Here is a 45,085-nt window from a genome sequence, read left to right on the forward strand (position 1 = left end):
TTCTTGATTCTGTGGTTTGTGTGGTAACAACCATTTGATCATGAATTGAGCTTCAACTCAATTTCTTAAGATCTTACCTATGACATGGATGTAGGTAAGGGGCGTGAGCAGGACGCGGAAGCTTTGCTCGGTTTTTACTTAGCCCGCTAGGTTACAAACCTCACGCCGCGATTAAATCGCCCCTAGATTGAACAAATTTTAATCCTGAAAGGTCAACAGGCCCTAAGCCAGTAACTTTGTTGCTGGCTTTTTTAATGTCAGCCCTTTTTATATTGCAGGTTACGGCTTCTATTGATCAGATCGCTGTACTATCAATGCCGTACTTTGGGATCACGCATTTACTAACATAGCCTTTTCGGATCATTACTTTACTAAGCCAAATACACTTTTTCGCTATTTTAGGCTCTGAGATAATTTGATCGTTATTTATTTGTATAAACAATCAACAACTTATGGCTTTGACTAGGTACAACTCTGATCTGAGAGTGGATCGGCTTGGTAAAAATCTGATCCTTTATTTTGGGCTTAGTAAAATTTAGATCTATTTTTAAACGTATTGATTGTTACACAGGCGGGTTTGTTAATTTTAAAATAGCTTTAAAGCTACTTTTAAACGATCGATCTGTAAAAAAGTCTTGGTTAGTAAAAAAATGATCCCAGTTAATTTTGTATTATTTAATGATTCAACTAGCGACAAAAAGCAGATAATTTCAAAAATTAGCTATTTTATAAATTTATCGTAAATCTCTTTTTATTACGTTAAATATTAAAAAGGTTTTAAAAATATGACGTTAATGAGGTTTTTTGTCACTAATTTGTGTTTTTTTTACCACCATTTTAATTTACACGTTACACTTTCATAAAAATGTCATACTTAGTCATAATAATGAAAACTAATTCGATAGCGTAAGAGATAAATTGGAATGTCACGTAAAGTACTAGTCGTAGATGACGAAGCTCCTATCAGGGAGATGTTGGTTTTTGTTTTAGAGCAAAATGGATTTCAAGCAATTGAAGCAGAAGATTACGACTCTGCTATTGCAGCTATGGTTGAGCCTTACCCAGATATGGTTTTACTTGATTGGATGTTACCAGGTGGAAGTGGTATTCAAATTGCTAAAAAGTTTAAGCAAAACGAACACACCCGCCAAATCCCAATTATTATGCTTACAGCCCGTGGCGAAGAAGAAGACAAAGTACGCGGTCTTGAAGTAGGTGCTGACGATTACGTAACTAAGCCGTTTTCTCCTAAAGAGCTTATGGCGCGTATTAAAGCGGTTATTCGCCGTGTATCGCCAACCTCATTAGAAGAAGCTATTGAAGTACATGGCCTGCGTTTAGACCCTATTTCGCATCGTGTTACCTCAGAAGGTAACGAGCTTGATATGGGGCCAACCGAATTTAGATTACTGCACTTTTTTATGACTCACCCAGAGCGTGTTTATAGCCGTGAACAGCTGCTTGATCATGTATGGGGAACTAATGTTTACGTAGAAGATCGCACGGTTGATGTGCACATTCGTCGTCTGCGTAAAGCAATTGGCCCACTTGGACATGACCGTTTGGTGCAAACTGTACGTGGTGCTGGATATCGTTTTTCAAGTAAGCTGTGATCAGCTTAAAGCTTAGCTAATGTATGAAATACGCATGTATTACTACTCTAAGGTAAAGTGAGTGTATGTATCGAGTTGTTAATAAGCAGGCGTTAGTAAAGCGCCTGTTTATCTATTTTTTACCCTTACTATTAATTGGTGTGCTGGTTGGCGCGCCATTTTTGCTTTTATTTTTAGGATCTTTTTCCCTCCTTATTTGGCACTACCATCAACTTTATCGTTTGAGCGATTGGCTACTTAATCAACGTAGCTTTAATCCACCTGAGGGCGAGGGTGCATGGGAGCAAGTGTTTGAAGGTATTTATCATCTACAGCACCGTAATCGTAAAAAACGTAATGAGCTTGCTGATTTAATTCGTCGCTTTCGCGATGGGGCTGAAGCAGTACCTGATGCGGTAGTGGTATTACAAAACGATTTAAGTATTGTGTGGTGTAATCAATTAGCGCTTAAAGTGCTTGGTTTGCAGTGGCCAACCGATCATGGTCAGCGTCTTGATAATTTAATTCGCGAACCTAAGTTTGCTAAATACATGCACAAAGGTGAATTTGACGACGCGCTTGAGCTGGATAACGGTCATAGCATTGAGCAAGTACTAGAATTTAGGGTTATGCCTTATGCAAGCACGCAACTTATGGTTGTTGTGCGTGATGTAACGCGCTTAAAACAGCTAGAACAGATGCGTAAAGACTTTGTAGCCAATGTGTCACACGAACTACGTACACCGCTTACAGTGGTTACTGGGTATCTTGAGATGATGGATGGCGACATGATGCCGCCGCCAGCAATGTGGAACAAAGCGCAAAATACTATGCTTGAACAATGCAAGCGCATGGATAGCTTAGTCAGCCAATTACTATCGCTTTCGCGTATTGAAGGTGCACGGCGCCAAGATAACGATAAAGCCATAAACGTACCGCAATTACTTGGTTATATTCACACTGAGGCAAACTCAATTAATCAAGACAAAGGCCATGAGCTTATTTTTAATATCGATAAAAACCTTGATATTAAAGGCTCTGAGGATGAACTGCGTAGTGCGTTTTCTAATTTAGTATTTAACGCCATTCATTACACTAAACCCGGTGGCAAAGTGGAAGTGTGTTGGCAGCGCAAAAACAATAAAGCGCGTTTTAGTGTTACCGATAATGGTGATGGTATTGCGCCAGAGCATATTAACCGTTTAACTGAGCGTTTTTATCGTGTTGATAAAGCCCGCAGCAGAACAACAGGTGGCTCAGGTTTAGGGCTTGCGATTACAAAACATGTACTAACGCGCCACGATAGTAAATTAAATATTAGCAGCGAAGTTAACAAAGGTTCGTGTTTTTCTTTCGAATTTTCAATAGATAAGATAGTTTCGCTAGCTAAGTAATTAGGCTGAAAAGCAAAGTCATAAAAGTGTCATTTAAGAGTAATGTAACTGTCATGTACTCACTTTAGAGTGGGCAGCAGTTAGAAAATGGGACGAACAAACCGGAGAACCCTACATGAAATTTAAAAACTTAGTTGCCGCAATGGGTGTGGCTGTTACAACTTTCGTATCTGCACAAGCAGTTGCTTTAGATCAAGATATTCCTGAGTATCAAAAAATTAGTGGTGTTTCAGGTAACTTCTCATCAGTAGGTTCTGACACTTTAGCCAACATGATGACGTTCTGGGCTGAAGAGTACAAACGTATTTACCCAAATGTAAATATTCAAATTCAAGCGGCAGGTTCTTCTACTGCGCCACCGGCACTTACCGAAGGTACAGCTAACCTAGGTCCAATGAGCCGTAAAATGAAATCTAAAGAAATCGAAGCGTTCGAAAAACGTTACGGTTATAAGCCAACAGAAGTTCGCGTAGCTATTGATGCACTTGCTGTATTTGTACATAAAGATAACCCAATTGAAGGTCTTCGTATTGACCAAGTAGATGCTATTTTTTCATCTACTCGTAAATGTGGCGCACCAGAGCAAGTTAATCGTTGGAGCGATGTCGGCCTAACAGGCGATTGGGCTGCTAAAGACGTTCAGCTTTATGGACGTAACTCAGTGTCAGGTACTTATGGCTACTTTAAAAAGAAAGCACTGTGTAAAGGTGATTTCCGTAATAATGTAAATGAGCAACCGGGTTCTGCATCAGTAGTACAGTCAATTTCATCTTCATTAAATGCAATTGGTTACTCTGGTATTGGCTATAAAACATCGGGCGTACGTACAGTACCGCTTGCTAAAAAAGGCGATAACTTTGTTGATGCAACACTTGATAACGTTGCGCAAGGTAAATACCCGCTATCGCGCTTTTTATATGTTTATGTGAATAAACACCCGAATAAGCCACTATCACCTATGGAAGAACAATTTTTAAGAATGGTACTTTCAAAAGATGGTCAGCAAATTGTAGAAAAAGATGGTTATGTACCACTTTCTGCAAAGCTAGTAAAAACAGAACTTAAAAAGCTTGGTTTGAACTAATACCAATTGCATTAAATTAGTGAGTTATTATAGCGATAAGAAAATAGCGCAATAACAAGGCTAAAATTATGATACATAGTTGTTCTATATAAATAATTTTTAACGTAGTTAGTGAGTTATTTAATACGCTAGAATGGTCATGTTTTTAATAAAATTGGTATGATAAACCATAGGCAATAAAAAACCGCTCATTGAGCGGTTTTTTTGTGCCTAAAACTAAAAACTTTAAGGAATTAAATATTACCTAATTTTTCGGCTTGTGCTTTACATTGGTTGTAGCTCTCAACACATTTTCCAGAGCATACTTGCTGCTTTAAGCCCTCAGCAGTTGTTTGCTGTTCACATGTACTTTCGCATTGGTAATTTTGCTGAGCACACTGATTCATTTCAGGGTTTTCAACTTGGTTTTGGCAACCTACTAATAGTGCAAAAGTAAGGGCGACTACGCTTGTTTTTATTAAAGTGTGCATGCTTCTTATCCTTAAAATGGAGTCGCAATAATATTAAATTTCGACTTGAATATTGTCGATCAATCTAACACCACCAAAATAGGCTGCGGCTAAAATAACAAATTGAGTATCTTCGATTGTAGCAGTTTTTAATGTATCTCGTTGAGCAATCTCAAAATAGTCTGGCTTTAGGCCAGCTTGCTCTAAGCTCTGTTTAGCTAAGCTTTCAAGTTTTACGAAGTCTTTTTCGCCGCTTTTAAGTTGCTCAGCGCATGTATTAAGTGCTTTAAATAATACGGTTGCAGTCGCTTTTTGCTCATCAGATAAGTAACCATTACGTGAGCTCATAGCAAGGCCAGAAACTTCTCGCATTGTAGGTACACCAATAACTTCAACCGGAATTGATAGGTCGCGTGCCATGGTTTTAATTACTTGCAGTTGCTGAAAATCTTTTTCACCAAAGCAGGCGTAATCGGGTTGTACAAGGTTAAATAATTTTGTAACTACCGTGGCAACACCTCTAAAGTGACCAGGACGTGAGCCACCACAGTAACCTAATGAAATATCAGGCACATCTACAAAGCTCTGTGCGCCAAGTCCATTTGGATAAATTGTTTCTACACTTGGGGTAAATACAATATCAGTGCCTAGTTCTGCAAGGCCTTGTTTATCTTCGTTTAGTGTACGAGGATAGTTATCTAAATCTTCGTTAGCACCAAATTGCATTGGGTTAACAAAAATACTCACAACGACTTTATCGGCTAAGTTTTTTGCTTTTTCTACTAGCGAAAAATGCCCACGGTGCAAGTTGCCCATTGTTGGCACAAGTGCCACGCTAAGACCCGCTTGGCGCCATGCTTTAATTTGACTACGTAACGATCTGATTTCAGTAATTGACTGCATTATTTAAACTCGTGTTCAGCGCTTGGAAACGCGCCATTTTTAACGTCTGTACAATACTTTTGAACGGCTGCAGGCATATTGCCTGTTTCGAGCAAAAAGTTTTTAGAAAATTTAGGAATGTAACCTGCTGAAATACCAACAAGGTCATGCATTACCAGTATTTGGCCGTCAGTTAAACTGCCCGCACCAATACCAATTGTTGGGATGCTTAGGGCGTCTGTAATGCGTTTTGCCAATGCACTTGGAATACATTCAAGTACTAATAATTGTGCGCCAGCAGCTTCGAGTGCTTTTGCGTCATCAATCATTTTTTGTGCTTTGTCTTCTTCGCGACCTTGTATTTTAAAGCCACCAAATACATGTACTGACTGTGGTGTAAGGCCTAAATGCCCGCAAACTGGAATACCTTGTTGAGTAAGCGTTTTAATGCTCTCGTAAAGCCATTCTCCGCCTTCAAGCTTAATCATGTTTGCGCCAGCGCGCATAAGCTCAGCTGCATTTTTACAAGTATCACTTACGCTTGAGTAGGTCATAAAAGGTAAGTCAGCAATTACAAATAATTCGCGGCTACCAGCGCGTACACAGCGGGTATGATATGCAATATCTTGATTGGTTACGCCAAGGGTGTCATCGCCGCCTTGTAGTACCATGCCCAAAGAGTCGCCCACTAAAATAACTTCAACGCCGTTATCATGAAATAACTTTGCAAAACTAGCGTCGTAGGCTGTCAATGCAGTAATTTTGTTATTTTCTGCTTTCATTTTATTTAAAGTAGAAACGGTTATTTTAGACATAATATCCTCGCAGGCAAAAGCCTAGGTTAATTACAGAGGTAATTGTTGTAAGTCGTTGAGCGGTAAATTATTTGCAATGGTTTTTAATGCAATGCCGCTAGGTAAAATAAGTTCAGGTGCAAGCTCTAATAGTGGATAAACCACAAACTCGCGATTATTCAAACCATAATGAGGCACAGTTAAGCGCACCGTATTTATAATTTGATCATCAAATAATAGAGTATCTATATCAAGAGTGCGTGGACCCCAACGTTCAGCCTTTCTTACTCGACCATGCTCAAGTTCAATTCGTTGCGTTAAATCAAGTAATTGCTCTGGCTCAAGGGTCGTTTTAATGCACGCTACTGCATTGATATAGTCTGGTTGATCTTGTGGGCCCATAGGCTTACTTGCATAGTAATGCGATACGTTTATAAATTCACAATTAGGCAGCTTTTTAAGCGCGATTACCGCGTTATCAAGCTGCTCTTTTGGTGAGTTTAGGTTGGCACCTAAACCCAAATAAACACAGTGCATGTTATTACTCAGCTGGCTTTTTAGTAGGTCGACGGCGCTTTCGCGGCTTAGGACCACCTTGGTGACCTAAGTTTTTAACCATCTCTTTTTGGCCGTTTATATCTTGGCTTAAGTATTGTGTCCACCACTGGGCAAGCTCAGTATGCTGTGTTTCGCCTGCATCTACGCGTAAGAGTAAAAAGTCGTAGGCGGCTTTAAAGCGAGGTTGCTGCGTTAGTCTGTAAGCACGTTGGCCTGCGCGTTTATCCAAACGGTGCTGAATATGCCAAATATCGCGAGCACCTAAAGTAAAGCGTTTAGGAACCGCAATGTGTTGTGAGTTATCGCTTAGTACTTTATTCATTGCTTGTGCGAAAGCATCGTATTCTGCAAGTTGCTCTTGGCTTTGAATCTTTTTAGTACGTTCAAGCAGCGGGAACCAAAGTAGTGCGGCAAAAATAAACGCTGGTGTTACTTTTTTATCGGCATTAATACGTTTGTCGGTATTTTGAAACATTTGCTGAATAAGCGTGTGTTCTAAGCCACTTGGGTTTTTATCTAAGATTTTATCAAGCTCAGGAAACAGTGAGCGGAATAAGCCGTATTTACGCAGCATTAAAAAGTTGGCTTCGGCCTTGCCATTTAAAAACAGCTTAAGAATTTCTTCAAATAAACGTGCTGGCGGAATGTTATCAAGCAAACTTGCAAGCTCACTAATTGGCTTTTCACTTTTAGGCGCAATGCTCATATCAAGTTTAGTAGCAAAGCGAACTGCACGTAACATACGAACAGGGTCTTCGCGGTAACGCGTTTCAGGGTCGCCGATTAGCTCAATTTGTTTAGCTTTAATTGCCGCTAAGCCGTTGGCGTAATCGTGAATACTAAAATCTTTGATTGAGTAATAAAGTGCATTGATTGAAAAGTCGCGGCGTTCTGCATCTTCTTCAATACTGCCAAATACGTTGTCACGTAGTAATTGGCCTTCATCGCTTGATTGGCTTATTTGATTTTTGTCTTCTTGCGCTTCGTGGTGGCCACGCATAGTCGCCACTTCAATAATTTCACGGCCAAATACAATATGTGCTAAACGAAAGCGACGACCAATAAGGCGACAGTTTCTAAATAGTTTTTTTACTTGATCTGGCGTGGCATTAGTAACTACGTCAAAATCTTTTGGCTGTTGGCCTAACAATATATCGCGAATACAACCACCAACAAGGTAGGCATCGTAGCCACCGTCTTTTAAGCGGTATAATACTTTGATTGCATTTGGGCTAAATTGTTTGCGAGAAATACCATGCTCACCACGAGTGACAACAATAGGTTCACTGCTTACAGAAGCGCTTTCGGCACTGGTATTCGGGCCGATTATTTGTCGGCAAAATTGAAAAAGCTTGGAAATAATAGTCTGTCTCCTAGAAGGTGTGATTGACTCTGCATCGCAATCAAAAGTTACAGCAAATGGGGCGGTTATAGCCCAGTACAAGCTGTTTGACGTAATTAGCATATATTTAGGCGGCTATCATATACCAGCAGGGTTTAAAAATTAAGTTGATGTGTTGAAATTAAGCCGTTTTTAGCTATTTTATTTACTTAAATGTGTAAATTGGACTTTCTGACTACGTGGATGCTGAGAAATTTGTATTTCGGATACTTGTGGTACCTGTTTTAAGCTAAAGTTTTTAATTCCCCAAGCGATTAATTGTTCAATATTTAAATCGATTAAATCAGCTATAACAGGCAACCCTAAAAATTCAAATGCACTAATTAAAGCAGGCTTTGGATTTTGTTTGCTAATGGCGGGAGCATAATTTTGTTTAGACAATTTGAAACCAGGCTTGGCAACCGCTAAAGGTAAATGAGCAAATTCAGGTACAGGGCTATTGAGTTGTTTAAACAAACTAATTTGCCGTGCGGTTGGCTCAATTAAATCAGCACCTCTTACAATTCGATTAATCCCTTGAGCAATATCATCGACGACCACAACAAGTTGATATGCAAATAAGTCATCGCTGCGTTTAATTAAGTAATCTTCATGGGAAAGGGCGCTATTTACCGTTATATCACCTTGAATTAAATCATTAAATTGAGTCGTTGGATGTTGCTGAACTAAGCGAAGCGCACCGGATTGAGTATTATGATTAAGTGCTTGGCAATGCCCCTGATAAATACCGCCAATGGCTTTTATTTGTTTGCGAGTACAGGTGCAACCATAAACAAGGTTTTGTTTTAAAAGTGAGTGGGTAATATCTTGGTATAAAGGCAGACGCTGCGTTTGATATACAACAGGTTCGTCCCAGTGAAGGGCGTAGGCATGTAAGGTATTAAGAATATCGGAGTCGGCGTTTTTAACCACGCGCGTAGTGTCAATGTCTTCTATACGAACTAACCAATCTCCTTGGTTAGCTTTTGCATCTAGATAACTACCCACAGCCGCTACAAGTGAGCCAAAATGTAATGGCCCAGAAGGAGACGGTGCAAAACGACCGCGATATTTACGCATAGGCGCAGTAACGGCTGTAGGAGACATAACTAATTAATAAGTATTAATTAGCCGCGTCCAGATTGCTTTTCTTTGATTTCTGCAAGTGTTTTGCAGTCTACGCATAAATCGGCAGTAGGACGTGCTTCTAAGCGACGTATGCCAATTTCGATGCCACAAGACTCACAAAAGCCAAAATCATCTTCTTTAATCAAATTAATTGTTTTTTCAATTTTTTTGATTAATTTACGTTCGCGGTCACGAGTACGAAGTTCTAAAGAGAACTCTTCTTCTTGTGCAGCGCGGTCAACTGGGTCAGGAAAGTTAGCAGCTTCGTCTTGCATGTGTGATTTAGTACGATCAACTTCGTTACGTAAATCATTACGCCAAGTTTCTAAAATCGCTCTAAAATGAGCACGTTGTGCATCATTCATGTACTCTTCGCCTGGTTTTTCTTGGTATGGTTCTAAACCGGCTTGAGCCAATAAACCATGTTTCTTTTGGTCTGGCATAACTCTCTCCTAAATCCTTAATTTAATGCCTCAGCATTAGCCGGCGGTATAAATAACAGAATCTTATATCCTAGGCAAATTTATTTTTAATTAATCGAATTAGCTTCAACCATGCTTACTGAGTAAAAAGTGTATTAATAGTCTATTTACACTTTTAATTAATTCACATATTCGCTTTCTAAAACTTGCCTTGTTATGTGGGCAAAAGCTTTAAAAACAAGTTAATTTTTATAATTCACTTTGTATAACTTTTTTTAATTTGAGTACTTTGCTTATTTTGCAAATTACGCTTAGTTCAATCCCTTGGTTTAATACACTATTGTGCAAATACTATTTTTTTATGAAGTAAAACTTCATTAGCAGAAATTGTGGCCTTGTATGCTAATACTTCAACGCCGGCTATTATTGCTTGGCTTAATAGCGTGGCGTATTTTTTATCAATATGCGCAGCTGCACTTACTGTATTTATTCCTTCATGCAAAACAGCGAACAGTAATACTGCTCGGTGGCCTTGTTCGATCATTTCTATTAGTTCGCGAATATGTTTTTGTCCGCGCAGTGTTTGCGCATCAGGAAAGTAGCCTTGCCCGCTTTGTGGTGCATCTTCGCTTAATAATGTGACTGATTTAACTTCTACGTAGCAATCAGGCTTATTTTCGTCAGTGAGCAAAAAGTCGATTCTGCTGTTTTCGCTGCCGTACTTTACTTCGCTTTGCAATTGACTGTAGTCGAGTAGCTCGCTTATTACATTATTGTTTATTGCTTCTTCTACTACTTTATTAGCCACTGCTGTATTTACACAAATAAGCTGCGATAAGTTATTTTGCGTAAGCTCTAATGAATGCGGGTATTTTCGTTTTGCGTTATCGCTTGTTGAATAAAAAGCAGCAAAACCCGGCTCTGCGCATCCCGTCATTTTACCCGTATTAGCACAGTGGGCGGTAAATTCACTGCCATCACTTAATTGTAAATCAGCTAAAAAGCGTTTGTAGCGTTTTAATAAGGTGGCAGGTTGCAGAGTTGGCGTGTACTTCATGATAACTTCCAAAGCGTAAATACTGCACAGCAGTGTGGTTTATGTTATTTATCTCAAGCTGTTGGGAACTTAAGCGCTCTATAGTAAACTCGGTGGCACATTTAAGTGCAAGGGTATTCTAACATGAGTGAAAAATTTGTTGTTCAACTAAGCGAACAAGCAGCAGCGAGTCATTGGGGCGATAATGCGTCATTGTCTTTTAATGAGCGCGGTGCAACTGTTCATTTGTCTGAGCAAGAAACATTGAAAAATGTTCAAAAAGCTGGTCGTACTATTGCAATCCAAGGTATTAAAAACGTTGAATTAGCAGGCGATGCTTGGTGTACAGAAAGCCAGTGGGCTTTTTATCAAGGCTTTGTAACACCAAAATCGTTAAATGGTGTTGAGTTTGTTGATAACGCACAATCAGATATTAAAGAACTTGCTCACTTAAAAACGTCAGCAATTTGGGCACGTGAAATGGTTAACGGGACTGCCGATGACATTTACCCAGAAAGCCTTGCTGAAAAAGCAGCTGAGTTTATTCAATCATTAGCGCCTGAGCATGTAAGTTACCAAATTATTAAAGGTGATGCGTTACTAGAGCAACAGTGGATTGGTATTCATGCTGTTGGTCGCGGTAGTGTTCGCCCGCCAGTATTGCTTGAGCTTGATTACAACCCAACAGGCGACGAAAATGCACCAGTAAGTGCAGCGCTTGTAGGTAAAGGTATTACGTTTGACTCAGGTGGTTACTCAATTAAATCAAGCGAAGGTATGCTTGGTATGAAGTGCGACATGGGCGGCGCTGCAACAGTAACTGCAGGTTTAGCATTGGCTATTAACCGTGGTATTGAAAAACGTATTAAACTGTTTTTATGTTGTGCTGAGAACTTAATTTCGGGTCATGCATACAAATTAGGTGATATTCTTACTTATAAAAATGGCACGACAGTTGAAATTGTAAACACCGATGCTGAAGGTCGCTTAGTACTTGCAGATGGCCTAATGGCCGCAGGTGAGACTGGCGCTCCACTTATTATTGATGCAGCAACACTAACTGGCGCAGCGCTTGTTGCTGTTGGTCAAGAGTACAATGCATTATTTGCACTTGATAAAGAACTTGTACGTGAAGTTGAGAGTTTTGCATCTCAAGAAATGGAAGCTGCTTGGCCACTTCCTCTTGAAAAATGGCATCAACAAAACTGCCCATCTCCTTATGCTGATACGGCGAATAGCCGTGCGCAAAAAGGTGGCGGTTATGGCGGTGCATCGAATGCAGCAGGCTTTTTATCGCGCTTTGTGCCAAACGATGGCAAAGGCTGGGTACACATCGATTTAGCGGCTGCATTTAACATGGGCAGTACAAGTCAATGGGCAGCGGGTGCAACAACTCAAGGTATGCGTACAGTTGCTCGTACTTTACAAGAAAAAGCATAATATTTACTAAATTACGCTTTTTACGCTAAAAATAGGCACCCTTGGGTGCCTATTTTTTAATTTACAGGCAAGCAATTTTATTTCATTTACGGTAAAATCAGTCGCCAATACCTGTTTGAGTTTAATTTTTGCTTAACTCTAAGCTGCGCTCAAATCTTATATCCACCACTGGGGTTTCTAATTATGTCAGATAAGTGCTACATCACAGCTCAACAGCTGCTTGAAGATTCGTTCCGCGTAGCGGCACAAGTATACCAAGATGGCTTTCGTCCTGATTTTATTATTGGTATTTGGCGAGGTGGTGCACCGATCGGTATTGCTGTTCAAGAATATTACGATTACAAAGGCATTGAGACTGACCACATTGCAGTACGTACATCGTCTTATTACGGTATTGGTAAACAGTCGAAAGAAATTAAAGTACACGGCTTACATTACATTGTAGAGAACGCAAATGCAGGTGATTCATTATTAATTGTTGATGATGTATTTGACTCAGGTCGTAGTATTGTTGCATTAAAAGAAAAGCTTTCAGAGCTTATGCGCTTAAACTTGCCACGTGATATTCGTATTGCATGCCCGTACTATAAGCCAAAAAACTCAAAAGTAGACACTGTTCCAGATTATTATATTCATGAATCTGAAGAGTGGTTAGTGTTCCCGCATGAATTATCGGGTTTAACACCGGATGAAATTATTGCTGGTAAATCTGATCTTGCGAAAATTCATGACATTTTGCTAGAGAAGTAATTAGTAATTTGCATAAATAAAAAAAGGCCGTTAAGGCCTTTTTTTATTTTAAAGCTGAGCAAAGCTATCTACGTATTCACTTAGTTTTGGTATATCGACTGCTTGCAAGCCATCGTTACTTCTAAGTACCAAGCCTTTTTCTACGAGTTCTGTAACAACACGTCTGTAAGCTCGCTCAGTGGTAGCAAAACGTTCGGCTTCAGCATTTACAGTTGGGTAGGCTCTAAGTAGCGTAGGGTTGTTGTTCTCGGCCCTTAGTAAGCAATCTTTAGCTATGTTATAGCTAAGTGGTAGTAATAACTTATCTAAATTGATTTTTTGGTTTTCCTGAAACTTAGCCGCAATAGTTTGTGCTGTGTATAAGCTTAGTTCTGGTTTTTCAAGCAGTAGAGCACGCCAATGCCTTAATTCAATAAGGTTATAAGTGACATCGCTAAAGCACGTTACCGTATATATACACGGATTATTATTTAGCGCTTCTATTTCACCAATAAGGGTGTTGTTACAATCCAATTGTCCTAACAGCAGGCGTCGTCCATTACCTACGTCGTAACTAAACGACACAGTGCCACTGCGTACAAGCACAAGCTTGCTTAAAGGCTGATCTTGATGGATCAGAACTTCTTTTTTTGATTGTTGATAGCTACTACCGGCAAAGGTTAAAAGCTGATCAACAAGGTAACTAGAAAAATGGTATTGAAACATCAATGTGCTCTTCGGACATTTGTCCTATTTATTACATCTTAATGACGATAGCATTAAGACACTAAGAATTTACGCTAACTTGCTACTAATATTATTAGCTTTGCTAAGAGTATTATTTTACCTTCATTTCCCGTGTAATGATTTAAGAATTTGCTGGTATTTTCCGGCAAACTTTTTCAGGTTTTTTAAGCAGGTTAGCTTTTTTATTTTGTTGTAACTTTGCAATACTTACAAGTGCCATAAGATAGCAGTACATGTAATGCTAACCTAAAGGCTAGGAGAGAACAATTGAGTTGGGAATATTTAGGTTATATTGCATCAGCTTTATTGGTTGCATCGTTAACAATGACAGATGTAGTAAAACTGCGTTGGTACAACATGTTTGGTTGTATTGTATTTACTGCATACGGTGTTGCCATTGGCGCAGTGCCTGTTATTTTTACCAACGGCTTATTGTCGCTTGTAAATTTATATCACATTATAAAAATATATCGCCAACCTAAAGTTGAAGACGCTAAAAGCTAAAATAAGTTATCTGCACAAAGTAAGTTAATGGTTTTAATTAAAATCAAAAATTTCAGCTTTTGTGCAGTCCAGCTTGAAGCGTATATAGATAATCTCATATCACTCTACATAACTTACCTCTGAACCATGCTGTATTCTCCTACTTAAAAGATGATTACCTTAGGTTTTAATACGTCGATCGTTAGCTAAATACTGTTCGCGGTTTAGATATAAATAAGTGCTTCTAAATTTCATAAAAAAATCCGATAGCAGTAAACTGCTATCGGATTTTTATCTGTTATACCAACCTACTTACATATGCTATTTAATTCATTAAATTGCTTAAATATTTATGCAGGTAGGCACTATGGTATTTACGCTTTTTCTAAATCTTCAACGTCACCTAAACCTGCAGTTAGCTCTTCAAGTAATTGCTTTATTTCTTCAGAAGCTAAAATAAAGTCAGCATCAAGTTTTAAAGCCATATCTTCTTTAGGAATATCTGCGTTTTCTTCTTTTAGAGTTTCAGAGTAGCTTAAACGTTTGATAGAGCCATCGTTTTGCAGCATAAACTTAAGACGCTCTTGCCAATCAAGTGCAAGTTTAGTTACGCGTTTACCACTTTCTAAATGCGATTTAACTTCATCACACGATAGATCATGACCTTTAAGCTTTACTTGTGCGCCGCTGTCGTCTGCTTCTTCAAGTTCAGCGTCTGAGCCAATAGCAAAACCTTCTGGTGTACTAAAGTTAGTTAACCAATCAGTTAAAAATACATCTAGGTCGTAGTTAGCAAACGCAGGTACAACCGGAAGCGTTCCCAACGATTTACGAAGTAGTGCTAGTAGCTCTTCTGCTTTATTAAAGCTGCCACTATTTACAACAACCCAACCGTTTTCTTGGTCAATAAAGGCAAATTGTAAGCTCGACTTTTTAAATGCTTGAGGTAGAAGAGTATAAAGAATGTTTTCTTTTAATTCGTCTTTTTCTTTCTTTTTAACTGGGCGGTTTTCTTCAGCTTCTATCAGATCAACTTTCTCAGCAACTAGTTCATTAATAACAGAAGCAGGGAGTACTTTTTCTTCGCGTTTAGCGCAAACTAGAATACTTTTTTGAGAAAAATGCGATAGCGTATCGCCATGTTTTCCAAACGCTTTTGTCCAACCAAATGTTGCAAGCTCTTGACCAGTACATGGGCGAAATAAATCTTGCTCTAATGCTTTATCAAAGTCTTCTTGAGTATATGAAACGTCTTGCTTAAAGCGGTAACAAATAAGGTTACTAAACCACATAGGGGAATTGATCCATTTGAAAAATTTGTACAATCATAGCAATAAAAACAGCATCTCGAAATGACTGATTTGTTACTAATAATTTAATGCATATACTTTTATTTATTCATATTTATCAAAAATAGGCAGTGGCTTAGCCATGTTCTTCGGAAATTGAATATAGTAACGCAGACCTTTGCCCGGTTCACTCGTTGCATCAATAGAGCCACTAAGGGTTTGCTTGACCAAATTAAGCATTATATGGGTGCCTAATCCGCTACCGCCTTCATCGCGTTTGGTAGTAAAAAATGGGTCAAATAATTTTTTTAATTGCTCGTTGGTAACACCGTTACCGTCATCTTTGTAATCAATAGTTAAGTTAGTGTCATCAGCGCTTATTTTAATATCCATTACACCGTTGCTTTTACCTTCAAAGCCATGAATAAGTGAGTTCATAATTAGGTTAGTAAAAATTTGGCTTATAGCCCCTGCAGGTAGATTTAAAACTAAATCATCAGGACATTCTAATTTTATAGTATGAGATGTCTTTTTTAGTTTTGGGTGCAGTGAGCGTATTACTTCGTTAGTGTAATCTTTAAAGTTAATGGTTCTTACTGCTTCACTGGCTTGATCGACCGCTATTTGTTTAAAGCTAGCTATAAGCTCCGAAGCTCTATCTAAGTTAGTGGTTAGTAAGCTTGTGCTTTGCTTTGCTTCGTTAATGAATTCTTCTAGTGCTTTTGGCGAAAGTGTTTTTTCGGTATAAGCATTTTCGAGTTTATTTAAGCGTTCTTGTAAAAATGATATTGCCGTTACACCTATCCCAATAGGCGTATTTATATCGTGTGTAATACCTGCCACAAGTCCGCCTAGCGCAGCCATTTTTTCTGTGCCTAGTAAACGTTCCTGTGCAAGGCTTAACTCTTCTATATAGCGCTGAGATTCAGTTTGCTTTGTAATTAACTCTTGCTCTGTGCTGCGGCGTAAGTCTACTTCTTCGGTGAGGACAATTTTTTGCTTTTCGAGTTCGTATTTTTGCTGCTGTAAATCCATCATTGCTTGGCTTAAGTTGGATGTTTTACGGGCTACGTCTTGTTCAAGTTGTATGTTGTGTTGATCAAGCTTTTCGTTACTTATAATGAGTTCTTTTTGGGTGTGTTCAAGCTCTTTTCTATACTGAACCACTTTATCTATTAGTTTGTTAAATGACTGCTCCATCACTTTTAGTTCATTATGTTCTTCTGTTTCTATCTCTATATGTTGACCTTCTAGCTCGTCTAGTTCTAAATTTTCTAGTTGCTCAGTGAGTTCAGCTAAAGGGTCTGTAAGAAGTTTTCTAAATGCCATTAAAAATAAGATGATCAAAAAGGTGGTTTTAATCATCGCATTACCAATCAAAAAGTAGATTGATACCATAATGCGGCTAAAAACAACTTCTCGACTTGAGAATAAGGTAACGTCACCAACTTGAGTAGCACGACCTGAAAATTCAAAAATAAGTGGAAAGGTATAACCAAATAAACCCGATTTTGCGTCTTCTAAAATAACCTCTTCTTGTACTAACTGTTGGTTATATAGCTTGTGTATATCAAGAGATCGCCCTAGCTGTGAAATAATTTCGCCGCTGTCGTCTCGAACAATAATCCCTTCAATCATGGGGATGGCGAGTAAACCTTCTGCTGTTGTAATTGTTTGCTTGGTATTAAGCTCCCAAATTGCACGTGTTAAGCTGCGACTAAAGGTTTTTTGTAAGGTACTAAGTTCATCGCGAATATAGTCTTTAGTATTGACGTATTCAGCAAGCACTTGTCCACAGGTCACTACAAAGGTAAGCAAAAAATAGACGGATAAAACGCTAGTCAGTAGCTTCTTAGAAAGACTTTTTTGTAACATGAGTGACTTGTTCATCCTTTATTATTTTTGTAACGTTACGATAGTAATTTAAAAGTTAGTCAATAAACCTCTAAAAATAAATAAAAAAGTTAAAATTTAATAAGATAAATCCAAAAGTGAGCGTGTAGTATCAAAGTATTTAAACCAAGGTATAAATTAATAAATTCGTTATCTGTTATGTATTGTAGGCTTAATTAGTATTTGCTTTGGTTAATTATATCTTAAACGGATTTATTCTATATTTATCATTGTATTAAATTATTAATGCGCTGAGTGCTTGGAGGCGTGTTAAAGTGTCTAAAATGCAATGGAAGGCATTAGTTTAATAACCTTTTAATAACTTTGATGGTTGTGTAGTAGTAAACATGATGAAATTTTCGATATTAGTCTGTGACGATTCTGCAGTTGCCCGTAAACAAGTCGTGCGGTGTTTAAATGAATGTATAGACGCTCAAATACAACAAGCTACAAATGGAGCGCACGCTCTAGAACTTTTACGAGCACAAAGCTTTGATTTATTGTGCTTAGATCTCACAATGCCCGAAGTTGATGGTATACAAGTACTCGAGACTATAAAAATAGAAAAAATAGAGTGCTTTGTTTTAGTTATTTCTGCCGATATACAAGAGAAAATGAAGCAACGAGTCGCACAACTTGGCGCAATAGACTTTATCGATAAACCTATCAATAAATCTAACTTAAACGAAATATTGCATAAATTTGGCATTCATTAGGTTTTTTCATGTTAAAAAAGGCTGTTTTATCTTTTAATTTAGGGTTGACAGCATAGCCTTTGTTAAGGCAGTCTTAACATATGAAAACAATTAATTGCGTACTGACCATTATTATTACAACCATCATTCTTACTGGATAGTGGCATAGGTCGGTGCAACAAATTTAAAGGCCTGTGTTCACTTAGAACACAGGCCTTTTTTCGTTTTATGGGATGAGGAACATAAACAATGCGAGTTTTAAAATTTGGTGGGTCTTCGCTTGCCGACTATGCATGCTTACAACAGGTAGCTCAGCTAGTTAAAGCACAATTAAAAGATGAAATGCTTTTGGTACTTTCTGCTCCAGGTGGAATGACCGATTCGCTAGTTGCACTTGCAAGTGCTGCAGAACAAGGCTCTGACTTTTCGCAGCAATGGCAAGCATTAGTTAGCCGCTGTGAAGGTTTGAAAGCTGACGTTGAAAAAAGTGGTGTAGTAGTTACAAGTTGGCCAAACTTAGGCGAGCTTAAAAATAAACTAGATGGCGTATCACTTATACAATGTTGCCCTGATCAAGTTCGCGCATTTGTAATTAGCTTTGGAGAGCGCGTTAGTGTTTCTTTAATGCAGGCTTTATTGAACTCGCACGATGCAAGATACTTAGAAGCAACAAGCTGTATCGCTTCAACTGGCGGTTATATCGACGCCGAGGCTGATTTAGTAACAAGTAAAGCGCGCTTTCAAGCTGTGCTTAAAGAAAGCCCTGCAACTATCTATATCATGCCTGGTTTTACAGCGAGTAATGACAAAGGTGAACTTACAACGCTTGGCCGTAATGGCTCAGACTACTCAGCAGCAATTGCAGCAGCATGTTTAGAAGCTGAAATTTGCCAAATTTGGACAGACGTTGATGGTGTATACAGTGCTGATCCTCGTTATATTAAAAAAGCGACTAAAGTAGATTTTTTATCTTATAAAGAAGCGATGGAGCTTTCTTACTTTGGTGCAAAAGTACTTCACCCTAAAACAATTTTGCCGTGTGCTAAAGCCGGCGTGCCGTGCGAAATTAAAAATACGCATAACCCAGACGCACAAGGCTCATTAATTGGTAACGATTATTCATCAGATGAGCCAGTAAAAGCGCTTTCGAGCCTACAAGACCTTGCAATGCTAACTGTCTCAGGGCCAGGCATGAAAGGCAAAGTAGGTATGGCGTCTAAGGTATTTAACGCGCTTGCTCACGATAACGTATCAATTGTATTGATCACGCAGTCATCATGCGAATTCAGCATTAGCTTTTGTGTACACGAAACAGACCTAGCACTTGCACTTGATGCGCTACAAACTGCATTTGAGCTTGAATTACAAGCAGGGCTTATTGAGCCTGTACAAGTGCAGCGCAATTTAGCCATTGTTACTTTAGTGGGCGATAACATGCGCGCGCACCGTGGCTTAGCGGCTAAGTTTTTTGCATCGCTTGCACAAGCGCAAGTAAATATTGTGGCAATTGCACAGGATTCTACAGAAAGTGCTATTTCAGCAGTAATTGATGGCGAACTTTGTAACGACGCCGTAAAAATATGCCATGAAAACTTTTTCACGCATGTGCCGTCAATTGATGTGTTTTTACTAGGTTGTGGCTTAGTAGGGCAAGAGCTTATTAATCAGCTTGAGCGCCAACAAGCGTGGCTAGAAAAGCGTAATATTAAACTTAACTTGTATGGTGTTGCTAACTCTCGCCAATTACACCTTGATAGTGAAGGTATTGCTTTTGGTGATTGGCAGCAAAAATTGGCCTCATCCGAGCAGGCGTTTGATTTAAAACTAGTAGAGCAGTTTGTTAAGCAAAATCATTTAGTAAACCCTGTGCTTGTTGATTGTACGTCGTCGGATGCACTTGCTGCGCAGTATGTAGACTTTTTAAATGCAGGTTTTCATGTGGTTGCTGCCAATAAAAAAGCAACAACAAGCTCATACACGTATTACCAAGATTTAATTGCAGCAACGCAAAAGAATAATCGTAAATTTTTATACGAAACGAACGTTGGTGCAGGCTTACCAGTAATCGACAACTTACAGTCATTATTTGGTGCCGGTGATGAGTTATTAGAGTTTAGCGGTATTTTATCAGGTTCACTTTCGTATATGTTTGGCGCACTTCAAGATGGTTTATCACTTTCTGAGGCAACTATTAAAGCCAAAGAAAGTGGCTTTACTGAGCCAGATCCTCGTGATGATTTATCGGGTACCGATGTAGCACGTAAGTTATTGATCATCGCTCGCGAAGCCGGTATGAAATTAGAACTAAGCGATATTGAAGTTGAGTCTGTATTACCACCAGGTTTTGCACAAGGTGATAGCGTTGATGAGTTTATGGCAAAACTACCAAGCTTAGATGCTGATTTTAATGACCGCATTCAAAGCGCTGCGAGCGAGGGTAGGGTACTTCGCTATGTAGGCACAATTAAAGAAGGCCACTGTAAAGTAGGTATTGAAGCGGTAGATGCAAAGCATGCGCTTAGTGTCATTCGTGATGGTGAAAACGCACTGGCTATTTTAAGCCAATACTACCAGCCACGTCCGTTTGTAATTCGTGGTTATGGCGCCGGCTCGGAAGTAACAGCCGCGGGTGTATTTGCTGATATTTTAAAAACGTTATCGCGCTAGGAGCTCGTTATGATTGAAGTATATGCTCCGGCGTCTATTGGTAATTTTGCAGTGGGTTTTGATGCACTTGGCGCAGCGCTTGCGCCAATTGATGGCAGTTTGTTAGGTGATGTAGCAGCTGTAAGCGCCGCACCAAGCGATGAGTTTATTTGCACTGGCGAATACGCTCATAAGTTACCAAGTGATGCGAATGAGAATTTAGCGTACCAGTGTTTAGTGCATTTTAGAGCGCATGTTGCGCCTACTATGCCAAGCGTAAAGCTCGAGCTTAAAAAGAACTTACCAATTGGCTCAGGGCTTGGCTCTAGTGCATGTTCGGTCGTGGCTACTTTTGCTGCCCTTGATAAGTTTGCAAAAACTCATTTAAGTCAGGTTGAGCTTATTGAGCTTATGGCTGACTTTGAAGCTGTAGTGAGCGGTGGTCGCCATTACGACAACATTACGCCATGTTATTTAGGTGGTTTGCAATTAACCGGTGATTTAATCCCTGATAAATCGATTGCACTGCCTGTTGATGAAAACTGGTATTACGTAGCTGCATTTCCTGGTTTTTCGCTAAATACAGCAAAAGCGCGTTCTGTTTTACCAAAAGAGTTGAGCATGCATGCAAGTGTTGAGTTTGCTCAGCGTTTGTCGGCATTTAGTAGCTTACTGTTAACTAGCCGTTTTGACGATGCGCTAAGCATAATGAAAGATGAAATAGCAGAACCTTACCGCGCACCGCTTATTAAAGGCTTTAGTGAAGCCAAAGCAAGCTTGCCGGCACTGGGCGCTGAAATAGTCAGTATTTCGGGCGCAGGACCAACCTTATTTACTGTGTGTAAAACACTTGAAGCTGCACAGCAATGCGCGCAGTGGTTAAAAACCAATTACATTAACGAGCAAGGCTTTTGCCACATTTGTAAATTAGATAACGACGGCACGCGTCAATTAACAGTTTTATAGGATAGTTAGTCATGCAATTACATAATTTAAAAGATAGCTCACAAAAAGTGTCGTTCGTTGAAGCCGTAAAAACAGGTTTGGGTCGTAACCAAGGTGTATTTTTCCCAGAATCACTGCCGCCACTGTCCGATGTTGATGCATTGCTTGATATGGACTTTGTTACGCGCAGCGGCAAAATATTATCTCACCTAATTGGTGATGAGTTACCAAGCGATACCGTGGCACAAATGGTTAAAAATGCATTTAACTTTCCAGTTAAGCTGGTGGAAGTTGAAGAGAACACATACTGTTTAGAACTGTTTCATGGTCCTACACTTGCGTTTAAAGACTTTGGTGGTCGCTTTATGGCAGAGTGTTTAACGCAGTTTAATAAAGACGAGAAAGTAACTATTTTAACAGCAACATCGGGCGATACCGGTGCAGCTGTAGCGCATGCTTTTTACAATAAACCAAATATCGATGTTGTTATTTTATACCCTAAAGGCAAAATTTCACTTGCTCAGCAAAAGCTATTTACTACGCTAGGTAACAATATTCATTGTTATGCAGTTGAGGGCAGCTTTGATGATTGCCAAGAGCTAGTTAAAAATGCCTTTTTAGATGAAGAAGTTAAATCAACACTTGGGCTTAACTCAGCTAATTCAATTAATATTAGCCGTTTAGTTGCTCAGGTTTGTTACTACTTTGAAGCCATTGCACTGCTACCAAAAGAAAAGCGCGCAACAGCGCATATATCAGTGCCAAGTGGTAATTTTGGTAATGTGTGCGCCGCAATGATTGGTGCGGTTATTGGTTTACCTGTTGGCAAATTAAGTGCAACAACAAATCAAAATGATACTGTGCCGCGCTTTATGCTTGATAAAAACTGGACGCCAAACGCAACGCTTGAGTCGCTTTCAAATGCGATGGATGTAAGTAAGCCAAACAATTGGCCGCGTGTACAAACAATGTTAGATAATAACTGGTTTAGCTACGATAATTTTTATTCAACAAGCGTAAACGAGCAAGACACGCAAGCCGTGATGAAAAAAATTCAACAAACTGGCTATGTTGCAGAGCCTCATACTGCTATTGCTTACCAAGGTCTTGTTGAAAATCGTGCACCTGGTGCAGCGGGTATCTTTTTAGCGACAGCTCATCCTGCTAAGTTTAAAGAAAGCGTAGAGGGTATTCTAAATATTGAATTAGGTATGCCAAAACCACTTGCTGATGCACTAGCAAAACCATGCCTAGCAAGCGATATGAACGCCGATTACGACGCGTTACGTACCGAAATACTCGCTAAATTAGGCTAAGTTAAATTAAAAGGAAAAGCGGCTTGAGCCGCTTTTTTTATAACTTTATACGGATGAATACACTTAGTTATATTTACTAATTAAATGTAGTAAATATAATTCATTTAAAATTATTATGGCTTTATAAAAAAATATCATCTTAAAAGAGCTGTGAAATAGTTTCAATCCCTGTTTAAATATCCTCAACTTAAGAGCGTAGGCAAAGAGTCGTTTAAAGCGTACAATAAAGCCTCTAAAAAACACCATACACGTTGCCCTAGGAGACCCCAATGTTAGAACGTAGCATGAATATTTCGGATTTTGATCCAGAGTTATTTGACGCGATAACCAAAGAAACTGCTCGCCAAGAAGAGCATATCGAACTAATCGCTTCAGAAAACTACTGTAGCCCACGCGTACTAGAAGCGCAGGGTTCACAGCTTACAAACAAATACGCAGAAGGTTACCCAGGCAAACGTTATTATGGCGGTTGTGAGCATGTAGATGTTGTTGAGCAATTAGCAATTGACCGTGCTAACGAATTATTTGGTTCTGACTACGCAAACGTACAGCCACATGCTGGTTCGCAAGCTAATGCAGCTGTTTTTCTAGCATTATTAGACGCTGGCGATACTGTATTAGGTATGAGCTTAGCTCATGGTGGTCACTTAACTCACGGTTCTCACGTAAGCTTCTCTGGTAAGCTTTACAATGCAATCCAATACGGACTAGATGAAGCAACTGGCGAAATTGATTACGCACAAGTTGAAGCACTAGCACTTGAGCACAAACCAAAAATGATTATTGGTGGTTTCTCAGCGTACTCAGGTATTGTTGATTGGGCTAAGTTCCGTGAAATTGCTGACAAAATCGGTGCTTATCTGTTTGTTGACATGGCTCACGTTGCGGGTTTAATTGCGGCAGGCGTTTACCCAAGCCCTGTTCCTCATGCACACGTTGTAACTACAACTACGCATAAAACACTTGCAGGCCCTCGTGGTGGTTTGATTATTTCTGCATGTGGCGATGAAGCAATCTACAAAAAGCTTAACAGCGCTGTTTTCCCTGGTGGCCAAGGCGGTCCTTTATGTCATGTTATTGCAGCAAAAGCAGTGGCATTTAAAGAAGCACTTCAACCAGAGTTTAAAGTATACCAAACACAAGTTGTTAAAAACGCAAAAGCAATGGTTGCTGTAATGCAAGAGCGCGGCTACAAAATCGTTTCTGACAAAACTGAAAACCACTTATTTTTACTTGATTTAATCGATAAAGATATCACTGGTAAAGATGCAGATGCTGCCCTAGGCAACGCTAACATCACAGTAAATAAAAATTCAGTACCGAACGATCCACGCTCACCATTTGTAACATCTGGTTTGCGTATTGGTTCTCCTGCAATTACTCGTCGTGGTTTTACTGAAGTAGAATCAAAAGAGCTTGCTGGCTGGATTTGTGACGTACTAGATAACATCACTGATGAATCTGTACAGGCGCAAGTTAAAGAAAAAGTAAAAGCAATTTGTGCAAAATTACCTGTTTACGCTTAATTGCATAAGCGGCAGTAATTTAGATCACATAAGCTAGGGGCCTGTTTATCTTTCGAGGTTTAATTTGCAGTAGTATGTTTGGCTTTTAGGCAAGGCAGAGTCTATGTAGTGTGGTTACTCCACACAAATAGGCGATAACACAGCATAAATGCCAAACATGCACTGCCCTCGGGTTCGTCCTAGGGGCGATTTACTCTTTGTTGCTCGATTTTTACTTAGCCCACTAGGTTACAAACCTCGAGCCGCGATTAAATCACCCCTAGATAGAACAAATTTAATTCTGAAAGGTCAACAGGCCCTATTTTTTTGCTAAGATAAAAGACCGCTATTTAGCGGTCTTTTTTGTTTTAAAACGGAAGTACCGAGTTATGCATTGTCCATTTTGTACCGCAAAAGATACTAAAGTTATTGACTCACGCCTTGTTGGCGGAGGCCATCAAGTTCGCAGGCGTCGTGAGTGTAACGACTGCCACGAGCGCTTTACTACATTTGAAGGCGCTGAACTGGTTATGCCTCGTGTTATTAAACAAGACGGCAGCCGCGAACCATTTAACGAAGATAAATTATTAAATGGCTTAAATCGCGCACTCGAAAAACGCCCAGTGAGCACAGAGCAAGTAGACGAAGTAGTGAATATAATAAAATCGCAACTACGCGCAACGGGTGAGCGAGAAATTTCAAGCCATTTGGTGGGTGAATGCATTATGGAAGCCCTCAAAAAGCTCGATAAAGTAGCGTACGTAAGGTTTGCCTCTGTTTATCGCTCGTTTGAAGATATACGCGAATTTGGCGAAGAAATTGCCCGCTTAGGGGAGTAATACCAATTTTATTAAAAACATGATCATTCTATCGCATTAAATAGCGCACTCACTGCGTTAAAAATTATTCATATAGAACAACTATATGTCATAATTTCGCCTTGTTATTGCGCTATTTTCTTAGCGCTATAATAGACCACTTATTTAACGCAATTGGTATAATAAATGCTTAACCAAGTTCCTTTTACAGAACATGATGAAATGTATATGGCACGCGCCATAGAGCTTGCCAAAAAAGGCCGGTTTACTACCACGCCTAACCCTAATGTTGGCTGTGTATTAGTTAAAAATAATCAAATAATTGGTGAGGGTTTTCATCAATTAGCAGGTCAAGGCCATGCTGAAGTAAATGCACTGGCAATAGCTGGTAATAGTGCACAAGGTGCAACTGCTTATGTAACGCTTGAACCGTGTAGTCATTATGGGCGTACGCCACCGTGTGCTGAAGGCTTAAAAAAGGCGGGCGTTGTAAAAGTAATTGCCGCTATGGTTGATACAAACCCACAAGTTGCAGGCAAAGGCCTTAAAATACTGAGCGATGCCGGTATTGAAGTTGCTTATGGATTACTTGAATCACAAGCTCGCGCACTTAACGTTGGCTTTTTTAAGCGAATGGAACAAGGCTTACCTTATGTGACCTGTAAAATGGCAGCAAGCATAGATGGTAAAACAGCGCTTAAAAATGGGCAAAGTAAGTGGATCACAAGTCTCGCTGCTCGCCAAGACGTACAATTATATCGAGCGCAAAGCTGCGCTATTTTAACCGGTGCCGATACCGTGTTAGTAGACGATGCTAAACTTAATGTGCGACTAAGCGAGTTGCCTTGCACGTTACCTACCGATTTACCGCTTCGCCAGCCCGTGCGTGTTATAATTGATTCACAGAATCGTTTAACGCCCAACCTTGCTTTATTTAAAATCCAAAGTGATGTAATAATATTTACGACTAAGGTTGATAAATCACTGCAATGGCCGCATTTTGTAAAGCATATTGAAGTAAGTGAAAGTAACGGCAAAGTTGATTTACAGGCTGTTTTAGAAAAGCTTGGGCAACTGCAGTTTAATAATGTTTGGCTTGAGAGCGGAGCAACACTTGCTGGTAAAATGACAGAGCTTGATTTAGTTGACGAGTTTGTTTTTTATTTAGCGCCTAAATTAATGGGCCATGATGCAAAAAGTTTAGTTAATTTTCCTGAATTGACGAGTATGCAAAACACCGTTGATTTAACATTTAATGAATGTGCGCGCATTGGTGACGATTTACGTATCACCGCGTTAAAAACTCATTAAAATCACTTAATAAAAAGAGTAGCGCTATGTTTACTGGGATAATAGAAGCCACAGGCAAAATTGCTTTATTACAAAAAAAACAAGGCGACTTAGCCATTCGTATCCAAAGTGCTGACCTTGATATGGAAGACGTAAAGCTAGGCGACAGCATTGCAACCAATGGCGTTTGCTTAACCGTAGTTGATAAACATATTGACGGTTTTAGTGCTGATTTATCTAACGAGACGATTGGTTTAACCGGTTTTGCTCATTATGCTTTAGGGCAAACGGTGAATCTTGAAAAAGCCATGCAACCTGTTTCGCGTTTAGGCGGTCATTTAGTATCTGGCCATGTTGATGGCATAGCAACTATTACAAGCATTACAGCAAACGCTCGAGCAACAGAATATTGGCTTACAACCGAAGAAAATTTAATGAAATACATCCCGTACAAAGGTTCGGTATGTATTGATGGTATAAGCCTGACAGTAAACGCTGTAGAAGGTAATAAATTCAAATTAACAATTGTTCCACATACGAGTGAGCAAACCACAATTGCTCACTTTAAAGTAGGCACTCAAGTTAATTTAGAAGTCGATCAAATTGCACGTTATTTAGAGCGCCTTATAAAAGGTGCAGAGCAACCAACGGGCTCTGATATTTCGATGAGCTTACTCGCTAAAGCGGGTTTTATTAAATAACGAAACTGATAACTTATACGAGCAAATTTATGAATTTACACAGCGCACAAGAAATCATCGACGATATTAAAGCCGGTAAAATGGTTATTTTAATGGATGATGAAGATAGAGAGAATGAAGGCGATTTAATTATTGCCGCAGAGCATATTAGTGCACAAGCGATTAATTTTATGGCGACTCATGGCCGTGGTTTAATTTGTTTAACTATGACGCAAGAGCGTTGTGAGCAACTTGATTTACCTTTAATGGTTAAAAATAATGGTGCTGCATTTTCGACTAACTTTACAATGTCGATAGAAGCATCAAAGGGTGTTACTACAGGTATTTCAGCAGCAGATAGAGCGCGTACAGTGCAAGCGGCTATAGCTAAAGGCGCAGTACCAAGTGATATCGTGCAGCCTGGTCATATTTTTCCAATTATGGCACAACCTGGCGGCGTATTAACTCGCGCAGGACATACTGAAGCTGGCTGTGATTTAGCGCGTTTAGCTGGGCTTGAAGCATCATCTGTTATTGTTGAAATACTTAATGCCGATGGCACCATGGCGCGTCGCCCTGATTTAGAAGTTTTTGCGAAAGAGCATGATATTAAAATTGGTACTATTGCTGATTTAATCGAATACCGTAACTTAAATGAAACAACAATTGAGCAAGTTGCAAATTGTAAGTTACCAACTATTCACGGTGAATTTGATTTAGTTACTTACAAAGACACAATTGACGGCCAATTACATTACGTATTGCTTAAAGGCGATATAAAAGAGCAAGAACCGACAAATGTACGTGTACATTTGCAAAGTACCTTTAACGATATCCTACTTTCAGATAGAAGTGCTGACCGTAGTTGGGGCCTTTCAGAAGCAATGGCTTATATCGCTAAAAATGAAGGTGCTTTAGTTATTTTAGGTAAGCAAGAAAGCACTGAAGAATTAGAGGCAACTGTAAAAGCATTCGCAGCAGCTGATGCTGGCGAAAGCGTTACGCCTCGTAAATTCAAAGGTACATCTCGTACTGTTGGCGTAGGCTCGCAAATACTTGCAGATCTTGGAATTAAACAAATGCGATTAATGAGTCGCCCTAAAAAGTACCATGCACTTTCGGGCTTTCATTTAGAAGTTGTTGATTATGTTGAGCCACAATAAGCATCACGCTTAAACTAGGCTATTATTTTATTTTTATGGTATGATGCGCAGCAATTTTTGCGCAATCGCAACCGCTTGAACTTATTTTTAGGGTTATCAAATGAAAATTATTGAAGGTAGTAAGTACGCTCCTGGCAAAAAGTTTGCCATTGTCATTTCTCGTTTTAATGACTTTATCGGTAGCAGCCTCCTTGCAGGTGCTGTTGATGAGCTAAAACGCACTGGTGGCGTATCTGATGACGACATTACCGTTATTTATGTACCAGGCGCGGTAGAATTACCTTTAGCGGCTAAACGCGTTGCGGCAAAAAAAGAGTATGATGCAATCATCGCATTAGGCGTAGTGATCAGAGGTGGTACACCACACTTTGACCTAGTTGCTGGCGAATCAAACAAAGGTCTTGCGCAAGTATCACTTGAGTATGATATCCCGGTTGCATTTGGCGTATTAACCACAGAAAGCATTGAACAAGCAATTGAGCGTGCTGGCACCAAAATGGGCAATAAAGGCGGCGAAGCTGCTTTAGGCGCGCTTGAAATGGTTAATGTGTTAGATAAAATTTAAGTTTAAGGAATTTTTGTGAAACCAGCAGCAAGACGTAAAGCACGTATCTTAGCACTCCAAGCCGTTTATTCTTGGCAAATAAGTGGCAATTTAATTGCCGATATCGAACAACAAATGTTGATCGAAACAGACGTTACTAAAATTGATGTTGAATACTTTAAAGATTTAGCGACGGGTGTTGCTGTAAATTATAAGCAACTAGACGAAGCTGTATCACCACATTTAACACGTCCGTTTAATGACTTAGATATGGTTGAGCGCGCAATTTTACGTTTAAGCAGCTATGAGCTTAAGTTCCGTGAAGATGTACCTTATAAAGTTGCTATCAACGAAGGTATTGAGCTGGCCAAAATATTTGGCGCTGAAGACAGCCATAAATTTGTAAACGGTGTACTTGATAAAGCTGTTAAGCATTTACGCAAGTAAGTAAACCGTTAAAGAGGGGAGCCGGCATAGGCCGGCTTTTTTGTGTATGAAGGAATTTGAATTAATTAACCGCTACTTTAAAGGTCGCGGGATCACCCGTCGTGATGTAAACCTAGGTATAGGGGATGATTGCGCTTTAGTAACCGTTCCACAAAACTGCCAACTTGCCGTTACAACAGATACTCTTGTTGCTGGCGTACACTTTTTTGATGATATTTCCCCTCGTGCATTAGGTCACAGAGCGCTTGCTGTTAATTTAAGTGACTTAGCGGCAATGGGCGCTGAGCCAACATGGGTTTCAGTTGCGTTAACCTTGCCAAGTATTGACCCACAGTGGATTGAAGAGTTTACTGAAGGCATGCATGAAATTGCAGAATACTTTAATGTGCAAATTATAGGTGGCGATACCACGCAAGGTCCATTAACTATCACTATTTGTGCAAAAGGGACTGTACCAGAAGGTACTGCACTTCGCCGTAGTGGTGCGAAAGTGGGTGATTGGATTTATGTTACAGGTCCGCTAGGTGACGCTGGACTTGCAATTGAGTCTCGCAAACAAGGTATAAGTATTGAGCCAGAGCATTTAAAGTACTTAAATAAGCGCTTTGACTTTCCAACACCGCGTGTTGCTGCTGGGCAGGTATTGCGAGGCCTTGCATCATCGGCTATTGATGTATCGGACGGTTTAATCGCTGATTTAAGTCATATACTTGATATGTCGCAAGTAAATGCAGTTGTGAATATTGAAAGTATTCCGACTTCAGATGCAATGCAAGCAAGCCTTGATTTTAATCAGCAGCTGCCATTTATTCTAAGTTACGGTGATGATTACGAATTAATTTTTACTGTACCTGATAGCAATAAAAGTATGCTAGAAATAAAACTACGCCAGTATGGTGTAGATGCAACATGCATAGGTCAAATTAAAAGTGGCGATGGTCAAATTGAACTTTTACACAACGGTGAAAAGTTTGATTTTAAGCAGCAAGGTTTTGAGCATTTTGCAAAGGAGCTGGTTTGAACAAAAACCGAAAGTTTAATTTAAAGCGCCCACATCAGTTTTTTGGTTTGGGTTTTGGTACTGGGTTAGCCCCTAAAGCACCTGGTACATTTGGCACTTTTGCTGCATTGCCATTCATTTTTATGACTATGTATTATCCGCTATGGTTGCAAATTGTGTTTGCCGTAGTGATCAGTATATTTGGTATATGGGCCTGCGGTAAAACGGCTGATGATTTAGGCGTGCACGACCATCCTGCTATTGTATGGGATGAAGTGGCAGGCTATTACATTACAATGATTGGTGCAGCACTTAGCTGGCAAACATTACTCGTTGGTTTTTTGTTATTTCGCTTTTTTGATATAGCAAAACCTGGCCCAATCCGTATGCTAGACAAACGAGTACATGGTGGTTTAGGTATTATGGCCGATGATATACTTGCGGGCGTTTTTTCGCTTATATGCTTACAGGCGCTAATAAAAGTGGGTTTACTACCCTTTTAATTTTTTATATTTGATTTGTTTAACTAGGTGGCAGCAATATGATGCGATTTTTACTGGTTTGTGTACTGATGTTGTGCGCGACACCAAGTTGGGCTTCAATTAGTGATTACGTAGTTAAGCAATGGAATATAAAAGATGGTCTACCTTCGCAATCACTTAAAAGCGTAGTACAAGACCAGCAAGGCTATATGTGGCTTGGTACTCAGTTTGGCTTAAGCCGTTTTGATGGCACAACATTTACAAACTACAACACGCAAAATAGCCCGTTCTTGCCTAGTAATGGTATTAATAAACTTTTAGTCGATTCTAGTGGCTTATTGTGGGTAGGTACTAAAAGTGGCTTGGTAGTTATTAATCCTGCCACATTTGCAGCACAAGAGTTTAATATTAAAGGTCCTGTAAGAGATATTCTTGAGGATTCTAAAGGCAGCATATGGATTGCGGCTAATGGTTTATACTATGTAGATAGAGGGCAAGTTGATTTACGCACTCAAGTAAATGGTCCCCTACCTATTGTTAATGCTACCGTAATTACCCAAATTGTTGGCTCTGTTAGCCAAATGGCACTCTCTCCTGAAGGTATTTGGCTGGTTAATGATCGTCATTTATTACGCCTTACTAAAAACTCATCAGATTTCTCTAAACTACGTTTAGAGCTTACCGCTAAAATATCGTTACCAGAGCGCTTAGCGCAAACCATAGTGCACGATTTATCATTCTTAAACGGTAATTTGTATATAGCCTCTGAGCTAGGTGCATACTTTTTAGATTTAGATGACGAACTAAGACCTTTTCCTTTACCTAATGCAAATAACTCAGCCGTTTATAAGTTTATGAGTGATACCGATGGTGGCTTATGGGTTTCGACTTATGGACGTTTATTATTTAGAGATAAAACCGGTGAGTGGCAATGGGTAGAACCAAGCCAACTTGATCAAAGCATATGGTTTGCTGATATTTTTAGAGATGATAAAAATAACGTTTGGTTAGCAAGTTTTAGTGAAGGCTTATGGCTTGCCCATGAAGGGCGAGTAGAAAGGCATTCAGCTGTTTCAGATATGACCGAGTCTGTTATGGCTATCAGCCAAGCTCCTGATGGAAAACTGTGGGTTGCTAACAAAAGCGGCATTGGTTATTTCGATTTAGATAAAAGTTTTATTAATTTAGTTCCAAGTAGTAAATATGGATACGCGTCAGTACACGATCTACAATTCGATGGTGAACGATTATATATAGCCACGGGGCGCGGCTTATTTGTTTTTGAAAACAAGACACTCTATACCGTCCCTGGTCGAGCGCTTCGCGATAACCCGGTATTTGCAATAAGTCGCTCTAGTAAAGGCGGTTTTTGGATTGGCACCGGACGCGGTTTATATCGATTAAATTATGCTGGTTTAACGCCTTTTGCATATAACGCTTTTTTAGGTAGTAAGTTTATTACCTACGTATTGGATAAAACAAACTTTGGTGTGATTGGCACTAGTAAAGGCGCATATTACTTTACAGACCGTGGCATTGAAAAAATTGGTGACCAAACAACACTTGAAAGTGCATACGTAACTAGCGTGCTACATATAGATGGCGTGGGTATTTTAATCGGCTCTCTTAACGATGGGCTTTTTTACAGAAGTACGCAAGGGCAGTGGCGTCAACTCGATGCAGCTAATGGTTTACCGTATGGGTCTATATTTAGCCTAGAATATGATGAAAAGTTAAAACATGTTTGGGTAAGCACCATGAAAGGTGTTTACAGAATGCCTGTAGAGCAATTTAAAACAGAGATAAAAAGCTTAAAAGTTGAAGAAGTGATTTCATCTTTTGACCGTCAACTCGATGGTAAAGCGAATCAATGTTGTAGTGGACTTGGGCATGATGCGGTAGCAGACACCGGCAATTCTATTTGGTACCCAAGCTTACAAGGTGTTGTTGAAATACCTAAAAATGTAGAGCTATTTGGTGTGCTTGCATTAAAGCCAACAATAGAAACAATAACAACACCACTTCGTCATTTAACCACCGCTGCGCTTGGTAAAAAACCATCATTAGAAACAGACGAGCGTGATATAACGCTAACTTACACAGCTATTGATTACTATGCACCAAACAGTATTGAATTTAGATATAAACTAAGTGGCTTAGATAGTGACTGGCGCTATGCTAATACGCGACGTGAAGCTATTTATACTAACTTGCCTCCAGGCTCGTTTTTGTTTCAGTTAGAAGCGAAGCGCCAAGGTGAAGACTGGACTAAAGCGCAAGAAGTAGAATACGGCTTTGTAGTGCCTGAGCGCTTTGACGAAACTATTTACTTTAGGCTTTTAATTACCAGTGGTTTTATTTTGCTTTTCTACCTTATTTTTTGGGTATTTAGAGCGCAAGAGCGTAGAAAACAAGAAGCATTAGAGGGCTTGATCACCGAGCGTACCTTAGAGCTTCGTCAAGCTAATGATAAATTAGGCCAAGTGAATTCACAGCTTAAATTAGTTAGTCACTCAGATGAGCTAACAGGGCTGCGTAGTCGTCGCTTTTTGTTTGATCAACTCCCTAAAGATATTGAACACTTTCAACGTAATTCACAATCGCTGCAGGCACAAGGCAAGTCACTGGTGCTGGTAATTATTAACTTTGATAACTTCAGCCGTATCAATGATGCCTATGGCCCAATTGCAGGTGATAGCTGCTTACAGCAAATGGCTGCATTATTAAATTCGCGTACGCAGGGTTCTGACTATGTGGCACGTTGGAGTGGTGATGAGTTTTTACTATTATTACGTGATTTTAAATGCAATAAAATAGACAGCTATGCTTCAGATCTTTGTAAAGTAATAGCGGCTAATTCATTCCAATTACCAAATGGAAAAACAACTAATATCACGGCATCAATTGGTTGGTCATTTTATCCATTACCACTTTTGGGTGGGCAGGTAATTAGCTGGGAGACATCTATTAACCTAGCAGATATTTCACTACACCAAGTTAAAAAGCGCGGTGGTGATGGTGTTGCAAATATTACGTTTGATGATCAGCTTGATGCATTTGAGTTTGAACAAAATTCTAACGTTGATCAACAATTAGGTATTTTACAAAGCAATGGCCTAGCTGATATTAAAGTGTGGATGCGCTGATCAGCAATATTTGATATTAAAAAAGGAGCCTAGGCTCCTTTTTTAATATGCTCAACTTTAGATGTATAGGAAGTTAATTAATAAACGCTTTAATAGCGGTTAATATTCCTTGCTCGCCTAACCCCATTTCATCGTGCATTTCATCTTGGGTGCCGTGTTTAATAAACTCATCAGGAATACCTAAGTTAAGGATATTAATATCAGCTTTTTGCGTTGCTAAAAATTCGTTAACTGCAGAGCCGGCACCGCCAGCAATCGCATTATCTTCAAGCGTAACAATTACATCGTGGCTAGTTGCAAGCTCATTTAAAAGTGCGGTATCAAGTGGTTTAATAAAACGCATATTAACAAGCGTTGCATCTAATTCATCTGCAGCAAGCTGTGCATTTTCAAGTAATGTACCGAACGATAAAATGGCAATTTTACTGCCTTTCTTAATTGTATCTGCCTTACCTATTTCAAGCAGTTGCATAGTGCTTTCAATGTCTGCAGTACCTGCACTACCTCGAGGATAACGAACTGCAACAGGGCAGTTTGCTTTATAACCGGTGTATAGCATTTGGCGGCATTCGTTGGTATCGCTTGGTGCCATAATTACCATATTTGGAATGCAGCGCATAAAGCTTAAATCGTACGCACCTTGGTGAGTTTCACCATCGGCTCCAACAATACCAGCGCGGTCAATGGCAAATAATACAGGTAAGTTTTGCAGTGCAACATCATGTATTAATTGGTCATACGCACGTTGTAAAAAGCTTGAGTAAATAGCAACAACAGGTTTTAAACCTTCACAGGCAAAGCCAGCGGCTAAAGTAACGGCATGCTGCTCAGCAATAGCTACATCAAAGTATTGATCTGGATGCTCTTTAGAAAAACGTACCATGCCTGAACCTTCGCGCATTGCAGGCGTGATAGCCATTAACTTACTGTCTTGTTCGGCCATATCACATAACCAATCGCCGAATACTTTTGAAAAAGTAGCAGCACTAGGTTTAGATTTAGGTAGGCTAGTTGTGCTCGGATCGAATTTTGGTACACCATGATAGCCAATAGGATCGGCTTCAGCAGGTTTATAGCCCTTACCTTTTTGCGTTTTTATATGTAAAAGCTGTGGGCCTTTTAAATTACGCATATTACGTAATGTATCTACAAGCATGTTTACATCGTGACCATCAATGGGACCAATGTAATTTAGGCCTAATTCTTCAAAGAAGGTACCCGGGATCATCATGCCTTTAATGTGCTCTTCCATTTTACTGGCAAGTTGCTTTACCGGAGGCACACCTGAGAGTAACTTTTTACTACCTTCACGAATGTTAGTATAAAAGCTACCTGATAAAATTCGAGCAAAGTGATTTGTTAATGCGCCAACATTTTCAGAAATCGACATTTCGTTATCATTTAAAATAATAAGCATGTCTGATTTTACATCACCTAAATGATTCATCGCTTCAAATGCCATGCCTGCGGTTATAGCTCCGTCACCAATAATGGCTACAGACTTTCGACCTTTACCTTCTTTTTGTGCGGCAATAGACATACCTAAGGCAGCTGAAATAGAGGTGCTTGAATGGCCTACGCTAAACGTATCGTATTGGCTTTCATCGCGAAAAGGAAAAGGGTGCAAACCGTCTTTTTGGCGAATGGTGTGCATTTGCTCGCGACGACCAGTAAGAATTTTATGCGGATAAGCTTGATGACCCACATCCCAAACTAGGCGATCGTCTGGAGTGTTATAAACATAATGCAGCGCAACGGTTAGTTCAACCGTCCCTAAACCAGACGCTAGATGACCGCTACTTTGCGATACTGAGTTGAGTAAATAATCGCGCAGCTCATTGCTAAATGCAGGGAGTTTGTCTTGCGCTAAGTCACGCAATTGGGCTGGCTCGTCAACCAAATTAAGTAATGGATACTTGCTACTATCAAGTGTCATGGTTTTATATATATCCTTCGCTAACATTAATTAATTCAAAGCTTTTACGAATAATTAATGTTGAGTAATAATGTCAGTGCTAATTGCAATACGTATGAGCAAAAATTAGTGGTCACGCTCAATTAGATAATTTGCTAGCGACGCAAGAAGTGTTGTGTCAGCATCTATATTTGCTAACGCTTCATGGGCTTGTTGTATTAAATTCTGCGCCTTTTCTTTAGCGCCTAGCATACCTAATAACGCCGGATATGTCGCTTTATTCGCGGCAATATCGGAGCCTTGTGGCTTTCCTAAAATAACTGTATCGCCTTCAACATCTAAAATGTCGTCGTGTACTTGAAATGCTAGCCCTATAGCATACCCAAAAACACTTAAATTTTCTAAGGTTTGTTGATCAGCCTTTTCACTGCACAGTGCACCAAGTGTAATTGCGCAATTAATTAGAGCCCCGGTTTTTAGCTTATGTATTCGCTCAAGCTCTTGTACGGTAATTACTTTATCTGTTGCTGCTATATCAAGGCCTTGTCCGCCAACCATACCCTGAAGGCCTGATGCGTGGGCAAGTGTAGCAATCATTTTTACTTGTGTTTGCGATGAGCATTCAAATTTGTGATTCGCAATAAGCTCAAAAGCAAGAGTTTGAAGAGCATCACCGGCTAAAATTGCATTTGCCTCGCCAAACTCTATATGACAAGTAGGGCGTCCGCGGCGTAAGTCGTCATCGTCCATTGCTGGTAAGTCATCATGGACTAACGAATAGCTATGAATACACTCAATTGCAGCAGCAAGTACGTTTAAGTCTTGATGGTTTGCGCCGAGCATTTTACCTGTGGCATAAACTAAAAATGGACGTAATCTTTTACCGCCATTAAATAATCCATACTGGGTGGCGTTCTTTACCGTTTCTTCTGTATCGAGAGGCTGGTTAAAATGCTGTTGTAAGGTCGCTACTACATCTTTTTGAGCACGTTCAATATGATTTTTTATGCTCACAGCTATTCCATATCATTATCAAAGTTTGTAAGTACTGACTTTTCGCCATTCCCCATCAAAATTGATACTTTTTGTTCTGCTTGCTGTAATTTCCCTGATGAAGCACTTGCTAATGCAATTCCACGCTCAAATTGCTTTAACGATTGCTCAAGCGATAAGTCACCTTGTTCCATGTCACTAACGATTGTAGATAATTCTTCTAGTGCTTGTTCGAAACTTAAGTTTTCAGGTTTTTTAGTCGCCATCTTTATTTCAGCTTACATAATAAATTTAGGGGTCAATTTTAGGGGGAATGCTAAACTAGGTCAAAGGATGATATTGGTTTTTTACCTTTATAACGTTAAATTATATTTCAAGTGCATTAATAAAGCCTTAATAGCGGTCTGTTGGTTTAATAAATCAATTGATAATTAGGTAGCCCTTATAACTTGATCTAAGATAGTGCTAAAGGCTGCTTTTTATGTTTATTTATAAAAATGGCTTAAGCAATTCAATATGTTGCCGATAAGCAGTTAATAATAAAAGTTTATGATAAGGCCATTAAGCATGAAACTTCTGGAGGAAATGTGGATTTAGCAACCATAATCGGGATCCTAGGCGCAATTGGCTTAATTGTCATGTCTATGTTTATGAGTAGTAGCGGTGAAATGGCTATGTTTTACAATACCCCGTCTGTGGTTATTGTATTTGGTGGTTCACTCTTTATTGTTTTATCAAACTTCACTATGTCGCAATTTTTGGGAATAGGTAAAGTTGTTGCCAAAGCGTTTATGTTTAAAATCGAAACGCCAGAAATACTTATCGAAAAAGCAGTAGAACTTGCGGATTCAGCTCGTAAAGGCGGTTTTTTAGCACTCGAAGAAGCTGAAATTCCAAACCCCTTTATGCGCAAAGGCGTCGACATGCTCGTCGATGGCCACGACGCAGATGTAGTTCGCGCTACACTTCAAAAAGATATTTCTCTAACCACGACTCGCCATGAATTGGGCGCGGGTTTATTTAAGTCGTTAGCTGATATAGGGCCTGCAATGGGCATGATTGGTACTCTAATTGGTTTGGTTGCAATGTTGTCTAACATGGATGACCCAAAGGCAATCGGTCCGGCAATGGCAGTAGCACTATTAACAACTTTATATGGCGCGTTTTTAGCCAATGTAGTGGCAATTCCTATTCAGGTAAAACTTGAACTGCGTAAAGATGAGGAAGCTATGAATCAGCGTTTAATTTTGGATGCTATTTTAGGTATACAAGATGGTCAGAATCCAAAAGTAATCGAAGGTATTTTGAAAAATTACTTAGCTGAATCTAAACGCAAAGTAGATACCGAGGAGTAACTATGTCTGATCAAGAGTGCAAATGCCCACCACCAGGTCTACCTGCATGGATGGGAACGTTTGCCGATTTAATGTCACTGTTAATGTGCTTTTTTGTACTCTTGCTCGCGTTTTCAGAAATGGATGTACTTAAGTTTAAACAAATTGCGGGCTCTATGAAGTTTGCTTTTGGTGTGCAGAATAAAATTGAAGTAAAAGACATCCCTAAAGGGACCTCTGTTATTGCCATGGAGTTTACCCCAGGTAAACCAGAGCCAACCCCAATAGAAACCATTCAGCAGCAAACAGTCGAAATGACTCAACAAATGTTAGAGTTTCAGGCTGGCGATGAAAGCTCAGCAGGCGGCAGGCAAGAACAGCGCGGGGATAAACGCGGTGGCGAATCTCGTAGTACCTCACAAGAAGAATCTTCTGAGCAAGCAACTTCAGCAGCCGATCAGGAGCAAACTAACGAGCTTGTTAAAAAGATAGCGCAGCAGCTTGAAAAGCAAATAATCGATGGCGCAATTGAGCTTGAGTCTTTAGGGCAGCAAATAATTATTCGCATTAGAGAGAATGGTTCATTTCCTTCAGGTAGTGCATTTTTACAACCTAAGTTTAAACCTATAATTCAAGATATCGGTGTGCTGTTAAAAGATGTACCCGGTGAAATAACAGTATCTGGCCATACAGATGATTTTCAGGTATCGAATGAGTTATATATTAATAATTGGGACCTATCATCAAAGCGTGCTGTAGCCGTTGCAAGTGAACTGCAAAAAGTCCAAGGATTTGATAAAACCCGAATGATGGTGGTTGGTCGAGCTGAAACACGACCACTTGTACCGAATGACACCGATGAAGATCGCCGCAGGAATCGCCGAGTAGAAATATCTATATTACAAGGTAAAGCAAAAGAGTCAGCTCCTATAGATGTAAGATAACTTTTATTGGCAAACACACTTATTTATCATAAAGTATACTTTCTTTAACAAATGTAACGGAATAGTTTATGAAAAAGGTCGATAAGTTTAGTCATATGCCAGGAAATGGCGGTGGTAATGACGATGATGAAAAAAAACTTGATTAACTCTAATGCCTGAATGGTTTTTAAAGACTATATTGATATTAGATACTAGTTGGGTGTTTATTTTAAGCCCTGCTATTTTCATCTTTTATTTTAGAAAAGATTATTTGGCCCTGCGTTTCGCTTTAATTACAGCCGCTTTTTTTTTATATGGAACCATTATTCATCCTTACTTGAAAGAGTTTGATAATGGGATTTATGTTTATCGATACCTTGTTTGGGCCTTTAATGATATTGCTTGGATGGCACTCATCGCATATCTGGGTTTAAAAGATAAGGTTTATTTATGGCAATGCGTATTAGGTCAATTGGTTGTTATTATGGCACCAATTTTACAGCTATTTAGATTAGTCGACCGCCATTTATGGGATCTTTCTTATAGTACATACATTTATAAAACCTTATTGCCATTTATTAATATAGGCACCGTTGTTGTTTGTTATCTTCCGCTTATTTATATTTTAACAAAAGACAAAAAAAGCCCAGCTAGCCAATAGTTACAAAAAGTTCCCTCCTTTAAAATAGCTGTGCTAGACTACTGTTTATATAAACAGTGATGAGCAGGCTATGAAACTCTACATTGCAGAAAAACCTTCACTTGGACGCGCTATTGCTGATGCGTTACCAAAACCACATAAAAAATATGATGGTTATATAGAAGTCGCTAATGGCGATTGTGTATCGTGGTGTATTGGACATTTGCTAGAACAAGCAGAACCCGATGATTACGATGAGCGCTTTAAAAAGTGGCAGTTTGAACACTTACCTATAATACCTGAACAGTGGAAGTTAAAAGCCAAAACCAAAACTCGCAAACAGCTCACTGTTTTAAAAAAATTAATTAAACAAGCCTCGCAACTTATTCACGCTGGCGATCCAGACCGTGAAGGCCAGCTACTAGTCGATCAAGTAATTGAAGAAGCTAAAATAAGTCAGGCTAAAAAGCAGAGTACGCAACGTTTACTCATTAGTGATTTAAACTTATCGGCGGTAAAAAAATCACTGGGTACTATGCGTTCTAATCAAGATTTTATTCCGTTAAGTGTATCTGCTTTAGCGCGCTCTCGTGCTGATTGGCTATTTGGTATGAATTTAACACGTGCATACACACTAGCTGGGCAAAAAGCAGGGTTTGGTAATGTGCTTTCGGTAGGGCGAGTACAAACCCCTATTTTAGGTCTTGTTGTTAATAGAGATAACGAAATAGCACACTTTGTATCTAAGCCTTTTTACGATGTACTGGCGCATTTACTTACTCCAGATAACCAGCCATTCATAGCTAAGTGGGTTCCTAGTAAAGCATGTGAGCCACATCAAGATGAAGAAGGGCGAATACTTAACAAAGCACTCGCACAAAATGTTGCTTCACGCATTACAAAGCAAAGTGCTGAGCTTACTTCACTTGACCAAAAACAAAAAAAACAAAGTGCTCCATTACCGTATAACCTATCTGCACTGCAAATAGATGCGGCTAAAGCATTTGGTATGCCAGCTCAAAAAGTGTTGGATATTTGCCAAATACTTTACGAACGTCATAAATTAATTACTTACCCACGCTCGGATAATCGTTATTTACCTAAAGATCACCATCAAGATGCATCAGCTATTTTTAAAGCTATAAGTGCTAATGGTGGGCAAAGCAGTGAATTAGTAAACGGGGCTGATGTAAAAAAGCGTAGTAAATGTTTTAACGATTCAAAAGTGGCTGCGCATCATGCCATTGTGCCTACGGCTAAGCAGTTAAAGTCAGCGAGTTTGAACGGTGACGAAGCGAAGGTATATCAATTAATAAGCCGCCATTACCTAATTCAGTTTTATCCCGACTATATATATAACGAAACTAAAGCAGAGATAACAATCGCTGGCGGATTATTTAAAGCAAATGCAAAACAAGATGTAAGCCTGGGCTTTAAGGTATTAATGGGTAAGTCTGAATTAAAAGATGAAGCTACGTTACCTCCTTTAACTAAAGGTATGCCTCTTTTTTGTGAGCAAGGCGAAGTGGTCGAAAAGCATACATCACCTCCTGCTTATTTTACCGACGCTACATTATTGGCTGCGATGACGGGCATTAGCCGTTATGTTAAAGATCCACAAATTAAAAAAGTATTAAAAGACACTGATGGTTTAGGGACTGAGGCAACACGTGCGGGAATAATCGAGTTGCTATTCAAGCGGCGCTTTTTAAAACGTGAAGGTAAGTCAATTAGAGCGACCGAAACGGGACTTGCCCTTATTAGCGTATTACCACAAGGTTTAGCGAGTCCTGATTTAACCGCAAAGTGGGAATCGAGCTTAGGTGATATCGCGCAGCAAGTAATGAGTTATCAGCAATTTTTACAGCCTTTACTTGCTGAGCTAAATGGGTTTGTACAATTAGCAGCAAACTGCGATAGCAATGCATTTGCAAGGTTACCAAAAAGCTCACCTAAAAAACGCTTTGCTAAACGAGGTGGAAAAGCGACCCTTAAAAAGTCGAGTTATAAAAAAAGCTCTGTTGCTAGTTAGCTACAGAGCCATTTTATTAAACGATATTACTTAACCTGAACTCTGCTTGAGATAGATTTATTATCCAGAATTCAGATTATTTATTAAATAAAGCAACAGCAGCGTTACTCATTGCTTTTATTCCGGTAGGAATGGCAACTTTATAATCTGGTGCAAATTTACTAGAGTGTAGGGAAGGGAGTACTTCACCTGTTTTTATCGAATCTGCATATTGTGTTTGGTTTACGCCACCTAGCCAAAATAAGGTAATCGGGATATTTTCATCGGTGCGTCCGTATAGGCCAAAGTCTTCACCCGCCATTACAGCTTGTGTTTCAAGCACATTAGTATCACCAATTGCGCTGGCAATAGAGTTTCTAACAATGTCTGTTTGTGCAGGGTTATTATAAGTAGATGGAATAGATTCATCTTCATGTACATATACTACAGGGTAGTTTGATTCATTTAAGCCAGCACTTTGTGCAATACCTGCCGTGATTCGTTTTATTGCTGCTATTTGAGCACTTCTAACATTTGGGTTATAGCTTCTGAGAGTGAGTTGTAGTTTTACTTCATCCGAAATCACATTATGTTTTGAGCCACCATGAATAGACCCAACCGTAATAACCGAAGGTTCTAGCGGTGAAAGTTCTCGGCTTGTGATTGTTTGCAGAGCAAGTACTGTGCGTGCAGCTATAATCACAGGGTCTATAGTTGTATGCGGATAAGCACCATGACCACCTTTACCTTTAATTGTAATATCGACAGAATCTACACTTGCCATAGTGTATTCATTTTTCATTGATACCTTACCAGCGGGGACGCTAGCACTTACATGCAAAGCAATTATATGATCAGGTTTTTCATATTTACTAAATAGTCCTTCGCCTAACATGGCTTTAGCACCCCCACCAACTTCTTCGGCAGGCTGTGCAACCATCATCAAAGTGCCTTTCCATTGATCTTTGTGTACTATTAATTGCTCAGCAGTACCAATAAAAGAGCTCATGTGAATATCGTGGCCACAACCGTGCATTACACCTACTTTAGCACCATGCTCGTCTATTACTTTAACTTTTGAGGCATAGGACTTTCCTGTCTGCTCTATAATAGGTAAGCCATCGGTGTCAGTACGGATCATCACGGTTGGACCGTTTCCGTTTTTGTAAATGCCGACAACACCAAAGCCACCTACATTACTTGTTACTTTAAAACCCAGCTGAGTTAATTTATCCGCTATTTTATTACCCGTTTCTTGTTCGTGATAAGAAAGCTCTGGCGATTGGTGTAAATCGAGGTAAAACTTTTCTATAGCTGGCATGGTTTTGCTTAAATTCAAATCGAGTCCATTTGCTTGTACTAATGGGCTTGCTAATAAAAGTATTGCACTTAGATAAGTTAATTTCATGTTTTCCCTCATTGTTGAATATGTATACCGGATGATTTAGGTATATGACTTGTAATTATTATGTTCACCACCATATAAAAACCTAAATAGATGAATATGGCAATCAATTCAATGAGCAACATAGTTAGTATTAATGTGCAAAACCTTCAACAAGTACTCGGTGAAACATCACAACAAAAATTGGTGTTGCTTAACTTTTTCTCTCCTCAAAGTCCTGACTGCATCGGACAGGCTGCAATTTTAGATAAAGTAGCGGCAGAATATGCAAGCTATATAGTAGTAGCAAACCTAGATTGCGATGCAGAGCAAGCACTCGCATCTCAACTTGCGCAACAAGTTGGTCTGCAAACACTGCCTACCCTTGTATTATTAAAAGACTCTGCACCAGTAGATTTACTTGCAGGTGTTCAAAGCGAAGCACAAATACGCGAAGCCCTAGCAAAGCATTTACCTGCACAACAAGACTTACTGTTAGAACAAGCAAAGCAAGCGTTATTAAAGTCAGATTTAAATGCTGCATTTAATTATGCAAAGCAAGCTTATGAAATAGACAGCGGTAATGCACGTATCAAATTAGTGCTAGCAGACATATGTATTCAAATTCACAAGGTAGATGAAGCCCAAGCGCTTATAAATACAATAGACGTACAAGAGCAAGATGCTTACTTTAATAATATAAAAGCAAAATGCGAAGCTGCGCTTGAAGCAAAAGACTCACCAGAGATTAAAGAAAAGCAACAACAAGTAGAAAAGTACCCAAATGACCTAGAATTAAAAGAAGAGCTCAGTATTTTACTCAATGAAGCAGGCAGAAAAGAAGAAGCATTGGATATACTATTTACAGTGCTGCAAAAAGATCTGAATTTCAATGAAGCGAAACCAAGCTTTTTAGCCATTATTGCCTCTTTACCCGATGGTGATACGCTCGCAGCAAAGTATCGTCGCAAGTTATATAGTATTTTATACTAGGGTCTGTTGCTCTTTGCGGATTAAAATTTGTTCAAACTAGGGGGGGGGTAATCGCGGCGCGAGATTTGTAACCTAGTGGGCTCGGTAACTGCTCCTGCGTTACCCTACTGGCTTACATCCATGTAAGAATAAGTAAAAACCGAGTAACAAAGAGTAAATAGCCCCTAGGAAGAACCCTTTGGGCAGCGCCTGTTTGGCATTAATGCTACGTTATCGCCTATTTATGGGGAATAACCACACTACATAGGCTCTGCCTTGCCTGAATACCAAACAGGCTGCTGCAAATTTAACCTTGAAAGATAAACAGACCCTAGATTCTAATAACTATTACTTTTGAGAAGCACCTAAATAAGGTGCTTTTTGCATTTTTAAGGTTTTAATTAAAAGCTATAGAATGGTTTAGCTATGTAAAAACAAGAGTTATCAACAGGTTTTTGTGGGTAACTTGTGCTTATCATGTGTGCTTGCTTGGGGCTTAATTTTAATTACTATTTTATGCAAATAACGCTTGCGTAAAATCCGCCGCTCCCTATAATGCGACCCCACTGAGACGGGAAACGCCAACGCATAGCGAGGAGCGAACTACTCAGAGAGTTAAATAAAACTTCGGTTTTAAATCTTCCAAAAGAAAGTTTAAAACTAAGTGTTGACTCGAAAAATAAAGGGTGTATTATTCGCATCCCTTGAGACGCTAAAGCGACTCAAAACGTTCTTTAACAATATAAAGCAATCATCTGTGTGGGCACTCGTACAGATTGAGTTCTAACAGCCAATCTACTTAGGTAGAGAGGCAAACAAATTAGAGTCTCAATTGAAAACTGAGTGACCAACAGAATAGTTATTTCGGTAATTATTCGGCACAGTCAATTCAATATCGAAAGATATTAAAATAAATTCAGAATTCATTGAGCTGT

The 45,085-nt window shown here is 39.4% G+C and carries 40 protein-coding genes; 25 read left to right on the forward strand and 15 right to left on the reverse strand.

From position 1 onward, the window contains the following. Positions 1–923 precede the first annotated feature (923 nt). From phoB to QL995_RS20470, 3 genes are all read left to right on the forward strand, one after another. Positions 924–1,613 carry a phosphate regulon transcriptional regulator PhoB gene (phoB, locus tag QL995_RS20460; RefSeq protein WP_006791869.1) on the forward strand — a complete coding sequence of 230 codons (690 nt, stop codon included), beginning with the start codon at positions 924–926 and terminating at the stop codon, positions 1,611–1,613. Positions 1,614–1,678: 65 nt separating this feature from the next. After that, positions 1,679–2,986, forward strand: a complete 1,308-nt coding sequence (gene phoR / locus QL995_RS20465; RefSeq protein WP_290294961.1) for a phosphate regulon sensor histidine kinase PhoR — start codon at positions 1,679–1,681, stop codon at positions 2,984–2,986. 115 nt (positions 2,987–3,101) lie between these two features. Continuing rightward, on the forward strand, positions 3,102–4,070 hold the full coding sequence (locus tag QL995_RS20470; RefSeq protein ID WP_010554592.1) for a phosphate ABC transporter substrate-binding protein PstS family protein: 969 nt from the start codon (positions 3,102–3,104) through the stop codon (positions 4,068–4,070). Between the two features lie 233 nt (positions 4,071–4,303). Here the strand turns inward: QL995_RS20470 and QL995_RS20475 are convergent, their stop codons facing one another. From QL995_RS20475 to sfsA, 8 genes are all read right to left on the reverse strand, one after another. Next, a complete protein-coding gene (locus tag QL995_RS20475; protein WP_007587168.1) occupies positions 4,304–4,540 on the reverse strand; it encodes a hypothetical protein in 237 nt (78 codons plus the stop codon). A 33-nt stretch (positions 4,541–4,573) separates the two neighbouring features. Next, positions 4,574–5,422, reverse strand: a complete 849-nt coding sequence (gene panC / locus QL995_RS20480; protein WP_007587167.1) for a pantoate--beta-alanine ligase — start codon at positions 5,420–5,422, stop codon at positions 4,574–4,576. Continuing rightward, complete coding sequence (panB, locus tag QL995_RS20485) at positions 5,422–6,216, reverse strand: 3-methyl-2-oxobutanoate hydroxymethyltransferase (RefSeq protein ID WP_007587166.1); 795 nt, start codon at positions 6,214–6,216, stop codon at positions 5,422–5,424. Before panB ends, panC begins: the two co-directional genes overlap by 1 nt. A 30-nt stretch (positions 6,217–6,246) precedes the next feature. After that, entirely contained in the window at positions 6,247–6,732 is a 486-nt protein-coding gene (gene folK, locus QL995_RS20490; protein ID WP_007587165.1) for a 2-amino-4-hydroxy-6-hydroxymethyldihydropteridine diphosphokinase, read from the reverse strand. A gap of 4 nt (positions 6,733–6,736) precedes the next feature. Next, positions 6,737–8,218, reverse strand: coding sequence for a polynucleotide adenylyltransferase PcnB (gene pcnB / locus QL995_RS20495; protein ID WP_007587164.1), 1,482 nt, complete (start codon positions 8,216–8,218; stop codon positions 6,737–6,739). A 78-nt stretch (positions 8,219–8,296) separates the two neighbouring features. After that, positions 8,297–9,241 carry a tRNA glutamyl-Q(34) synthetase GluQRS gene (gene gluQRS, locus QL995_RS20500; protein WP_101163484.1) on the reverse strand — a complete coding sequence of 315 codons (945 nt, stop codon included), beginning with the start codon at positions 9,239–9,241 and terminating at the stop codon, positions 8,297–8,299. A gap of 20 nt (positions 9,242–9,261) precedes the next feature. Further along, on the reverse strand, positions 9,262–9,705 hold the full coding sequence (gene dksA / locus QL995_RS20505) for an RNA polymerase-binding protein DksA (RefSeq protein ID WP_002962671.1): 444 nt from the start codon (positions 9,703–9,705) through the stop codon (positions 9,262–9,264). 316 nt (positions 9,706–10,021) lie between these two features. Further along, entirely contained in the window at positions 10,022–10,741 is a 720-nt protein-coding gene (gene sfsA / locus QL995_RS20510) for a DNA/RNA nuclease SfsA (RefSeq protein WP_007587160.1), read from the reverse strand. A 123-nt stretch (positions 10,742–10,864) separates the two neighbouring features. Between sfsA and pepB the strand changes: the two genes are divergently transcribed. Together pepB and QL995_RS20520 are read left to right on the forward strand one after the other, a co-directional pair. Then, positions 10,865–12,160, forward strand: coding sequence for an aminopeptidase PepB (pepB, locus tag QL995_RS20515; protein ID WP_024589754.1), 1,296 nt, complete (start codon positions 10,865–10,867; stop codon positions 12,158–12,160). 183 nt (positions 12,161–12,343) lie between these two features. Then, positions 12,344–12,910: a phosphoribosyltransferase family protein gene (locus QL995_RS20520; RefSeq protein ID WP_007377478.1), complete on the forward strand. Its 567-nt coding sequence runs from the start codon at positions 12,344–12,346 to the stop codon at positions 12,908–12,910. Positions 12,911–12,958: 48 nt separating this feature from the next. Here QL995_RS20520 and QL995_RS20525 read toward each other — a convergent pair whose 3' ends face one another. After that, a complete protein-coding gene (locus QL995_RS20525; protein WP_002962665.1) occupies positions 12,959–13,615 on the reverse strand; it encodes a Crp/Fnr family transcriptional regulator in 657 nt (218 codons plus the stop codon). Between the two features lie 288 nt (positions 13,616–13,903). Between QL995_RS20525 and QL995_RS20530 the strand changes: the two genes are divergently transcribed. Further along, a complete protein-coding gene (locus tag QL995_RS20530; RefSeq protein ID WP_002962663.1) occupies positions 13,904–14,140 on the forward strand; it encodes a YgjV family protein in 237 nt (78 codons plus the stop codon). A gap of 353 nt (positions 14,141–14,493) precedes the next feature. On the opposite strand, the gene rdgC is transcribed toward QL995_RS20530, so the two are convergent. Continuing rightward, a complete protein-coding gene (gene rdgC, locus QL995_RS20535; RefSeq protein WP_290294962.1) occupies positions 14,494–15,411 on the reverse strand; it encodes a recombination-associated protein RdgC in 918 nt (305 codons plus the stop codon). A 102-nt stretch (positions 15,412–15,513) separates the two neighbouring features. Beyond that, entirely contained in the window at positions 15,514–17,283 is a 1,770-nt protein-coding gene (locus QL995_RS20540; RefSeq protein WP_010554589.1) for an ATP-binding protein, read from the reverse strand. Positions 17,284–17,648: 365 nt separating this feature from the next. On the opposite strand from QL995_RS20540, the gene QL995_RS20545 reads away from it, so the two are divergent. The 14 genes from QL995_RS20545 to QL995_RS20610 all read left to right on the forward strand — a co-directional run bounded on the left by QL995_RS20545 (position 17,649) and on the right by QL995_RS20610 (position 33,978). Further along, entirely contained in the window at positions 17,649–18,017 is a 369-nt protein-coding gene (locus QL995_RS20545; protein WP_024589756.1) for a response regulator, read from the forward strand. Positions 18,018–18,245: 228 nt separating this feature from the next. Continuing rightward, positions 18,246–20,663 (forward strand): bifunctional aspartate kinase/homoserine dehydrogenase I, encoded by a 2,418-nt coding sequence (gene thrA / locus QL995_RS20550; protein WP_197174168.1) that lies wholly within the window; start codon positions 18,246–18,248, stop codon positions 20,661–20,663. 9 nt (positions 20,664–20,672) lie between these two features. Beyond that, positions 20,673–21,608: a homoserine kinase gene (thrB, locus tag QL995_RS20555; RefSeq protein WP_290294963.1), complete on the forward strand. Its 936-nt coding sequence runs from the start codon at positions 20,673–20,675 to the stop codon at positions 21,606–21,608. Positions 21,609–21,619: 11 nt separating this feature from the next. Continuing rightward, complete coding sequence (gene thrC, locus QL995_RS20560) at positions 21,620–22,903, forward strand: threonine synthase (RefSeq protein ID WP_007587147.1); 1,284 nt, start codon at positions 21,620–21,622, stop codon at positions 22,901–22,903. 269 nt (positions 22,904–23,172) lie between these two features. Continuing rightward, positions 23,173–24,429: a serine hydroxymethyltransferase gene (glyA, locus tag QL995_RS20565; protein ID WP_024593690.1), complete on the forward strand. Its 1,257-nt coding sequence runs from the start codon at positions 23,173–23,175 to the stop codon at positions 24,427–24,429. Positions 24,430–24,797: 368 nt separating this feature from the next. Continuing rightward, on the forward strand, positions 24,798–25,247 hold the full coding sequence (gene nrdR / locus QL995_RS20570) for a transcriptional regulator NrdR (RefSeq protein ID WP_002961761.1): 450 nt from the start codon (positions 24,798–24,800) through the stop codon (positions 25,245–25,247). A 165-nt stretch (positions 25,248–25,412) separates the two neighbouring features. Next, positions 25,413–26,537: a bifunctional diaminohydroxyphosphoribosylaminopyrimidine deaminase/5-amino-6-(5-phosphoribosylamino)uracil reductase RibD gene (gene ribD / locus QL995_RS20575; RefSeq protein ID WP_290294964.1), complete on the forward strand. Its 1,125-nt coding sequence runs from the start codon at positions 25,413–25,415 to the stop codon at positions 26,535–26,537. 26 nt (positions 26,538–26,563) lie between these two features. After that, positions 26,564–27,217 carry a riboflavin synthase gene (locus tag QL995_RS20580; protein WP_007587137.1) on the forward strand — a complete coding sequence of 218 codons (654 nt, stop codon included), beginning with the start codon at positions 26,564–26,566 and terminating at the stop codon, positions 27,215–27,217. A 29-nt stretch (positions 27,218–27,246) separates the two neighbouring features. Continuing rightward, positions 27,247–28,359, forward strand: coding sequence for a bifunctional 3,4-dihydroxy-2-butanone-4-phosphate synthase/GTP cyclohydrolase II (ribBA, locus tag QL995_RS20585; protein WP_290294965.1), 1,113 nt, complete (start codon positions 27,247–27,249; stop codon positions 28,357–28,359). 100 nt (positions 28,360–28,459) lie between these two features. Further along, positions 28,460–28,924 (forward strand): 6,7-dimethyl-8-ribityllumazine synthase, encoded by a 465-nt coding sequence (gene ribE / locus QL995_RS20590; RefSeq protein WP_007587130.1) that lies wholly within the window; start codon positions 28,460–28,462, stop codon positions 28,922–28,924. 15 nt (positions 28,925–28,939) lie between these two features. Then, on the forward strand, positions 28,940–29,350 hold the full coding sequence (gene nusB / locus QL995_RS20595; RefSeq protein WP_007587129.1) for a transcription antitermination factor NusB: 411 nt from the start codon (positions 28,940–28,942) through the stop codon (positions 29,348–29,350). 46 nt (positions 29,351–29,396) lie between these two features. Continuing rightward, entirely contained in the window at positions 29,397–30,371 is a 975-nt protein-coding gene (gene thiL, locus QL995_RS20600) for a thiamine-phosphate kinase (protein ID WP_101164009.1), read from the forward strand. After that, positions 30,368–30,853, forward strand: a complete 486-nt coding sequence (locus QL995_RS20605) for a phosphatidylglycerophosphatase A (protein ID WP_007587120.1) — start codon at positions 30,368–30,370, stop codon at positions 30,851–30,853. The genes thiL and QL995_RS20605 overlap by 4 nt, the downstream gene beginning before the upstream one ends. Positions 30,854–30,891: 38 nt before the next feature. After that, the gene (locus QL995_RS20610) at positions 30,892–33,978 is read left to right on the forward strand and encodes a ligand-binding sensor domain-containing diguanylate cyclase (RefSeq protein ID WP_007587118.1); all 3,087 of its coding nucleotides are present in this window, start codon (positions 30,892–30,894) and stop codon (positions 33,976–33,978) included. A 73-nt stretch (positions 33,979–34,051) separates the two neighbouring features. On the opposite strand, the gene dxs is transcribed toward QL995_RS20610, so the two are convergent. The 3 genes from dxs to QL995_RS20625 all read right to left on the reverse strand — a co-directional run bounded on the left by dxs (position 34,052) and on the right by QL995_RS20625 (position 37,152). Next, positions 34,052–35,914 carry a 1-deoxy-D-xylulose-5-phosphate synthase gene (gene dxs / locus QL995_RS20615; protein ID WP_007587116.1) on the reverse strand — a complete coding sequence of 621 codons (1,863 nt, stop codon included), beginning with the start codon at positions 35,912–35,914 and terminating at the stop codon, positions 34,052–34,054. Positions 35,915–36,019: 105 nt separating this feature from the next. Next, the gene (ispA, locus tag QL995_RS20620) at positions 36,020–36,907 is read right to left on the reverse strand and encodes a (2E,6E)-farnesyl diphosphate synthase (protein WP_007587115.1); all 888 of its coding nucleotides are present in this window, start codon (positions 36,905–36,907) and stop codon (positions 36,020–36,022) included. A 2-nt stretch (positions 36,908–36,909) separates the two neighbouring features. Further along, positions 36,910–37,152 (reverse strand): exodeoxyribonuclease VII small subunit, encoded by a 243-nt coding sequence (locus tag QL995_RS20625; protein WP_002961738.1) that lies wholly within the window; start codon positions 37,150–37,152, stop codon positions 36,910–36,912. 321 nt (positions 37,153–37,473) lie between these two features. Here QL995_RS20625 and pomA point away from each other — a divergent pair, with 321 nt between their 5' ends. The 4 genes from pomA (at position 37,474) to QL995_RS20645 (ending at position 41,815) form a co-directional block, all read left to right on the forward strand. Beyond that, a complete protein-coding gene (gene pomA / locus QL995_RS20630; protein WP_007587114.1) occupies positions 37,474–38,241 on the forward strand; it encodes a flagellar motor protein PomA in 768 nt (255 codons plus the stop codon). A gap of 2 nt (positions 38,242–38,243) precedes the next feature. Continuing rightward, positions 38,244–39,164 (forward strand): flagellar motor protein MotB, encoded by a 921-nt coding sequence (locus tag QL995_RS20635; protein WP_007587113.1) that lies wholly within the window; start codon positions 38,244–38,246, stop codon positions 39,162–39,164. A gap of 151 nt (positions 39,165–39,315) precedes the next feature. Further along, positions 39,316–39,804: a hypothetical protein gene (locus QL995_RS20640; RefSeq protein WP_024593682.1), complete on the forward strand. Its 489-nt coding sequence runs from the start codon at positions 39,316–39,318 to the stop codon at positions 39,802–39,804. A 70-nt stretch (positions 39,805–39,874) separates the two neighbouring features. After that, the gene (locus QL995_RS20645) at positions 39,875–41,815 is read left to right on the forward strand and encodes a DNA topoisomerase III (protein WP_290294966.1); all 1,941 of its coding nucleotides are present in this window, start codon (positions 39,875–39,877) and stop codon (positions 41,813–41,815) included. 76 nt (positions 41,816–41,891) lie between these two features. On the opposite strand, the gene QL995_RS20650 is transcribed toward QL995_RS20645, so the two are convergent. Then, positions 41,892–43,202: an amidohydrolase gene (locus QL995_RS20650; RefSeq protein WP_165736420.1), complete on the reverse strand. Its 1,311-nt coding sequence runs from the start codon at positions 43,200–43,202 to the stop codon at positions 41,892–41,894. A gap of 111 nt (positions 43,203–43,313) precedes the next feature. Here QL995_RS20650 and QL995_RS20655 point away from each other — a divergent pair, with 111 nt between their 5' ends. After that, positions 43,314–44,171, forward strand: a complete 858-nt coding sequence (locus tag QL995_RS20655) for a tetratricopeptide repeat protein (RefSeq protein ID WP_290294967.1) — start codon at positions 43,314–43,316, stop codon at positions 44,169–44,171. Positions 44,172–45,085: the final 914 nt, after the last annotated feature.

Source organism: Pseudoalteromonas sp. APC 3358, from assembly GCF_030408075.1.
GTDB lineage: Bacteria > Pseudomonadota > Gammaproteobacteria > Enterobacterales > Alteromonadaceae > Pseudoalteromonas > Pseudoalteromonas arctica.

Excerpts from the sequence above, each read along its gene's own strand:
- phoB (WP_006791869.1), top strand. The coding sequence starts at position 924 with ATGTCACGTAAAGTACTAGTCGTAGATGACGAAGCTCCTATCAGGGAG.
- phoR (WP_290294961.1), top strand. The coding sequence starts at position 1,679 with ATGTATCGAGTTGTTAATAAGCAGGCGTTAGTAAAGCGCCTGTTTATC.
- QL995_RS20470 (WP_010554592.1), top strand. The coding sequence starts at position 3,102 with ATGAAATTTAAAAACTTAGTTGCCGCAATGGGTGTGGCTGTTACAACT.
- QL995_RS20475 (WP_007587168.1), bottom strand. The coding sequence starts at position 4,540 with ATGCACACTTTAATAAAAACAAGCGTAGTCGCCCTTACTTTTGCACTA.
- panC (WP_007587167.1), bottom strand. The coding sequence starts at position 5,422 with ATGCAGTCAATTACTGAAATCAGATCGTTACGTAGTCAAATTAAAGCA.
- panB (WP_007587166.1), bottom strand. The coding sequence starts at position 6,216 with ATGTCTAAAATAACCGTTTCTACTTTAAATAAAATGAAAGCAGAAAAT.
- folK (WP_007587165.1), bottom strand. The coding sequence starts at position 6,732 with ATGCACTGTGTTTATTTGGGTTTAGGTGCCAACCTAAACTCACCAAAA.
- pcnB (WP_007587164.1), bottom strand. The coding sequence starts at position 8,218 with ATGCTAATTACGTCAAACAGCTTGTACTGGGCTATAACCGCCCCATTT.
- gluQRS (WP_101163484.1), bottom strand. The coding sequence starts at position 9,241 with ATGTCTCCTACAGCCGTTACTGCGCCTATGCGTAAATATCGCGGTCGT.
- dksA (WP_002962671.1), bottom strand. The coding sequence starts at position 9,705 with ATGCCAGACCAAAAGAAACATGGTTTATTGGCTCAAGCCGGTTTAGAA.
- sfsA (WP_007587160.1), bottom strand. The coding sequence starts at position 10,741 with ATGAAGTACACGCCAACTCTGCAACCTGCCACCTTATTAAAACGCTAC.
- pepB (WP_024589754.1), top strand. The coding sequence starts at position 10,865 with ATGAGTGAAAAATTTGTTGTTCAACTAAGCGAACAAGCAGCAGCGAGT.
- QL995_RS20520 (WP_007377478.1), top strand. The coding sequence starts at position 12,344 with ATGTCAGATAAGTGCTACATCACAGCTCAACAGCTGCTTGAAGATTCG.
- QL995_RS20525 (WP_002962665.1), bottom strand. The coding sequence starts at position 13,615 with ATGTTTCAATACCATTTTTCTAGTTACCTTGTTGATCAGCTTTTAACC.
- rdgC (WP_290294962.1), bottom strand. The coding sequence starts at position 15,411 with ATGTGGTTTAGTAACCTTATTTGTTACCGCTTTAAGCAAGACGTTTCA.
- QL995_RS20540 (WP_010554589.1), bottom strand. The coding sequence starts at position 17,283 with ATGTTACAAAAAAGTCTTTCTAAGAAGCTACTGACTAGCGTTTTATCC.
- QL995_RS20545 (WP_024589756.1), top strand. The coding sequence starts at position 17,649 with ATGATGAAATTTTCGATATTAGTCTGTGACGATTCTGCAGTTGCCCGT.
- thrA (WP_197174168.1), top strand. The coding sequence starts at position 18,246 with ATGCGAGTTTTAAAATTTGGTGGGTCTTCGCTTGCCGACTATGCATGC.
- thrB (WP_290294963.1), top strand. The coding sequence starts at position 20,673 with ATGATTGAAGTATATGCTCCGGCGTCTATTGGTAATTTTGCAGTGGGT.
- thrC (WP_007587147.1), top strand. The coding sequence starts at position 21,620 with ATGCAATTACATAATTTAAAAGATAGCTCACAAAAAGTGTCGTTCGTT.
- glyA (WP_024593690.1), top strand. The coding sequence starts at position 23,173 with ATGTTAGAACGTAGCATGAATATTTCGGATTTTGATCCAGAGTTATTT.
- nrdR (WP_002961761.1), top strand. The coding sequence starts at position 24,798 with ATGCATTGTCCATTTTGTACCGCAAAAGATACTAAAGTTATTGACTCA.
- ribD (WP_290294964.1), top strand. The coding sequence starts at position 25,413 with ATGCTTAACCAAGTTCCTTTTACAGAACATGATGAAATGTATATGGCA.
- QL995_RS20580 (WP_007587137.1), top strand. The coding sequence starts at position 26,564 with ATGTTTACTGGGATAATAGAAGCCACAGGCAAAATTGCTTTATTACAA.
- ribBA (WP_290294965.1), top strand. The coding sequence starts at position 27,247 with ATGAATTTACACAGCGCACAAGAAATCATCGACGATATTAAAGCCGGT.
- ribE (WP_007587130.1), top strand. The coding sequence starts at position 28,460 with ATGAAAATTATTGAAGGTAGTAAGTACGCTCCTGGCAAAAAGTTTGCC.
- thiL (WP_101164009.1), top strand. The coding sequence starts at position 29,397 with ATGAAGGAATTTGAATTAATTAACCGCTACTTTAAAGGTCGCGGGATC.
- QL995_RS20610 (WP_007587118.1), top strand. The coding sequence starts at position 30,892 with ATGATGCGATTTTTACTGGTTTGTGTACTGATGTTGTGCGCGACACCA.
- dxs (WP_007587116.1), bottom strand. The coding sequence starts at position 35,914 with ATGACACTTGATAGTAGCAAGTATCCATTACTTAATTTGGTTGACGAG.
- QL995_RS20625 (WP_002961738.1), bottom strand. The coding sequence starts at position 37,152 with ATGGCGACTAAAAAACCTGAAAACTTAAGTTTCGAACAAGCACTAGAA.
- QL995_RS20635 (WP_007587113.1), top strand. The coding sequence starts at position 38,244 with ATGTCTGATCAAGAGTGCAAATGCCCACCACCAGGTCTACCTGCATGG.
- QL995_RS20640 (WP_024593682.1), top strand. The coding sequence starts at position 39,316 with ATGCCTGAATGGTTTTTAAAGACTATATTGATATTAGATACTAGTTGG.
- QL995_RS20645 (WP_290294966.1), top strand. The coding sequence starts at position 39,875 with ATGAAACTCTACATTGCAGAAAAACCTTCACTTGGACGCGCTATTGCT.
- QL995_RS20650 (WP_165736420.1), bottom strand. The coding sequence starts at position 43,202 with ATGAAATTAACTTATCTAAGTGCAATACTTTTATTAGCAAGCCCATTA.
- QL995_RS20655 (WP_290294967.1), top strand. The coding sequence starts at position 43,314 with ATGAGCAACATAGTTAGTATTAATGTGCAAAACCTTCAACAAGTACTC.